This window comes from Paenibacillus sp. P4_A9 (assembly GCF_056402415.1).
Window position 1 is genome coordinate 57,672 of the sequence record NZ_JBFUHL010000002.1, and the last position, 57,671, is coordinate 115,342.

General features: G+C 47.1%; 49 protein-coding genes and 2 pseudogenes (1 of these 51 only partly in view). 31 read left to right on the top strand and 20 right to left on the bottom strand.

What is annotated here, in order from left to right; translation table 11 throughout:
• Window positions 1-131 precede the first annotated feature (131 nt).
• The 7 genes from AC1DVJ_RS02580 (at window position 132) to AC1DVJ_RS02610 (ending at window position 10,461) form a co-directional block, all read left to right on the top strand.
• Entirely contained in the window at window positions 132-3,296 is a 3,165-nt protein-coding gene (locus AC1DVJ_RS02580; RefSeq protein ID WP_477588130.1) for an ATP-binding cassette domain-containing protein, read from the top strand.
• Between the two features lie 160 nt (window positions 3,297-3,456).
• Window positions 3,457-6,879, top strand: a complete 3,423-nt coding sequence (locus tag AC1DVJ_RS02585) for a glycoside hydrolase family 2 TIM barrel-domain containing protein (protein WP_477588131.1) — start codon at window positions 3,457-3,459, stop codon at window positions 6,877-6,879.
• A gap of 375 nt (window positions 6,880-7,254) precedes the next feature.
• The gene (locus AC1DVJ_RS02590; protein WP_477588132.1) at window positions 7,255-8,451 is read left to right on the top strand and encodes an Alp7A family actin-like protein; all 1,197 of its coding nucleotides are present in this window, start codon (window positions 7,255-7,257) and stop codon (window positions 8,449-8,451) included.
• Window positions 8,448-8,813, top strand: coding sequence for a hypothetical protein (locus AC1DVJ_RS02595; protein WP_477588134.1), 366 nt, complete (start codon window positions 8,448-8,450; stop codon window positions 8,811-8,813). The genes AC1DVJ_RS02590 and AC1DVJ_RS02595 overlap by 4 nt, the downstream gene beginning before the upstream one ends.
• A gap of 163 nt (window positions 8,814-8,976) precedes the next feature.
• On the top strand, window positions 8,977-9,435 hold the full coding sequence (locus AC1DVJ_RS02600) for a hypothetical protein (RefSeq protein WP_477588135.1): 459 nt from the start codon (window positions 8,977-8,979) through the stop codon (window positions 9,433-9,435).
• Between the two features lie 240 nt (window positions 9,436-9,675).
• A complete protein-coding gene (locus AC1DVJ_RS02605) occupies window positions 9,676-9,852 on the top strand; it encodes a hypothetical protein (protein WP_477588136.1) in 177 nt (58 codons plus the stop codon).
• 432 nt (window positions 9,853-10,284) lie between these two features.
• The gene (locus AC1DVJ_RS02610; RefSeq protein ID WP_477588138.1) at window positions 10,285-10,461 is read left to right on the top strand and encodes a DUF2524 domain-containing protein; all 177 of its coding nucleotides are present in this window, start codon (window positions 10,285-10,287) and stop codon (window positions 10,459-10,461) included.
• A gap of 75 nt (window positions 10,462-10,536) precedes the next feature.
• Here AC1DVJ_RS02610 and AC1DVJ_RS02615 read toward each other — a convergent pair whose 3' ends face one another.
• Together AC1DVJ_RS02615 and AC1DVJ_RS02620 are read right to left on the bottom strand one after the other, a co-directional pair.
• The gene (locus AC1DVJ_RS02615) at window positions 10,537-10,740 is read right to left on the bottom strand and encodes a hypothetical protein (RefSeq protein WP_477588500.1); all 204 of its coding nucleotides are present in this window, start codon (window positions 10,738-10,740) and stop codon (window positions 10,537-10,539) included.
• Window positions 10,688-11,092: a VOC family protein gene (locus AC1DVJ_RS02620; protein ID WP_477588140.1), complete on the bottom strand. Its 405-nt coding sequence runs from the start codon at window positions 11,090-11,092 to the stop codon at window positions 10,688-10,690. The genes AC1DVJ_RS02615 and AC1DVJ_RS02620 overlap by 53 nt, the downstream gene beginning before the upstream one ends.
• 94 nt (window positions 11,093-11,186) lie before the next feature.
• On the opposite strand from AC1DVJ_RS02620, the gene AC1DVJ_RS02625 reads away from it, so the two are divergent.
• A complete protein-coding gene (locus AC1DVJ_RS02625; protein ID WP_477588141.1) occupies window positions 11,187-11,981 on the top strand; it encodes a GNAT family N-acetyltransferase in 795 nt (264 codons plus the stop codon).
• Window positions 11,982-12,028: 47 nt separating this feature from the next.
• On the opposite strand, the pseudogene AC1DVJ_RS02630 reads toward AC1DVJ_RS02625, so the two are convergent.
• Window positions 12,029-12,277: pseudogene (locus tag AC1DVJ_RS02630) on the bottom strand (sensor histidine kinase); the annotation flags it as partial.
• A gap of 326 nt (window positions 12,278-12,603) precedes the next feature.
• On the opposite strand from AC1DVJ_RS02630, the gene AC1DVJ_RS02635 reads away from it, so the two are divergent.
• From AC1DVJ_RS02635 to AC1DVJ_RS02660, 6 genes are read left to right on the top strand one after another with little or no spacing between them, the layout of a single operon-like run.
• Complete coding sequence (locus AC1DVJ_RS02635) at window positions 12,604-12,981, top strand: GntR family transcriptional regulator (protein WP_477588142.1); 378 nt, start codon at window positions 12,604-12,606, stop codon at window positions 12,979-12,981.
• A gap of 3 nt (window positions 12,982-12,984) precedes the next feature.
• Window positions 12,985-13,698 (top strand): ABC transporter ATP-binding protein, encoded by a 714-nt coding sequence (locus tag AC1DVJ_RS02640; protein ID WP_477588143.1) that lies wholly within the window; start codon window positions 12,985-12,987, stop codon window positions 13,696-13,698.
• Window positions 13,699-14,442: a hypothetical protein gene (locus AC1DVJ_RS02645; RefSeq protein ID WP_477588144.1), complete on the top strand. Its 744-nt coding sequence runs from the start codon at window positions 13,699-13,701 to the stop codon at window positions 14,440-14,442. It abuts the gene before it with no gap.
• A 2-nt stretch (window positions 14,443-14,444) separates the two neighbouring features.
• Window positions 14,445-15,530, top strand: coding sequence for a DUF4097 family beta strand repeat-containing protein (locus AC1DVJ_RS02650; RefSeq protein WP_477588145.1), 1,086 nt, complete (start codon window positions 14,445-14,447; stop codon window positions 15,528-15,530).
• 40 nt (window positions 15,531-15,570) lie between these two features.
• Window positions 15,571-16,503, top strand: a complete 933-nt coding sequence (locus tag AC1DVJ_RS02655) for an ABC transporter ATP-binding protein (protein WP_477588147.1) — start codon at window positions 15,571-15,573, stop codon at window positions 16,501-16,503.
• The gene (locus tag AC1DVJ_RS02660; protein WP_477588148.1) at window positions 16,496-17,440 is read left to right on the top strand and encodes an ABC transporter permease; all 945 of its coding nucleotides are present in this window, start codon (window positions 16,496-16,498) and stop codon (window positions 17,438-17,440) included. Before AC1DVJ_RS02655 ends, AC1DVJ_RS02660 begins: the two co-directional genes overlap by 8 nt.
• 59 nt (window positions 17,441-17,499) lie before the next feature.
• Here the strand turns inward: AC1DVJ_RS02660 and AC1DVJ_RS02665 are convergent, their stop codons facing one another.
• The 9 genes and pseudogenes from AC1DVJ_RS02665 to AC1DVJ_RS02705 all read right to left on the bottom strand — a co-directional run.
• Window positions 17,500-18,291: a hypothetical protein gene (locus tag AC1DVJ_RS02665; RefSeq protein WP_477588149.1), complete on the bottom strand. Its 792-nt coding sequence runs from the start codon at window positions 18,289-18,291 to the stop codon at window positions 17,500-17,502.
• A gap of 380 nt (window positions 18,292-18,671) precedes the next feature.
• Window positions 18,672-20,294, bottom strand: a complete 1,623-nt coding sequence (locus tag AC1DVJ_RS02670) for a thiamine pyrophosphate-binding protein (RefSeq protein WP_477588151.1) — start codon at window positions 20,292-20,294, stop codon at window positions 18,672-18,674.
• Window positions 20,295-20,320: 26 nt separating this feature from the next.
• Window positions 20,321-22,576 carry an EAL domain-containing protein gene (locus AC1DVJ_RS02675; RefSeq protein ID WP_477588153.1) on the bottom strand — a complete coding sequence of 752 codons (2,256 nt, stop codon included), beginning with the start codon at window positions 22,574-22,576 and terminating at the stop codon, window positions 20,321-20,323.
• Between the two features lie 263 nt (window positions 22,577-22,839).
• Window positions 22,840-23,520, bottom strand: a complete 681-nt coding sequence (locus AC1DVJ_RS02680) for an ABC transporter permease (RefSeq protein WP_477588154.1) — start codon at window positions 23,518-23,520, stop codon at window positions 22,840-22,842.
• Window positions 23,489-24,436: an ABC transporter ATP-binding protein gene (locus tag AC1DVJ_RS02685; RefSeq protein ID WP_477588156.1), complete on the bottom strand. Its 948-nt coding sequence runs from the start codon at window positions 24,434-24,436 to the stop codon at window positions 23,489-23,491. Before AC1DVJ_RS02685 ends, AC1DVJ_RS02680 begins: the two co-directional genes overlap by 32 nt.
• A gap of 15 nt (window positions 24,437-24,451) precedes the next feature.
• Complete coding sequence (locus AC1DVJ_RS02690; protein ID WP_477588157.1) at window positions 24,452-25,387, bottom strand: sensor histidine kinase; 936 nt, start codon at window positions 25,385-25,387, stop codon at window positions 24,452-24,454.
• Between the two features lies 1 nt (window position 25,388).
• Window positions 25,389-26,087 (bottom strand): response regulator transcription factor, encoded by a 699-nt coding sequence (locus AC1DVJ_RS02695; protein WP_477588159.1) that lies wholly within the window; start codon window positions 26,085-26,087, stop codon window positions 25,389-25,391.
• Window positions 26,088-26,275: 188 nt separating this feature from the next.
• Complete coding sequence (locus tag AC1DVJ_RS02700) at window positions 26,276-27,070, bottom strand: ABC transporter permease (protein ID WP_477588161.1); 795 nt, start codon at window positions 27,068-27,070, stop codon at window positions 26,276-26,278.
• A gap of 49 nt (window positions 27,071-27,119) precedes the next feature.
• Window positions 27,120-27,800, bottom strand: a pseudogene (locus AC1DVJ_RS02705) (ABC transporter ATP-binding protein); the annotation flags it as partial.
• Window positions 27,801-27,991: 191 nt separating this feature from the next.
• On the opposite strand from AC1DVJ_RS02705, the gene AC1DVJ_RS02710 reads away from it, so the two are divergent.
• Together AC1DVJ_RS02710 and AC1DVJ_RS02715 are read left to right on the top strand one after the other, a co-directional pair.
• A complete protein-coding gene (locus AC1DVJ_RS02710) occupies window positions 27,992-28,483 on the top strand; it encodes an SRPBCC family protein (protein WP_477588162.1) in 492 nt (163 codons plus the stop codon).
• Between the two features lie 33 nt (window positions 28,484-28,516).
• Window positions 28,517-29,533, top strand: coding sequence for an SDR family oxidoreductase (locus AC1DVJ_RS02715; RefSeq protein ID WP_477588163.1), 1,017 nt, complete (start codon window positions 28,517-28,519; stop codon window positions 29,531-29,533).
• A gap of 69 nt (window positions 29,534-29,602) precedes the next feature.
• On the opposite strand, the gene AC1DVJ_RS02720 is transcribed toward AC1DVJ_RS02715, so the two are convergent.
• The 3 genes from AC1DVJ_RS02720 to AC1DVJ_RS02730 all read right to left on the bottom strand — a co-directional run bounded on the left by AC1DVJ_RS02720 (window position 29,603) and on the right by AC1DVJ_RS02730 (window position 33,404).
• A complete protein-coding gene (locus AC1DVJ_RS02720; protein WP_477588165.1) occupies window positions 29,603-31,195 on the bottom strand; it encodes a catalase in 1,593 nt (530 codons plus the stop codon).
• Window positions 31,196-31,314: 119 nt separating this feature from the next.
• Entirely contained in the window at window positions 31,315-32,157 is an 843-nt protein-coding gene (locus AC1DVJ_RS02725) for an aldo/keto reductase (RefSeq protein ID WP_477588482.1), read from the bottom strand.
• Between the two features lie 20 nt (window positions 32,158-32,177).
• Window positions 32,178-33,404, bottom strand: coding sequence for an MFS transporter (locus tag AC1DVJ_RS02730; protein WP_477588167.1), 1,227 nt, complete (start codon window positions 33,402-33,404; stop codon window positions 32,178-32,180).
• 137 nt (window positions 33,405-33,541) lie between these two features.
• On the opposite strand from AC1DVJ_RS02730, the gene AC1DVJ_RS02735 reads away from it, so the two are divergent.
• Entirely contained in the window at window positions 33,542-33,958 is a 417-nt protein-coding gene (locus AC1DVJ_RS02735) for a winged helix-turn-helix transcriptional regulator (protein ID WP_477588169.1), read from the top strand.
• Window positions 33,955-34,323 (top strand): DUF4180 domain-containing protein, encoded by a 369-nt coding sequence (locus tag AC1DVJ_RS02740; RefSeq protein WP_477588170.1) that lies wholly within the window; start codon window positions 33,955-33,957, stop codon window positions 34,321-34,323. The genes AC1DVJ_RS02735 and AC1DVJ_RS02740 overlap by 4 nt, the downstream gene beginning before the upstream one ends.
• Before the next feature lie 94 nt (window positions 34,324-34,417).
• Here the strand turns inward: AC1DVJ_RS02740 and AC1DVJ_RS02745 are convergent, their stop codons facing one another.
• Window positions 34,418-35,083, bottom strand: a complete 666-nt coding sequence (locus AC1DVJ_RS02745) for an HAD family hydrolase (protein WP_477588171.1) — start codon at window positions 35,081-35,083, stop codon at window positions 34,418-34,420.
• 157 nt (window positions 35,084-35,240) lie between these two features.
• Here AC1DVJ_RS02745 and AC1DVJ_RS02750 point away from each other — a divergent pair, with 157 nt between their 5' ends.
• From AC1DVJ_RS02750 to AC1DVJ_RS02765, 4 genes are all read left to right on the top strand, one after another.
• A complete protein-coding gene (locus AC1DVJ_RS02750) occupies window positions 35,241-37,025 on the top strand; it encodes a methyl-accepting chemotaxis protein (protein WP_477588172.1) in 1,785 nt (594 codons plus the stop codon).
• A 164-nt stretch (window positions 37,026-37,189) separates the two neighbouring features.
• The gene (locus tag AC1DVJ_RS02755; protein ID WP_477588173.1) at window positions 37,190-38,035 is read left to right on the top strand and encodes an ABC transporter ATP-binding protein; all 846 of its coding nucleotides are present in this window, start codon (window positions 37,190-37,192) and stop codon (window positions 38,033-38,035) included.
• 183 nt (window positions 38,036-38,218) lie between these two features.
• A complete protein-coding gene (rlmN, locus tag AC1DVJ_RS02760; RefSeq protein WP_477588175.1) occupies window positions 38,219-39,301 on the top strand; it encodes a dual-specificity RNA methyltransferase RlmN in 1,083 nt (360 codons plus the stop codon).
• Between the two features lie 157 nt (window positions 39,302-39,458).
• The gene (locus tag AC1DVJ_RS02765; protein WP_477588177.1) at window positions 39,459-40,112 is read left to right on the top strand and encodes a stalk domain-containing protein; all 654 of its coding nucleotides are present in this window, start codon (window positions 39,459-39,461) and stop codon (window positions 40,110-40,112) included.
• A gap of 84 nt (window positions 40,113-40,196) precedes the next feature.
• Here the strand turns inward: AC1DVJ_RS02765 and AC1DVJ_RS02770 are convergent, their stop codons facing one another.
• The 3 genes from AC1DVJ_RS02770 to AC1DVJ_RS02780 all read right to left on the bottom strand — a co-directional run bounded on the left by AC1DVJ_RS02770 (window position 40,197) and on the right by AC1DVJ_RS02780 (window position 43,863).
• Complete coding sequence (locus AC1DVJ_RS02770) at window positions 40,197-40,703, bottom strand: hypothetical protein (protein ID WP_477588484.1); 507 nt, start codon at window positions 40,701-40,703, stop codon at window positions 40,197-40,199.
• Window positions 40,704-41,298: 595 nt separating this feature from the next.
• The gene (gene thrC, locus AC1DVJ_RS02775) at window positions 41,299-42,687 is read right to left on the bottom strand and encodes a threonine synthase (RefSeq protein ID WP_477588179.1); all 1,389 of its coding nucleotides are present in this window, start codon (window positions 42,685-42,687) and stop codon (window positions 41,299-41,301) included.
• Between the two features lie 147 nt (window positions 42,688-42,834).
• Window positions 42,835-43,863, bottom strand: a complete 1,029-nt coding sequence (locus tag AC1DVJ_RS02780) for a stalk domain-containing protein (protein ID WP_477588180.1) — start codon at window positions 43,861-43,863, stop codon at window positions 42,835-42,837.
• Between the two features lie 182 nt (window positions 43,864-44,045).
• Here AC1DVJ_RS02780 and AC1DVJ_RS02785 point away from each other — a divergent pair, with 182 nt between their 5' ends.
• Together AC1DVJ_RS02785 and AC1DVJ_RS02790 are read left to right on the top strand one after the other, a co-directional pair.
• Window positions 44,046-45,791, top strand: coding sequence for an ABC transporter ATP-binding protein (locus tag AC1DVJ_RS02785; protein ID WP_477588182.1), 1,746 nt, complete (start codon window positions 44,046-44,048; stop codon window positions 45,789-45,791).
• Between the two features lie 62 nt (window positions 45,792-45,853).
• Window positions 45,854-47,602 carry an ABC transporter ATP-binding protein gene (locus AC1DVJ_RS02790; protein ID WP_477588183.1) on the top strand — a complete coding sequence of 583 codons (1,749 nt, stop codon included), beginning with the start codon at window positions 45,854-45,856 and terminating at the stop codon, window positions 47,600-47,602.
• A 584-nt stretch (window positions 47,603-48,186) separates the two neighbouring features.
• Here the strand turns inward: AC1DVJ_RS02790 and AC1DVJ_RS02795 are convergent.
• A complete protein-coding gene (locus tag AC1DVJ_RS02795) occupies window positions 48,187-49,383 on the bottom strand; it encodes an MFS transporter (RefSeq protein WP_477588485.1) in 1,197 nt (398 codons plus the stop codon).
• Between the two features lie 326 nt (window positions 49,384-49,709).
• On the opposite strand from AC1DVJ_RS02795, the gene AC1DVJ_RS02800 reads away from it, so the two are divergent.
• The 7 genes from AC1DVJ_RS02800 to AC1DVJ_RS02830 form a co-directional block, all read left to right on the top strand.
• Entirely contained in the window at window positions 49,710-50,153 is a 444-nt protein-coding gene (locus AC1DVJ_RS02800; protein WP_477588184.1) for a MarR family winged helix-turn-helix transcriptional regulator, read from the top strand.
• Window positions 50,154-50,264: 111 nt separating this feature from the next.
• Window positions 50,265-51,221, top strand: coding sequence for a ring-cleaving dioxygenase (locus AC1DVJ_RS02805; protein ID WP_477588185.1), 957 nt, complete (start codon window positions 50,265-50,267; stop codon window positions 51,219-51,221).
• On the top strand, window positions 51,218-51,826 hold the full coding sequence (locus tag AC1DVJ_RS02810) for an alpha/beta hydrolase (RefSeq protein ID WP_477588187.1): 609 nt from the start codon (window positions 51,218-51,220) through the stop codon (window positions 51,824-51,826). Before AC1DVJ_RS02805 ends, AC1DVJ_RS02810 begins: the two co-directional genes overlap by 4 nt.
• Before the next feature lie 24 nt (window positions 51,827-51,850).
• Window positions 51,851-52,462: a flavin reductase family protein gene (locus tag AC1DVJ_RS02815; protein WP_477588189.1), complete on the top strand. Its 612-nt coding sequence runs from the start codon at window positions 51,851-51,853 to the stop codon at window positions 52,460-52,462.
• A gap of 231 nt (window positions 52,463-52,693) precedes the next feature.
• Window positions 52,694-53,731, top strand: a complete 1,038-nt coding sequence (gene desA / locus AC1DVJ_RS02820; RefSeq protein ID WP_477588190.1) for a Delta(5) desaturase DesA — start codon at window positions 52,694-52,696, stop codon at window positions 53,729-53,731.
• 241 nt (window positions 53,732-53,972) lie between these two features.
• Window positions 53,973-54,596 (top strand): TetR/AcrR family transcriptional regulator, encoded by a 624-nt coding sequence (locus AC1DVJ_RS02825; protein WP_477588191.1) that lies wholly within the window; start codon window positions 53,973-53,975, stop codon window positions 54,594-54,596.
• A 65-nt stretch (window positions 54,597-54,661) separates the two neighbouring features.
• On the top strand, window positions 54,662-57,671 hold the 5' portion of the coding sequence (locus AC1DVJ_RS02830) for an MMPL family transporter (RefSeq protein WP_477588192.1). 101 nt of this gene lie beyond the right edge of the window; 3,010 of the gene's 3,111 nt are visible here — the first part of the coding sequence; it begins with the start codon at window positions 54,662-54,664; the stop codon falls past the right edge of the window.

Consider the following 57,671-nt stretch of genomic DNA (forward strand, 5'->3'; position numbering starts at 1 on the left):
GATGGCCCTTTTCAATAACCGCCGGAATGGCTATTGAGAACCATAATATATTAACAATTGATTTTGTTTAACCATTTAACATTGTGCTAACATGGAAATAATAGATTTATAAATATAGGAAGGATGTACATATGAAAATAAATCAATTAATTTCGAACAATATTAATCGATTGGATGCAGCTCTGCCCGTGGATAAATCGTTAGGAATTGCTGGGTTATCAGGGTCTGGTAAAACAACTTTCTGCCAAACCATTGGTGAAGAATCCAAGAAACGTCTCGTTTCTTTATTGCCAAAGGCCGAGTATCAGTATTTATTTCCCGATATTATGGAAACGAATTTCAGTGCCATCAAGATGGCAGAAATGCCTTTAGTTCTTTTTCTCGGAAAATCATCGATTTCATCTAATCCGCGTTCTACCATCGGCACACATACGGGCGTGTTTAAAGAGATTCGCGTGTGCATGGCTGAGAAATTTAATCTATCTCCGGAAGTGTTTTCTTTTAATAATGCCTTAGGCTGGTGTCCCGATTGTAAAGGGCGCAGCACGACCTCAAATGTGGAATGTTCAAAATGTGAGGGTAAGCGCTACAATCCAGAAGTCGAGCAATATAAGATGGACTTATTCAATCAACCACATAGCATTTCCGATATCAATAACTTAAGCATGGAAACGATTCTCTCTCTTTCAGAGGAATTACAAATTAGTGAAGCGAAGCAGCATATTCTCCAAAATATCATCAATATGAATATTGGCTATTTAACCTTAAATCGGATTATGGGTACCTTATCAGGTGGAGAAATAACACGTATGTACTTGGCCGAATTCATGGCAACAAGTGAAAATACAGTGATTATCATTGATGAAATCTCCGTGGGACTCGATCACGAAACCCTATTGAAAATTTTAGAACAGATTAAACAGTTAGGGTATAAGAATCAAATTTGGCTCATAGATCATTCGGACGCGGTATTGGATACGACAGATGAGCAATTGTTCTTTGGACCTGGCAGTGGGAAATATGGTGGGAAAATTGTTGAGGAATCACCGCGTCCTAAACCGATTATTCGGGAACGAAACGAGGCAGTGCCGACACAATACTACCAATTTCAAGATCTGTACTGTCGTAATATTCAAATGGCTGAGATTCAGATCCCCAAAAATAGACTTGTAACCTTCACGGGTGAGTCGGGATGCGGTAAATCTACCCTTGTTAATGAGTGTATCGTTAAAGATTTTCAGAAGCGTTATCCCAAAGATAAACTGGTCGTGGTTGGGCAAGATCGCAATCAATCGATTTCCAGTCGGTCAACCATTGCGACATTTCTTGATATTAAAAAGAAACTCACCAAATATAGTGAGGAAATTGATGATATTTTTCAGCGCTCGATTGAAGATATTATTGATGAACTGCCAGGTGAAGACATCGCTCATAAACGCTTGAGCTTATTGATCAAGCTTGGACTTGGTTATTTGACATTGGAAAGAAAAACACAGTCCTTATCGACGGGTGAATTTCAATGTGTCCATTTAGTTTCTGAGCTGTTTGCCAACTCCAAAAACCCGCATATGCTTTTTATATTTGACGAACCYTCAAAAGGTTTATCACAGAATATTTTGAACCAATTCATCGATAGTGTTAGGGACATTCTGCAAGATGAATCTGTCTCCATGCTGATGATTGAACATAATGCCTATATGATGGAAAGCTCTGATTATATCGTTGATTTTGGTAAAAGGCAGCCTGAACCTGTTAGGCATCTTGATGTTGTAGGTCATGATGATTTTTATCGTCAGAAAAACGGTGAAGACAGCCATACCCCTTTGCCTATTTCCTCAAGACTCCAGCCGCAAAAAGGGATTCATTACTTACATGAGAACCAATTGGACTATTTTAAAAACGCAGAAAACGTCTATAAAGGTGGTATCTTAAAAAGCTTATCGCCAATCGCCCGCGTGATTTATGGGGAATATGAATCGGATACGATTGCACCTGTCATCGCTATTGACCTTGAACGACATCTATATAGTCAATATAGTTTTCTCTATGAAATAGGTGGACTGATCAACCATATTGTGGCCGCGCATCCGACCAATAAAGATACAAGCAGCTTCGATTTCTATTATCAAGACAATCATTGTCCAAGCTGTTCGGGTCGCCGAGTTATAGAACGATTTGATATGGGTGTTCTCATTCAAGATAAAACAGTGCCCTTCTGGGATGGCATGTTACTTCAAGAAGTGATGGATGTTTTGAAATATTATCAGCATGCCAAGCTGAAATTCATATTTGAAGAGATCAAGAACGAGCTTGGTCATGATATGAGTAAAAGCTATAATGAGATGTCAGAAGCAGAGAAGAATACGTTCTTATATGGGTATTGGGAAAAGTCGTTTTATGATAAAGCAGGGAAGGCGTCGAGAACATGGGAAGGCTTTAACCTCATCCTTGGGCGTTATATGGTTATTTCGAAGAATCTGGATATTAAAGAGGCTATGAAGGCCTCCAGAGAGATGATTAGCTGCCCAGTTTGCCATGGAACGGTATTAAAGCACCATAAAAAGCTCAAATTTGGCGGCACGGATATTCGCGAGATTATTCAGCAACCGATCGATCAGGTCATGAAAATTGTAGGCAAGCTACCCGAACTAGAAAAACTAAAAGCCATTGTTGGCGGCGATCTTGCACTTTCGGAAGATGTCTCTTTGCTTCCAAGGGAAACAAAAGTTGCTTTGAAAATGCTTGAACTAGAACTGGCAAGCTTTGTAGGCTATGAAGTCGTTCTTCAAAATGCCGTACCCTTTATGGACCAGATTACAAGTAACCTTGAGGCGATAAGCAGTAAAAACTTGATTACCATCTGTGATTTTGACCATATTACAGAAACAAGAGAGACCATTATTGATAAGTATTTCACCAATGGGAAATATAAAAAGCTCACTTATGTCTATGAAGCGTTTGGTTATAGTAAAGTTGTTACGCAAATTAATAAGATTAAAGCAAGTCATCCATGTCCATTCTGTCTTGGCAAGAGAGTCATTTCAGAGGATGGACTCCATGATGGCGTACAAAAATTATCGGTGCCCTGTGTGAGCTGTTATGTAAGTGGGGTCAATGAAGAAGGACGCAAGGAAATCGTCGATGGCGTAGATGTACAAACATGGCTAACTGGTAAAGTTAGTGATGTAGTTGTTGAAAGCTCACGAACGGAAGAAGTTGCAGAGATTCCTATTTACAATCGTATTCGTGAGTTGAATAAAAGAGATATGATGGCGGTTTATCATTGTTTGAAGTGACATATAGGTTGAATGCAAATAAAAGGTACCACAAAAAGACCCCGCATTGGGGTCTTTTTTGTTTAATTCAACTGGGTTTATCTATAGTTTCTGCAGTTATAATCGAGTATGCCATTGATATAATTAGTATCAAAAACGCAAGAAAGCGAGCACACCAACAATGAATAAGAAAACACTGTTTAATGACGGGTGGGAATTCGCCAAGAGCAGCCTAGTCGTTACTGAAAGCGCTGCCCTGACATTTGAACCCGTTGATCTACCTCATGATTGGCTTATTTATCAAACATTAGATCTTTATGAAAATAGCATTGGTTGGTATCGCAGGCGATTCATCAGCACGAAAGGAGCCAAGCAGATCCTCCTATGTTTTGACGGTGTGTATATGGACTCTTCCCTGTATGTGAATGGCCAGTTTATTGGCGAATGGAAGAATGGGTATTCCTCTTTTGAGCATGAGATTACAGAGGCGATTGTTGACGGGGAGAATGAGATTCTGGTAAAAGTGGTGCACCAAAGCCCCAATAGCAGATGGTACTCGGGAGCGGGTATCTATCGGAATGTTTGGCTTAAGACAAGGGATCGCAACCATATTGTAACGGATGGCATTTATATAACAACGCAACGGGATGAAGAGGGTTGGCAGGTAGATATCGAGACAGAGATGAACATCGATGACGATGTACAAATTTCACATACTCTTTTATATAAGGATCAAATCATCGTGTCGGCTTCTGAAAAAGTTATTGCGGGGGACACACCCAGCTCCTGTCATCGTCAGAGGTTAGTTGTGAAAGAGCCGCTAGTATGGAGCACGGATGAACCTCAGTTGTATCAAATGACGACCCAATTAAAGTCAGTTGAGGCAGATTCGAACATCCTTGAAACGATAACGCAACATATCGGGTTTCGAGAAATCACACTTGACCCCCAGCAGGGTCTGCAGTTAAATGGCACACCCATGAAGCTAAATGGCGTCTGCGAGCATCATGATTTAGGAGCTTTAGGAGCCGCGTTCAATAAGGAAGCCCTAAGAAGAAGGTTTGTGATTTTAAAAGAAATGGGCGTTAACGCCATTCGAACAGCTCACAATATGCCTGCGGTAGAATTGATGGATTTAGCAGACGAGATGGGGCTACTAGTGGTATCGGAAGCTTTTGATATGTGGGAAAGGTCCAAAACACCGTATGATTACGCACGATTTTTTAAGGAATGGGCAACTATCGATGTGAAAAGCTGGGTCATGCGGGATCGCAATCGTCCGAGTTTGCTGATGTGGAGCATTGGCAACGAGATTTATGATACCCATGCGGATGTGAGAGGGCAAGAAGTAACGCAAATGCTGCTGGATGAAGTGCTTAAGTATGATCCGAAGCAAAACGCTAGAGTGACCATTGGCTCGAACTATATGCCGTGGGAGAACGCTCAGAAATGCGCGGAGATCGTAAAGGTTGCAGGCTACAATTATGCAGAGAAATACTATCAGAAGCACCATGAGGAGCACCCGGATTGGATCATCTATGGCAGCGAGACAGCCTCTGTTGTACAAAGTAGAGGTATCTATCATTTCCCTTTTGAAAGATCCATTCTAGCCGATGATGACGAGCAATGTTCGGCGCTAGGAAACAGCTCAACGAGTTGGGGGGCCAAATCAGCGGAAGCTTGTATTCTAGCCGAAAGGCGTACACCCTTCTCTCTTGGGCAATTTATATGGACAGGCTTTGATTATATTGGTGAACCAACACCTTATCATACGAAGAATTCTTATTTTKGGCAGATTGATACAGCTACTTTTAAAAAGGACCCCTATTACATCTATCAAGCGGCATGGACCGATTATAAGAAGAAACCGATGGTTCATATTTTCCCCTACTGGGATTTCAATGAGGGTCAGCTGATTGATGTCCGCGTATGCTCGAATGCACCGAGAATTGAGCTGCTATGCTATGGTAATACCGTTGGTACGCATGTAATTGACCATGTGAATGGGACTCAACTTGTGGGCTGGTGGAAGATTCCTTATGTCAAAGGAGAATTAACCGCGATCGCCTACGATGAAACTGGTCAAGTTATTGCGACGGATGTAATCAAATCCTTTGGGGATGCGAAGAAGATTCGTATGCATACGGATAAAGATACGCTGAATCCGAACGGTGTTGATTTAATTTTTGTAGAAATCACGATGGAAGATGAAGCGGGCAATCCTGTAGCGAATGCGAATAATCGCGTGCGTGTTGATGTTACGGGAGCAGGTCGTTTAATAGGCTTAGATAATGGCGATAGTACCGACTATGATCCGTATAAAGGGATAAGCAGAAGATTGTTCAGCGGCAAGCTCATGGCCGTTATAGGGGCAACACTAGAACCCGGAAAAATTCGGATCGAGGTGTCTTCCAAAGGATTTGAAAGCCAGATCGCTGAATTTGAGTCTCTACCAGTAATGGATGGGACCGTAGCGGGGACTTCCGCTCATACGAGCAATCTAGATCTGCCATGTGTCATGGGAAATAAGGAGGAAATACCACTTCGCAAGATAGAGATCCTAAGCGACTCGGGGCAAATGTTCGACCCCTCCAGACAAGTGATGGTCGTCCGGGCCAACTTATATCCCGAGAATACGTCGTATCAAGACGTAGAATGGCGTGTCGTCAATGATGCCGGAATAGCCTCCAACATTGCTAGAGTAGAAGCATTTGGTCATGAAGCGAAAATCACCGCTTTAGGAGATGGGGAGTTCCGAATTCGTTGCATGAGCAAGAACGGTACGGACAAGACGAAGCTCATATCGCAGCTAGAATTTAAAGCTGTTGGTCTCGGCACAGCCTATAAGGATCCCTATGCATTTATATCTGCAGGTCTCTTTGATTATAGTAAAGGTGAAGTGAGTAACGGAAACGAGAGAGGCGTTGCTACTAGCCGTGATGGTGAAACGCAAGTCGGCTTTCGTGAAATCGACTTCGGTGCGTATGGCTCGGATACGATCACGACGTCCATTTTTGCTTTAACTAGTGAGAAGTACGCGATGCAGATTTGGGAAGGAATGCCGGATGAAGAAGGCAGTGCGTTGCTAGCAGATGTTACTTATCAAAAGGAATCCAAATGGAACGTGTATCAAGAGGAAACGTATCGATTATCCAAAAGGCTTCGCGGTATTACTTCGATTTGCTTCGTCCTACATCAGAAGGTGCATATCAAGGGATTCTCCTTTGACCATAAGAGTAGAGCCTTTGAGCGAAATCTCGCTACAGAGTGCGACCGCATCTATGGGGATACGTTCACCATAACTCCGAATAGCGTTGAAGGTATCGGAAATAATGTGTCCCTAGCGTTTGAAGAAATGGATTTTACAAGTGAAGGTGCTGCGAAGCTTGTCGTTTATGGCAGGTCACCAATTGATAAGAATACGATTCATATCCGATTCGCTACGGATGAAGGTGAAAGTGTTCAACTCGTTGATTTTACACAGTCGGATGGCTATGCAGAGCAAGTATTTGCTTTGGAGAAAATAACAGGAATACAAAAGGTTACTTTTATATTCCTGCCAGGAAGTCACTTTGATTTCGGTTGGTTCCGATTTGAGAGATGAGTGCTGCTTAAGGCGGGCCTATTCGATTATTCAATATGCAAATTTGCGAGTGAGAAGTACCGCGGAGCAGCGATTTACGATCGCTGCTCCATTTATTTTGGCAAAAACAAATTTTCGATTCATCGTGTAATTGAAAATGGAACTGCAAAGTCGTGACCCAATGACGGATAATAGCCTGGAACCTTTAATCAATCTTAAACTTCAAACTTTAAACTTTAAACCCTAGAATTTAAACGCTAAAGTTTAAACTTTAAACCTTAAACTTGATTCCCTCTCCCAAATCAAATTTGTTAAAAATTCCTAATAACCCTCTTAAATCTCCGCTACAATCCGAATCTAGTATAGTATCTCAATAGGTTGGGAGAGGAAGTAGACATGGCTAAACAGGATATTTTGACTACAACCATTCACTTGTCCATCGATAACGGCAGCAGTCATATTAAAGGCATATATGATGATTTGAACAACAGCTTTATTTTCCCTAATGTGGTCGCACAACCGTTTGGGGAGCGCTTCTTATTGATGGAACAAGGAGATCCCTTGGACTTCTTAGATGTGATGATCACATCACCAGCGATTGATACGGAGCAATACAGACATGTCTACGTTGGAAATTTGGCAATAGGCGACGAAGGTATCGTTCATGAGATTGTAGGAGATAAAGCTGTACAAAAGAAGGCGCAGCGGCCTGAAACAATGGTTACCCTCTTAACGGCTGCGGCATATGCCATTGCTATGAAGAATGGGGACGCCATTAAACGCGGAAAGAAGCGCATAAAGGCTGCGGTTCACTTAGGAACGGGACTTCCTATTAGAGAGATCACGAAATTTAGCGAAGAATTTGCAAATAAAATAACAGGAGGCGTCCATTCCATCACGTTTGTTACGACCCCCGTATTTAAAGGAGTAACGGTAGAGATGGAGTTTACGCTGCCATCGGATATTAGCATTGATGATGTGTCAGGGGTTTATGATATGGAGGCCACTTCCAAGTCACAGTTGTCACATAAAGGTTTTGGGATAGCCGATGTAGGCGGTGTCGATATGGATATCGCGTTTTTCAGACCGGGGCTTGATCTGGATCAACGGCATTCAACAGGGGCTAAAATTTACTTGAACGATGCCTTGGAAAGCATACGTAATGAGATCAATGCCCAAGGCGAGGAGTTAATCTCCAGCACGGCGGAACTGACACTTATGCTCGTTAACAAGGAGTATGAAATATACGCCGAAGGTAAAGTTGCTTTTGACATGACAAGCCTTGTCAACCGACACATGCGGATCTTAGCCGAGAAGGTGTTAAAATACGCGCGTAACTCATGGAAGCATGTTCGTTATGCCAATGAGTTTTGGTTTATCGGAGGCGGTGCGATCGTACTTCAACCGTGGATTGAGAAATTAAATGCCGAATTAGGCTTGCCGCTCCGTTTCGATCATTCCGAGTTCAGCCAATTCCGCAATGCTCGCGGTACCTTCTTTCTGCTGGAGCATGCCCTGAAACAAACGGATAATGAAGCAGCGGCAACCATGGAATCCGAGAGAGGATCTGAGGGTGGGAGCGGATCGGCTTGAAGAAACGGAGATCGACTGTTTTGGTTTCTCCAGGTAAGGATGTGACGCTATATATCCCGACTGAAACACCGCCAGAGGTCATTGCGTATATGAATCGTTTGAAAGCAGAAGGGATGTTTAGTCATGGTATTATGGACATTTTGACAAGACATATCCTTCGAGAGCAATCGCTTGTGAAGCTGGATCATGAAGACACTTCACATCATGTCATCGGATCATTCGTCGATGAGGCTATTTTCTTCGCAGCACCTATGGAAGACCAGGAATCTATGGATACCCCAGTTTCTAACAGCCAGAAGAACTTCAGTTTGGAAGACATATTTCGGCAAGCCAGCCGTAATGCCGGTAAGCTTACCACATAAGAAAGTATAAGTTTTCGGTTTCCGAAAACTGCTTGCTTATTGGCGATAAAACCTACTTCTAAACGCGGTCGCTCATCCTTGAATAGCGTCGATAGAGGTTTTCTCATGTAGGATATAACTGAGTGGGGTGAACTCCGATCATAATGAAAAGGGGGACATCGAAATGTCTAACGGGCAGGTAAACGAGGGAACACGTAATTTTACACTTTCGGTTGATATTTTTCGTCAACCAGGCTTAGATTTATGTTCTCAAATGGTCTATATTATTTTGAAAAGCTTTGGCTCCGAGTCAAACTTCCCTGAGCTATCTGAGATTTCCATACTCGGCCGAATGACGGACAAGCAGACGATGAAGGCGTTGCAAGACCTGGTGGAACTGAAAGTTCTTCCGCATAAATTGTTTCGCCGGATGGTTGGTGATTTCCAAGATGACCGCCTCTCATGGGCGGCCAAGGGTTTACTTATTTTTTGCAAAGAGAACCCGCATATTCATTTACATGACTTGCTGGAATTAACGAGCCAATCCTACGAGGACGAACATAGTATTCGAAATTCGCTCAAAGAGTTAAGCCAGTACGGCTATCTGGATGAATATCCTGAGTGGCGACAAATCGCAAACTGAGAAACATGAAGAAGGCATCCGCTCCGCGGGTGCCTTTTAACTTTGATGTTAAAGAAGGGGATAACATTCAGATGCTGCATGAAGGAATAGTAGGTTAAACGTCCTTCAGAGGGAGAAGATGGGGATGATTGTGTTGGTGTTTCTTGGGTACCAGCATGGTTTGGTGCCAATTGAGATACACTAATGCGTATGCCAAGGCAACGCGTATGGCAACATTCATTAACGCTAAGAGGTGATCATGTGAGCGGAAGAAACAATAAGCCAGATAATGACGGCCCAGCAGGGAAGCCAGGCAGGCTTGACCAGTATGGCGACAAGCTGGGTTCGAGTAATGAAGCAGAGTTCGAGGCGGCAGCTAATCAGGCTTGCGAGGTATCCTCGACAGAGGATTTGAGCGATCAGGGACAAACGCACTAATCAAGGGCTCGTTAGTGAAACAAGGGAGACCATCCTCTACGGGGTGGTCTTTTCTTTGCCTGTTTTTGTACGCATTTGGATAAGAAAATTAGTATAGATGGTGTCATGATCCTAACGCAAGCTTCTAAAAGTGCAGTTCAACATTTATTAACAAGCATATCAACCGGCGATCATTTCGACGGTTATTTGCTTTGAGCTGATTACCGCGTATGTGTTGTATATGTAGGGGATTTATTTTTCATCGTATCAAATTCGGCCAACTGCTTATAATAAACTCGCACTATCTAAAACCTACATTTCAAGGAGTGTGAACAACATGTCAGGTCACAAACAACAAGGGCAATCCAGAAAAAATACAACCACGCGAACACAGGACCAGAGCAGTAATAAGGGTGGAAAATAACAAGGATGGATACATGAGGAGGCTGGAATATGCTCGAAAATGTAGAAAGTAATTATGATTGCGCGAATGCCGGAGACGATTTGCACAATTTAATACAGGAACTTGAACAATTCCAAGGCCCAGAAGAGCAGCGCAATAGGCTTGAAAACCAGATCCAATTTATACAGAATAAATGTTCGATCACGCATGAGCATATCCCTAAGTAAAAGTAAGTCCACGCCTCATCTTTAGAGGCGTGGACTTTTTACTAGCTGTTCATGGCCGGGTAGACAGGCCAAAGATTAACCCTTCGTCATCCGATTAAGATCGGAAGTCAACTTGTCCAGCTGCAGGAAGCTTTCCAGGATGTCGCTAATTCGGCTGTCCTGTGTCGTCATGCTAGCGGACATTTCTTGGATGGACGCCATGTTCTCTTCGGTAATTAACGAGGGGCTATCCAACCCGTACACCAATTTCCCAATGGAAGCCAAAAGGATCTGCAACACGACCAATGCGCCAGCCATGGCCTTCATTCATCGGTGTGATCTCAGTTGCTCCTGCGGAGAGCGCCTGCTCGAATAGGGCATCCGGATTGTCGACGGTCACAATCATTCGAAATGAACCTTGCTTTACATATTCGGAGTTGAAGTCTGGATCATCTTGCAGCCAGAAATCTGCTCCTTGGATGGCTAGGTTGATAATCGCGATCTGTCCGTTATCCTCTTCAAGACGGTAGAGCTCGCTCGCGCCAAAGGCAGATTTGTAGAAATCGGCAGCTGCGGAGACGTTGTTAACGGAAAGCCATGGTGCAATTGAAGCCGTAGGTGGTACGGATGAATCTTGCGCAGAATGGCTCATTATAATAAGACCCCCATGCAGCCTGAAATTGGCTGTTATTGTGTTTAATGTTAGCTCCCGAGATGTGGAAAAACAACAATAGGAGAATTCAACCATGCCTAGAATAAAACCTTTCGATTACATGGAACAAGTTGAAAAGATTGAAACCGAGCTCACGCAATTGAATGCGAGCAGGTCCCTGACCGCTGTGGCAAGAAATCTCGAAGTCAAACAAGTGGGCAACTGCACGTTGCTTAGGGATACAACAGGTCAGCCCTCCGCGTACTATAACCGGATTAAAGGCTTCGGCCCAGAGGACTTGCAGAATCTCGATACATTGTTCAGCAATTACGAGTTTGCTGCCCCCTCATTTGATATCACGCCTAACCATATGACGGAAGAGGTGACCAGCGCGTTAATCGGGAAAGGATTGTTCCCCGTGGAACAGCTGGTTTTTATGGTGGCACATCCAGCAGACGCGCAAGTGGACAGCACGAACTCGTATCTCATTGAGCGGGTAACCGAGGCAAATGCCGAGCAATTTATTCAGTGGATCCAGATGTCGCATGGGAATATGGAAATCAATAAGGAGATGATCGCACGAGCGAAGCCGTACTTCTACAGTCCTAACTTCATCAATTACATGCTCACCATTGAGGAGGAGCCTGCGGCGATGGGTTCACTTTTTCGGAGTGGGGAAGCGGGATACATCGCGAATGATTATACCTTCCCAGCGTTCCGAGGCAGAGGCTGTCAAACAGCGCTTCTGAATCGGAGACTCGCCGATGCCATGAAATTCGGCATGAAAACTCTCTTCACAGATGTCGAATTTGGCTCAATAAGTCATGCAAATATGGAGAAGGTAGGCTTTAAGACCGCCTATATAAATACGCTGTGGGTCAAAAAGTAAAAGCTTGCCTCTGCTATGTCCAGAAGGCAAGCTTTTTTTTCAACTCGTTATGGTAGCTGCACATAAAACGACGTCGTCTCATGCTGCACGCTTTTCGCAGTTATTTTCCCCTTATGCTGCTCAACGATTGACTTCGCTATCGCTAATCCCAACCCATAAGCGCCATGCTTGCGTGAACGAGACGGATCCGCGCGGTAGAAGCGGTCGAAGATCCGCTCCAAGTGCTCGGCAGGAATGCCTTCCCCTGTATTTGTCACCGTGAGAAGCGTATCGTTATGATGCTTCTTGAAGGTGAGTCTGTGCTAGAGGCCTCGAATCTCTCGAGATAGTCGATTTTATCGACTAATTCTGTGCTACAGGCCTCGATTCACTCGAGATAGTCGATATTATCGAGTTAAACTCCAATTCTCGTTTAGTGTAAAAGCCCCTGCTTCCCTTTTTGCCATGATGGCGTTATGGTCCTGTTCCCTTTCCTCCAGAGAAGAGCATCTCATCTCTCGTGCGCGCTCTCCTTTTTGCCATGTCCAATAAATAGTCATTGACAATCCCCACAAATATAAATATGCTTACAGTGCACTAGTTCAATAGTGCACTGGTTTGCGGTGAAGAGGAGGGTAGGACCGTGCAACTTAATTTTAATAGCCCGAAACCGATTTATTTGCAGATGGTGGATGAGGTTAAGAAGGCTCTGGCCAGAGGCGAGCTCTCGCCAGGTGATAAAATCCCGTCCCACAAGGAGCGGGCACAAATTTCACAAGTGAATCCGAATACGGTAATGCGTGCATACCAAGAGATGGAGCGGGTGGGTTTGACGGAGACGTTACGAGGTCAGGGTACTTTTATCAAGAACGATCCGGCGATGCTTCTATTGATTCGCTCTGAAATGGCGCAGGCTGCGGTCCAACAATTTATCGAAGAAATGCGCGGATTGGGCATTGAGCCGGACGAAATGGCGCAACGGCTTCGCGATACATTACATAGAGAAAGTAAGGAGGGATAGACCGTGTCTAACGAAGACAATCCGTACATGATCGAGCTCAAAGCTATTCAAAAGAAGTATTTATTAAAGCAAGCGATACGCGGCATCGATCTTCAGATCAAGAAAGGCACGATTGTTGGCTTACTAGGGCCTAACGGCAGTGGGAAATCAACATTGCTCAAGATGATGGCCGGTCTGATTTATCCCACCTCAGGCAGCATCCACGTGAACGGCAGGAAGCCTGATGTACACAACAAGCAGCAGGTGGCCTACTTGCCTGAGATTGATCATCTCTACGGGTGGATGACAGTGAAGGAAACGCTGCGCTTTATATCAGGGTTCTACAAGGATTGGCAGGAAGAGAAAGCGGCCCAAATGCTGTTGAAAATGGAGCTGGATGAGAACCAGAAGGTTCGGAATCTGTCCAAAGGGATGCGGGCTCGACTGAAGCTGATCGTGGCGTTGTCCCGCAAGGTGCCACTTATTCTGCTGGACGAGCCATTCTCGGGCATTGATCCGTCTTCGAGGGCCAAAATTATCCGCTCGATTATTAGCGAGTTCCAATCCGATGAGCAGACGATTGTGCTCTCTACTCATTCCGTGAATGAATCCGAGCCTATGTTCGATGATGTTATTTTTCTACAGAATGGTCAGATTACAATATTCGACTCAACCGAAAATTTGCGCGAGACGTACGGTTGTTCGTTAGAGAACATATGGGAGAAGGTGTACGGGTAGATGGCACTCTGGAACCTATTCAAGAAAGAAATAAAGAGTATTTTCCCGCTATACGGTTTTTTCGCAGTGGCCATCGTTGCCGTGCACTTGATTCTATTATACAAAAACGCTGCCGTGGAATTCGATTCGGCTGCAGCGCTATCCATCTTTATTCCGTATTTATTCCTAGCTATCTTAGCGATAGGGACAGGTTATTATCAGCTTCATGTGGAGTGGAGAACGAACTCGATTTATCTCCTTCTGTCCTTGCCAATTCGAGGGTGGAAGGTGCTAACGGCTAAGCTGGCGGCAGTGCTATCCTTGCTCATTGCAACGTCCATATGGATTGGAGCAAGCTTTGCAATCCTGTTGCTACGTGTGATGTGGGATGAAGTGAGCACAAGCGAAGATTGGTCTGAGATAGGTCCGAGCCTTTTTAGTCTGGGGGTCAATCTCTTCTGGATCGGCATTCTCGTTATTTTATTTTTCTTAATTGTCGTGCAGTTCACATTCCTATGTGGGCAGCTCGTTGCCAAGTTCAAATGGTTGGTGATGCTCAGCGCATTTTTTGGTATCAGCTGGCTGGTCCTTCGAGTCAGCCCGCTGTTAGCCTACCTGCTGGCATGGACACCAGATATCGTCATTGGACATAAGGATTCAGATATGGCTTTCCTACATTCGGGCCCCTTTATTGTGCTTGGCTTACTCTGCATAGGGTTAATTGCGCTGAATGGTTTTATTTTCGAGAAAGAAGTGGAGGTATGAAGATGTCTTTTCGGCAAAAAAGAAGTATTCTTCTCACCTCTGTTGCGATTCTTTTCTTACTCTCGATTCTGGATGTGTCCTTCGGTAAGGAAGATGTTTTTCGAACTTATAGCGAGCAATTCGTGAATGAAGAGAAGATGGATGCCTTCATGGGGGCGAAGCGAGCCGCAACGGCAACAGCGCAGCATCAGTCGGAAATTAACAAGCCAGAGGTCAAGGAAGTGCTTTTAGCAAGTCTTGGGGGCAAAATATCAGTCCTACGTTCGGAGTCTCGGGGGATCCGGTTACAGTACACCGTGACAGCATCGGCCGCGAGTACAGAGGCAGCGAATCGTAAACGAGATGCGGTCACCGTAGAAGAGCAAGTCCAGAATGGACAGTTAACCTTTGTTACGATGGCGAATGGCAAGCCCATTGATCCCGATGATGTATCCATCGAGTATGTGCTTTATATCCCCGATGCCATGAAGGTGAACATTGCGAATGAGAATGGCGCCGTGCGTATCAGTGGGATTCGTGCGGATGTCGAAGCCTCCTCCTCGAACGGACTCATGGAAATTGCGCATGTCCAAGGGAATATTTCGGTGAAATCCACCTATGGAAGTCTTTACATGACGGATGTTACCGGAGAAATTAAGCTAACGAACAATGGTAGTAAAACAACGATGGACCACACCACAGGTAATGTGGTTCTCAATACGAAATCAGGTCAAACGCATGTATCCGAGGTCCTCGGGAAGGTTACAGGCAATACGAAGCACGGTTCTGTGTACATCCGTCAAATTGTTGGCGCCGTAGACGTTAATAACCAAGCCTCAGACCTTCAATTTGACCAGATTCAAGGCGACACCCGAGTTATATCGGAAGCAGGAGAGATCAGCTTTATTTTGCCAGAATCCGAGGGTTATGCGCTGGATGCATCCGTGAGTGGGGGCAGCATCCAAACACTCCTTCCGTTGCCTATTATTAAACAGGAAGCAGACAGCAATAACGACTATGAAAAACGACTGAAAGGTCAAGTGGGTTCTGGGAAATGGAAAGTGGAGGCTAAGGTACGATCAGCCGACATCCTCATTCAAATTAAGTAAAGAGTTCTCAAATAGGAAGAATCGACAAGGAGGCTATCTCATGAGCAGTGAACCAATCGTAAGCCTGCGTGGTGTTACGAAGCGAATTGGACGTACAACACTTATTGATAATTTAACTTTTGACGTGCCGCAGGGTGAAATATTTGGATTTCTGGGGCCAAATGGCGCAGGGAAGACGACAACAATCCGTATGATGGTTGGCTTAATGTCGATCACACAGGGAGAAATTGTGATTAAAGGAAAAAACATTAAGAATGACTTCGAACAAGCGATCCGCCATGTTGGTGCGATTGTTGAGAATCCCGAGATGTACAAGTTTTTGAGCGGCTATCATAACTTAGTTCATTATGCGCGCATGGTACCTGGGGTTACGAAGGAACGGATTGACGAAGTGGTCAAGCTCGTGAGGCTGGAGGCGCGGATTCACGACAAGGTGAAAAAGTACTCGCTAGGCATGCGCCAGCGTTTGGGTGTCGCTCAGGCGTTGCTGCATAGGCCGTCTCTGCTTATTCTTGACGAGCCGACGAACGGGCTTGACCCAGCGGGGATACGTGAATTGCGCGATTACCTGCGTTATCTGACCCGATCCGAAGGGATCACGGTTATCGTTTCCAGTCATTTGTTAACCGAGATGGAGCTGATGTGTGATCGTGTTGCAATCATACAGCAAGGCAAGCTTGTCGATGTGAAGACGATTCAAGATTTCATGGCAGATTCGCAGGATGGGACACAAACCTATTTAATCGAAGCTTCACCTGCGGAACTGGTTCACGCAGCTATCGTTGGTATGGCTGGCATCAAAGATGTGAAGATCGTTACGGAGGGTGTGGAGGTAGTTACGGAGCGAGACTGCATACCTGACATCCTGGCTGATCTCATGCGCAGAGATGTTCGCATTTATGGTGTCCAAGTGCTGCGACAATCACTAGAAGACCGGTTCTTAGAAATGACAGGGGGTGAGCAAGTTGGTTAATTTAATATTGAATGAAAATATGAAGCTTTATCGCCGTGTGCGTACGTGGATCATGGTCGCCATCATGATTGGTGCCGTCTTCCTGGGCAGCTTTATGGATTGGTACTATGATGATAAATCAGGAGAGACCGATGCGTGGCGGGATCATGTGATCGAGCAAAAACAGGAGCTCACAGATGCGATGAAGGAGCCGAAACGGAGTGCGGAGAGCAGGGCAAGTATCGAAAAGCAGATCGCAAGGTATGACTACCACCTCGACCATAATATACACCCGGAGGGGGGGACCATGTGGAGCGGAATTAACGATTCGGCGCATTTTATTATCTTGATCACCTTATTCACCGTTATTGTAGCGGGAGATAGCTTGGCTGGTGAATTCACCACCGGGACTATCAAGTTGCTATTGATTCGACCTGCGAATCGAACGAAAATTCTCGTGTCCAAGTATTTGTCGATGATTGCGTTTGGCTTGTTTTTGTTGGTTGTTCTGTTTGTTGTGTCGATTCTAGTGAACGGGATCCTGTATAAGTTTGGGTCGATAAACCTGCCGCTAGTGGTCGTGGATGCAGCAGGCCAAATTGTAGAGAAAAATATGGTTGCTAACTTGTGGAAAACGTATCTACTTAATGGTATCTCCACCATTATTTTTGTCACTATGGCTTTCATGATTTCTTCTGCCTTCCGCAGCAGTATCATGGCGATTGGGTTCTCCATCTTCCTACTCTTCGCGGGGGCGATCTTCATGGAACTCTTGCAGCCGTATGAATGGAGCAAGTATTTGCTGTTCTCTAATATTGATCTATCACAATATCTAAGTGGCCGTCCGTATCAGCCAGGGATGACCATGAATTTCTCCATCATGATGCTTAGCATCTATTTCATCGTATTCAATGTAACAGCGTGGCTTGTGTTCACGAAGCGAGATGTGGCTGCGTAAGAACAGAGCATACAAAAGGGCACCCAGCCGGCCGGGTGCCCTTTTCCTTGATATGGATGCTAAGCCATTTCTAGTTGTCCCAAATTGTAATAATGGTCTTGTACAAATGTTACTAATGTTTTAATTAGTTGCCCTTTGAAAGAGTCGGAAATAGATTGACCCGTTGGGTTCGAATAATTGTAACTTTTCATGTCTGTATGGTAAGAAAAGCCTATATCGATTAAGAAGTCATGAAGTTCATTGGGAAATTGATCGGATCCTATTTTTTCAATAAAATATTTTGTGGCGCTAATTTTTACATCCTTGTCCCCCTTTCCAGTATAGACACTAAATATGTCAGTTTTGTTTTGTAAAATCCATTGTCCTTTTGAAAAGATGGATAATCTAGCTTTATCTAAAGTAGCGAGCGCACTCAGATTTACACCGAAAATCTCATTGACTATTCTTCTAATTTCCAACCCCGTTATGCTATTTCCATATGCTAGCAGATATCTGTCCATGACTTCGACTTTCGTCATAGACATGATTTGAGAGTCGAGATCAGTTGAAGCAGGGTCTACTTTAAGGGATTCTCTAACACGTACCATGATATCGAAGGGAAAAGAAGCTAAAAGGCTGCCTTCACCGTTTGCAGAAATGGTATCTAAGCTAATTTGATAAACCATTTCAATAACTTCCCTAATCTCATTACCTTTCATATTTTTGTAATGGGAAGCCAGATATCTGTCCATAATCTCAATCTTCGACATCTCATTAATTTGACGATCCAATTCTGTAGAATGATATGCTCCACCCAATTCCATTCTGACTACATGCATTATGTTCTGAGGATATTTAGTTGTAAGAAGCATATTTTACCCCCTCTTCATAGTTGGCGGAATTTCTAATGGGTCAACCATAGCCTTAATAACAATTAGATTTGTTTTTATATCACCAACAATAGATAGTGTTTCTACTTGAAATGTTTTACCTATAAAAAAGTTTGATTTAAATTAAAATGAATGACTTTTTTCGGAAAAAGGGACGGGCTTAGAAGTTTTTACAAATGCGTTCGAGGCTTATGAGAGGTCGTCAAAACCGAAAGCAACTAAAGTTCGGCCAAAGTCAGGGGAAAAACTCGCCAATTTGTTTAATCATACTGCCCCATGGTCGCCAACCATGGTCTGTAGTGTGTCTATGCCAGATTCATAGCGTTCTTGAATCGTTTTATTCGTGGTCCTAATAACCCCTTCTACCCCCTCTTCATTGTAGGGGGTATTTCTTTTGAATCCATGATAATATCAATTACGCTCGTTTGATTACATCTAAGAGCGTCTTGAATGGCATGCCTCAGCTCCTCAGCCGTTGTACAGCGGTAACCCCTTGCACCAAGAGCTTCACCAAATTTCGCTCCATCTAGCGGCGCCTTGTAGGTAGTCCCCACCGCTCTGCCTAAATGTCGTTCCATTCCTTTATCTACCATGTCTATGCATTGATTGTTCGCGACCAAAAAGAGCACAGGGGCGTCGTGGTTGACCGAAGTGGAAACTTCCGTCCCATTCATAAACATGCAGCCGTCGCCCGTCAAACAAGCGACTGTTCGATTTGGAGCCCCGAATTTGGCACCAACCGCATATCCAATGGCACGGCCCATAGTGGCATATACTTCTTCAAAGTAAAAAGTACCCGGCACCTTAATGTCAAAATATTTGATAGCATAAAAGGAATGGCTGCCAGCATCCCCATAAACCAGCGTATCATCAGGTAATTCTTCACGGAGAATCTCCATAACTTGCTTACCACGAAGAAGGTCTCCTGATACATAGCTATCTTCCATTTCGAAAGCAACGGGGATATGCCTTGGTGCAACTGTAATATCGGCGAATGACAACAGCGCCTGTAGATTACTGCGGATGTTTCCGAGTACAGGGGTAGTAGCCACGGATAAAGCTTTACCTATAAAGCGGGGCTCGTGATCAAAGTGGATAATATGCTTTGGATAGATCGAGGGATCAAACCCGGGAATCTCCAGATCACTTAGTTGACTCCCTACCACGATCAACAGATCGACTCCCTCGCGGAGATAGGACTCTGAAAGCGCATTTCCACCAAGGCCAAACGGTCCCAGGTGTAGAGGGTGATCCGAAAGAAACACCCCTTTACCCCCTGGAGTTGTCGTTACTGGAAGGGACCACTTCTTAGCAAATGCTTCAATTTCTTTGTACGCACCTAAGGCGTGAAGAGCCCCCCCGATGAATAATAAGGGGCGTTTGGCTTCGGCAAGAAGGGTGGCAACATGATCTAAATTAGAAGCTATGGTTGTCGGATAAGCATCTGGGAGTGTTAAATCAAAGTCATCTATTTGTTCCGTTAAGACGTCCACGGGAATGTTTAGATGAACCGGGCCTTTGACGCCAGTGAATGCATGCTCCATAGCGTGCTCTAAGTAGCCTCTAAGAAGCTCTCCACGATCTATTCGTGCACTGAATTTTGTTACGGGCTCGAACATCTTCACAAGATCCGTGCCGAACATTGTACTGTCTTGACCAAGAACTTTTCCAATGTCGCGGATTGGCGGAGAACCCGTCAGGAACAACACGGGAACATTGGAATAAAGCGCTTGGCCTGCAGCAGTCAGCATGTTTATTCCGCCCGGTCCGGCTGTGCCAAGCGCAACACCTAGGGTATTACGTACTAGAGCATAGCCTGCTGCCGCAAGGCCTGCTCCTTCTTCATGCTTGCTTAGCACAAACGTAATGCCCACATTGTCCATCTCTAGTACAAGTGGCGTTACAGGCTTACCAGGTATTCCGAACACATGGGTAACTCCCCATTTTGACAAGTGCTTAACTAGAACACTGCTTACAGATGGCATAAGGTCTTGATCCCCCTAAATGTTTATCAGTACAACTTTTTCATTCTGGAAGTGAGATCCGGAAATGATTTTTCGAATTCTTCTCCCGGAATTGGAGGACTAAAGTAATAGCCTTGAACCTCATCGCATTTTTGAATCTGCAGGAAGCGAAGCTGCTCTTTCTCCTCTACACCTTCAGCAACTACTTCAAGGTTCATACTGTGGGCTATGGCAATAATAATACTCACAATATTAGTCCCATTCGAACCATTGCCAATGTCCCTGACAAAGCTTTTGTCTATTTTTAATCGATCGATTGAAAAGTTTTTCAGATAATTTAAAGAACTGTAGCCAGTCCCGAAATCGTCCATACTTATTTGAATGCCAAGGGAATGCAGTTTACGAAGCATAGGGATAGCATGATTTACGTTCATAGTCATCGTTTCAGTAATTTCAAGGTCCAAGTATCGAGGTTCTAAACCCGTTTCATCCAACACTGTTTTTACCACGTCGACAAGGGCATCATCCAGGAATTCCTGAGATGACAGATTAACAGAGACTCGAAATGGAGGGAGTCCCTGATCTTGCCATTTCTTATTCTGCAAGCAGGCGGTACGTAAGACCCACCGGTCTATCTGAGTGATAAAGCCTGTCTCTTCAGCGATTGGGATAAAATCGTTGGGCGGTATCAATCCCTTAGTGGGATGCTGCCAACGAACTAGTGCCTCGACTCCTTTAATCTCACCGCTTCTAATATCCACTTGAGGCTGATAGTACAGTCGAAATTCGTTATTCTCAATGGCCTTCCGCAGTGAACTTTCCAAAGCCATTTTCTCACGTGTCGATATGTTCATATCAGGCGAGTACAGAGCATACATGTTTAAGCCGCGATTCTTTGCGCTGTACATGGCCGTATCTGCCGTTATCATTAAAGTTTCAAGGCTATCTCCATCTTTCGGGTATATAGAGATGCCCGCACTGGCTGTTAAATGAAATTCGTATCCATTTAAATTGTATGGCATGTTGAAAATATGGAGGATGGCTTTAACCCGATCTAAAACCTGTTCTTCGCACTTTATATGAGAGAAGACGAACATAAATTCATCTCCTCCCATTCTGGCTACAAATTCACCCGGCTCCAGAATATCTCGAAGCCGTGAAGCAACCATAATGAGGATTAAGTCTCCGCTAGAGTGGCCTAACGTATCGTTAATAATCTTGAATCGATCTAAATCTAAACATACAATGGCAACCTGATGGTCTACGTCCTGCGTCTGTTGAATTAATAGAGAAACTCTATTCATATAATATCGACGATTGGGGAGCTTGGTTAAATCGTCGTGATTAGCCAAATAGTTGTATCTTTGCTCGGCTTTGACCCTTTCGGTAATACTCCTAAACTGTCCAAAGGCGCCTAGTAATTGCTTTTTCTCGTCATATAGGGGATAAGCATCGAATAGGCAAACTAGTCGATCTTCTGTTGAGCTTTGCTCAAAAGTCATCTGAACGTCTTCGAATGTTTTTCCATTTTGGATAACTTCGTATATATATTCTCCCATGGAGGCTAGATGTTGAACTTTTGTACCTAACATGTCTTCTTTAGACTTCCCAGTAAATAACTCGGCGTATTGGTTGAAGGTAATAATTTCTCCATCCCGATTCGTCAAAATAATACCATTACGTGTATTGTCCATAATGATTTGATTTAAAATATTGAGTTTTCGATTCTGCTTGCGCAGCAAGAGCTCTCTTTCAATAGAGTCTACAGTAGTTGCTAGCATCGTTATTAACATAGGATTCTGAAACTCTTTAGCGGTCATGATGACTAAGCTTCCAAGAAGGTCGTTGATGTCTGTGTAGTGGAATGCAACAGCATAGCAGGCGCTTTCGTGCAAGTATTCGTGATAATGATCATCACCAATAAGCTGAATGGGGGACTGGTTATATTTTAACGCCATATTCACGACGTTAGTTCCCATACTAGCTTCAGTAAACTGCACACCCGAGCTAATTCCCAGCTCGTTGATGGTTTTTTTTATCGTTTCATCACCCATCATATGAAGGATGAAACCTGTATCATCAGAAACAGATAATAGGAGTGGAGTCCCTTTAAGATAATGAAGAATTTTTTCTCCAAAGAAGCTTACAACTGATAAAATTTCTTCATACTCTTCCCTTTTATTCTTCAATTCAGCAGGTGATAGTACCTTCTGGGGAAATGGAATCTCTTTAGGATTCATGCCTATGTGTTTACAAAACAGCTTGGACTCTTGTATAAATTCAGGTTTATTTGCTGTAATCACCTTTAAGCCCCCTATTTACCGCTTACATCATTTAATAAATATTGTAATCGATCGCTTATGCTTTGTCGATAAAGGACTGGATTCTTGTCAAATTTTGTGGAAAAACCAACAAGATAGCGGGACTATCTTGGGTATTATAGATCATATTTCCCATGACTGCTGCAATCTATCTATGATAGACGAAGAGGCTGCCCCCAAAGTAGATTCTACTACTTTGAGGACAGCCGTTAAGCATCGAATAAAAAATTCGCTTAAGCACCAGCCTACAACTGGCTCCTCCGCACGCCTGCATAAGCCATCAGTGCCCCGATCGCGAAGCACATCAAGGCTGCCATCACATAGGTGCCGTAACTGTGATCAACAGATATGTTATTGAAAATGGCCATTGTAGCGTTAGATAGAATGAATGCACTTACGATCAGCGCAGGCATTGTCTTCCGAAGCATACCGAAATACAGCGGAATCATCGATACACTCGCGCATGTGAAGGCGAAGATCAGTACACGAATGGCTTCTGCCATAAGCCGATCGCGAGTCAGCGTTTCGGTGATGTAATGGTAATGCGAATTGGCGAGTAAGAGCGCGGATAGAATGAAGACGTCAGCGATCAACACTGTGGCAAAGGTCCAAGCTCCGATAATAATGAGTTTCGCTAGGAAAATCATTTTTCGAGCTACAGGGTAGGCGAAGAGGAGTGTAATCGTTTTGTTCCGATACTCGTCGATGACCATACGGGACATGAGCACCGAAGCGAAGATGATAAACGTAATCCCCGCATAATTCATAATGCTCAGAAAGGCACGGTCATAGTTATGGACTTCATTGCTCGGCACATCACTTCCCACGACCCATACGGTGAGCAAAAGATTCGTGATCAAGAGGCTCAGCAACAACCCGCGCCACTTGGTTTTCTTAATTTCCAGCTTGATGAGCTTCCATAGCATCACGGTTCCCTCCTTCGATTAATCCGAGGAAATAGTCTTCGAGCGAGCGCGTCTTTTTGTTCAGCGCCTCGACGCCAATATCATGCTGAACCAACATATGATTCAATAGGGCAGGTGCTAGATTCGGATCATAGATTCGAATGGCGCCGCGGTCCATGATTTTATAATTAGTGATAGCCAGCCTATCCTCCAACACAAGCACAGCTCTAGGCACATCGGAAACGACAATCTCGATATATTCGTTATGCCGTCCACGGACCTGTTCCATCGATACCTCTTCAAGCAGCTTTCCATGGTTGATGACACCGATCGTATCGGCCAATTGCTCAATTTCCTGTAAAATATGGCTCGAAATGAGCAACGTCATGCCAAATTCCTTGCTCAGCATGCGAAACAGATCGCGGATCTCGCGGATCCCCGACGGATCCATACCATTGATAGGCTCATCGAGAATGAGCAACTCTGGCTTCGTACAGATCGCCCTCGCGATCCCAAGCCGCTGCTTCATACCGAGTGAAAAATCCTTCACCGGCTTATTGCCGATACCAGCCAATCCGACCAGATCAAGCGTTTCGCTAATCGCTTTTTTATCATAATAGCCCATATATTCGCAATGCAGCTCCAAGTTAGCTCGGGCGGAGAGATGTTCATAGAAGATGGGATACTCAATAATATTGCCCATCCGTTTCATCGTTTCGTAAGAGTGGGGGGTAAGGGGAGCGCCGAACAATTCAATTTCCCCGCTTGTCGGGGTTATCAGATTGGTGATCATGCGCATGACCGTCGTTTTACCCGCGCCATTCGGCCCTAGAAAACCGTAAATCTCGCCACGGCGAACCCGCATGTTAACAGCGGTGACAACTTCGGTCTTTTTATACCTTTTAGACAACTGTTTCGTTTGAAGAATGATGCTCATGGGATAAGGTTCCTTTCAAAAGCGGAGTAGGGGAAAACGGACCGTAAATACGGTCTTTTCATGGGGAATACTGTGTAGGGAAATGCTTCCCTCCATGAGTTCAACCAACCGCTTCGTAATCGTTAGACCTAGTCCGCTGCCTTGGTAAGTCTGATTTCTGGAATCCTCCAGTGTGTAAAGCCGCTCAAATACATGCACACGGTCGCGTTCACCGATGCCCTTGCCTTGATCCCAGACATCGATATAAATGTAATCCTCATCTTGTCGCAGAGAGATGCCAATAACACCGCCTTCGTGGCCGTATCGGATGGCGTTGGAGAGCAGATTTTGCAGCACACGTCCGAGTGCTTCCGTATTGCCGTAGGCATAGATCGGCTCCTCAGGAATGGCGACGTCTACTTCCAGACCTTGTGCCTCGATCATCTCATAATAGAAAAGAATGCCGTTCCGACAGGCTTCACTAAGATTGATTTTGGACAAAGGGACGGGACGATCTCCTGATTCAAGCCGCGCCAGATCGAAAAATTGGTTCGTCAGATTAAGAATGTCGAGCGTTCTTTGGTGAACCTTGAGGGCGAGTCGTTTCCGTTCCTCATCATTGGCAGAGAGATCATGTACGAGCGTTTCCGTCAGACCCAGCACAACCGTAAGCGGTGTTTTCAGATCATGGGACATGTTGGCGACCATTTTTTTGATTGCGTTCTCCATGCGGGTGTAATCCGCTTCGACTTTGCGATTCGCATCCAAGAGCCGATTAATGACGATTAACAAGCTTTGGAGCTGTGAAGAATTGGTATGCAGGAGTACTTTCTCATGCGATTCGTTATCGAGAATGTCGGTTAGCTTCGCTTGTAAAGAGCGGAGTTCACGAGACTGTTTTATTCTGTGACTTAATTGAACGATGGTAAGTACCCCGAGAAGGAGACAAAGACTGGGCCAAATCAACGTCATATCAAAAGTCCCCCATTTTGTAACCAATCCCCCATACGGTCTTGATGTACCGCGGGTTCGCAGGATCGTCCTCAATCTTCTCCCGTAAACGTGAAATATGCACCTGAATCGCATTCACATCATCGTAATAAGCGTCATTCCATACGGAGCGATAAATTTGCTCTTTGGAGAAAGCACGTTTGGGATGGGACATTAGCAATCTTAAAATAAGGAGTTCTTTCGCCGTGAGGTTGAGGGGGCTGCCATTTTTGGTAACGAGATGCTCTTCCGGATGAAGCGTCAGCTCATGGATGCGCAAGAGAGCCTGCTCAGCACTCGCAGGAGGAATGGCATATTGGGATGCCCGCCGCAGCATCGCTTTTACCCGTGCCGACAGTTCAATAAGGGAAAATGGCTTGGCCAAATAGTCGTCAGCCCCGAAGCCGAGACCCAGCGCTTTCTCTACATCACTGTCCTTCGCAGACAAAATGAGTACGGGCACCGTGCTTCCGCTCCGCACCCTTCGCAGCACCTCCATGCCATCCACCCCAGGCAGCATCAGATCTAGCAGAATTATATCAAAAGCTTCCTCGGCAAAGAGCCGCAGCGCCGCCTCCCCATCTGGGGCATGTCGAACGGTGAGACTCTCTTTAGTTAAATGGTTTTGGACCATTTCAGCGATCGCCAGGTCGTCTTCTACAAGCAAAATGTGATTAGGCATGTCGTTTCCACCTTTTAACCACAATAGGAAGTATACGTTTTCGGTTTCCGAAAACAGACTTTCTATTTGGCGAATAAACTTACCTTTTAACGCGGTCGCTCATCTTCGAAATCCTCCGATAGGAGTTTATCTCACTTCATGTGCTTTCAGTATACTTCTTTCCTCATGCATATTGAAACCACACCACATTAGATAGAAACATCACGCTTCGCGAACACATACCAGGCAAGACCGAGGAAGAGAAGCTGATAGAACGCCAACATCATCAATGAAAAAGATAGTGACATACTTGCCATAAGCGGCCTGCCATCTACATAACTAAGCAAATTGGTATTGGCGAAAATCAGGAATTTGGACCATTCAAACTTTTTGAGGATGTAGGCAAGCTGCCCTCCCGTCAGTAAGAAAAATAGAGAAATGCCGATGGCCATGGAGCTGGCTCGAAACACGGATGAGAACATGAACGCGAGCGTGACCATCACTACCATTTCGATGCCGCTGTAGCCTACAGCTTTCCATAAGTAAGAAACATTTGAGAAAGCGGCCCCAGCATGAAGCTCGGACGCTCCACCAAATCCGAATAGAATGCCACCCGTAAGGTACGCGGACACTAAGAGCAATATCGTAAGACCTAAGCCGAACAAGAGGACAGTTCCGAACTTGGCAAGCAGGATCGTGGAACGGCTAAACGGACGGATAAGCAGTAATTTGATCGTACCGCCAGAGAATTCGGAGGCCACGATGCCCGCGGCAACGATGATCGTAAATAAGGTGACGATATCCATGAGATTCGGAATGGCGGAGAGGATCAAGTCCATGAACTCCCATACATTGTTCACTTTAAGCTCGTCTTGGTCCGCGTATCGGCAGAGTAAGCCTACTGCGATAACAAGTATCGGAACGAAGGCAACCATTACCCAGCTGCCGATTTTGGTAAATATCTTGATGCATTCATTTTGCACTAGTTTTGTGAAATTAAGCATAGCTGGCAACCTCCGTTAGCCCGATATATTTCTCTTCGAGTGTCTGTGTTTCAGTCTGGGTCTGTAAGTCCGCAAGTGAGAAGGTTGATCGCAACCGGCCTTCAATCACGACACCAAAACGATCGCACATTTGCTCCATTTCGGCGAGTAGATGAGAGGACACCATCACGGCTATGCCTTCTTCAGTGGCGAGTTGGCGGACGAGCTGGCGCATTTCACGAATGCCGGCCGGGTCGAGGCCATTAGTCGGCTCATCCAGAATGAGTACAGCAGGCTTATGCAGCAGAGCCTGGGCAATACCAAGCCGCTGGCGCATGCCGAGCGAGTAGGTCTTCACTTTATCGTGAATGCGGGCGGAAAGCCCAACTAGCTGCACGATCTGGTCGATGCGGCTTTGCGGGATAGGAGCTGCCATGCGAGCGAATTGCTTGAGATTTTGCATCCCAGTGAGATGCTTGTACAGCTCGGGATTCTCGATGATCGCGCCGACGTGCCGAATTGCTTCTTGGAAGCTGCGGCGGATGCTGTGCCCGTTAATGGCGACATCGCCGTCGCTCATCCCGATTAAGCCGACCATCATGCGGATGGTCGTCGTTTTGCCGGCCCCATTTGGCCCGAGGAACCCGAATACCTCCCCAGGGAATAGATCAAAACTGATCTGATCCACAATGTTTTTATTTCGAATCCGTTTCGTCAGATTGCGTACTTCGACTACGGGTTGAATGTTCATATGCGTACCTCCAATAAGTTTCATACGCTTATCTTACTGGATACTCCATGCATGACTCTTTCCTAAATCTTACGAAAGTCTTTCGAATGCAACCCCCGTCGTATTTCTTGATTGAATCAGCATCTACAGGTAAGATGAAAGAAGGGAAAAGTTGTCATCATTTCATAGGCACAGATCTAAGGAGGAGTCCCATGTTAGCTGACTTTCAACCCGCCCAAGGCGGATACTTAGCTCGTTACGAGCGTCATTGGCGTCATGCTGTAGAAGACGTATGGTCATGGTTGACGGAGAATGATAAGCTAGTGCAATGGTTCCCAGAGCTAGAGGTGGAGGAGCTTCGAGAAGGCGGTATCATCAAGTTTAATATGCCGGACGGCACGTTCATACCCATCAATATTCTTGAGCTTAAAACACCAAGTGTATTGGCCTACTCCTGGGATGAAGATCGCGTTCGTTTCGAACTTCAAGCTGAGCCAGACGGGGGATGCCGCTTAATCTTCAGTGAGCATTTACATAAAATAACGGCCCATACGCCAAGGGATTTGGCTGGGTGGCATGTGTGCCTGGATGTGATCGAGGCGCTGATGGAGGGTAGAACCATCTCATCTCGTAAAGAAGTATGGAGCGTATGGTATGAGAAATACAAGCAACTAACAGAGGCATATCTGACCGATCAGGCGTAGGGTGCCCAAAATAAATGAGACGGAGGCGATCAAATGAAAGCGCTATTTATTGGCGGAACAGGAACCATTAGCTCCGCGATTACTAGACAGCTGTTAGCCACTGGCTGCGAGCTGTATCTGTTGAATCGCGGCACACGCAATACGGACTTGCCAGAGGGCGCGCGAATCCTCCAGGCGGATATCAACGATGAAGCCTATGTTGCGGAGTTAATCAAAGACTTATCGTTCGATGTGGTTGCGGATTTCATCGCGTTCGAGCCTTCACAGCTGGAGCGGGATTATCGTCTTTTTCAGGGTAAAACGAAGCAATTCATCTTCATCAGCTCGGCATCGGCTTATCAGACGCCGCTATCCGATTATCGCATCACCGAAGGGACGCCATTATCCAATCCATTATGGGCCTATTCCAGGAACAAAATCGCTTGCGAAGAGTATTTGATCAAGCAGTACAGGGAGCAAGGCTTCCCGATCACGATTATTCGGCCAAGCCATACCTATGATGAGCGCTCCATTCCCCTTGGTGTGCACGGCACCAAAGGCAGCTGGCAGGTGGCGAAGCGCATGCTCGAGAACAAACCGGTGATCATACACGGTGACGGTACTTCCTTGTGGACGATGACGCACAACAGCGATTTTGCCAAAGGGTTCATCGGGCTCATGGGCAATCTCCATGCGATCGGAGAGTCCGTTCACATCACGTCAGACGAGACGCTGACTTGGAATCAAATCTACGAAGCGATTGCCGATGCGCTTGGCGTGAAGCTTCATGCGGTGCATGTGGCATCTGAGTTCTTGGATGCTTGCAGTACGCAGGACTACCGAGGCGGATTGCTCGGGGATAAGGCGAATTCCGTTGTGTTCGACAACGCGAAGTTAAAGCGGCTTGTGCCAGAATTCGTGGCTACAACGCGATTTGATCAAGGGATGAAGCGCACCATTGCCAATATTTTGGCTAATCCTGAGCTTCAACGGGAAGATCCGGAATTTGATGTGTGGTGTGATAAAGTGGTTGGAGCGCTTGAAGCTGCGCGTAAAGCAATCATATCGTAATGGTAAAGAAGGCACCTTTGAACGCCCCAACCCAAAAAGGCACCCATCAAGGGTGCCTTTCCTTCCAATTCAGTAGCCGTCCGTCCGTTGTCCGGCATTCTCCGCGAGCTCAGCTCCCGCCTTCGCTGCTTCAGACCCGAGGTGCTCCATCGAGGCCTTCGCTTGAGCGAGCCCTTCCGACACCCGCCGTCCGTAATCAGCATCTGCCTGCGTAAAATAGCCAATCATGTTCGCCTGTATCACAGGCTTACAGATCTTCAAAGCATCCACCAAATTCGCGATCAACTCATCTCGCTCCGAATCCTCAAACTTGCGGTAGGTATCGCCTGCTTGCCCAAAATCATTCGTTCGGCTAATTTTCTCGCGAACAAGTCGATCATTATACATCGGCTGATGCTCTTTGCCCGAAGGCGCCGCTTCCTGCAACCCGCCGAGTGAGGAGGGCTCGTAATTCACATGTGGATTTTGGCCGGGAGCCTTGTCCACCATCAACGTCATCTGCCCATCCCGCTGATTCGTCGCAACCGACGATTTCGGCGCATTGATCGGCAGCTGCAAATAATTCGTCCCCACGCGATACCTCTGCGTATCCGAGTAGGAGAAGGTCCGTCCCTGCAGCAGCTTATCGTCCGAGAAGTCGAGGCCATCGACGAGAACGCCCGTCCCGAAAGCGGCCTGCTCCACCTCCGCAAAATAATTCTCCGGATTGCGATCCAACACCATTTTGCCTACCTTACGAAAAGGAATCTTCTCATGATCCCACAGCTTCGTCGGATCCAACGGATCGAAATCGAGCTCAGGGTGCTCGTCGTCGCTCAGAATCTGCACACACAACTCCCACTCCGGATAATCCCCGCGTGCGATCGCCTCGTATAAATCCTGCGTGGCATGGCTAATATTTTTGCCCTGAATCGCCTCCGCTTCGGACTGCGTAAGGTTCTTCATCCCTTGCTTTAGCGGCTCCCAGTGGTATTTGACCAGCACCGCATCCCCATTCTGATTGACCCACTTGTACGTGTTGACGCCCGACCCCTGCATTTGCCGATAGTTGGCTGGAATGCCCCAAGGCGAGAAGAGGAAGGTGATCATATGCGTCGCTTCCGGCGTGTTCGAGACGAAATCGAACATTTTCTCCGGGTTTTGCAGGTTCGTGACAGGGTCAGGCTTGAACGCGTGTACCATATCTGGGAATTTCAACGGATCGCGGATAAAAAAGATTTTCAAATTATTGCCGACTAAGTCCCAGTTGCCATCCTCGGTATAAAATTTTGTCGCAAAGCCGCGCGGATCCCGCAGCGTTTCTGGCGAGTACGTGCCGTGCACCACGGTCGAAAAACGAACAAAAACAGGGGTGCGCTTCCCCTTCTCCTGAAAAAGCTTAGCCCGCGTATACGTGGAGACCGGTTCATCGCCTACCATGCCATACGCCTCAAAATACCCGTGAGCCCCCGCGCCGCGCGCATGCACTACCCGCTCTGGAATACGCTCCCGATCAAAATGGGAAATTTTCTCGATATAATGGTAATTTTCGAGCGTCGACGGGCCGCGATTGCCAATCGTGCGGATGTTTTGATTATCCGAAATCGGATGGCCTTGCCGGTTGGTTAGGGTCATATTGCTCGTGTCTGTCGTGGTTTTTTGATCGTTTTTATCGGTACTCATGTTTCTGAAGCAGCCTCCCATCATTAGTTGAAAGTAACTTTTACCAATTGAAGGGAAATTATTCCTCGCATAAAAAGCCCTCAACCCCTTTACGCAGAAAGGAGGCGAGGACTTGTCGCTTAAAAGTCAAAATTGTCCGGATCTGGCCCGACGCGCAAATTCTGATTCATCCCATGGATCGCAGCCATGTCTTCGTTCGTCAACTCAAAATCGAAAATCGAGCCATTTTCGAGAATTCGATGCTCCTTGGTCGATTTCGGAATCGTCACGATACCGCGTTGAAAATCCCAACGCAAGATGATTTGCGCAATGGATTTGCCATGACGTTCAGCCAACGTATTCAATGTCGGATTATCCAAAAGCTGACCCTGCATGAGCGGTGACCAAGCTTCTAATTGAATTCCATGCTGCTTGCAGAAATCGTGCAAGTCCGTTTGAGCGAGGCGAGGGTGAAGCTCCACTTGGTTGACCATTGGTTTAATCGACGCGGTACCCATCACATCCTCTAGATGATGAATCTGAAAATTGCTTACGCCGATCGCTTTGACGCGCCCCTCTTGGTAGAGTGCCTCTAGCGCTCGCCATGCCTCTACGTATTTGCCTTGGACAGGCCAATGAATAAGATAAAGATCCAGATAGTCCAAACCAAGCTTCGCTAAACTTGCTTCATAAGCAGCTAGAGTAGCTTCATAGCCAAGATCGGCATTCCAAACTTTCGACGTTACAAAAAGCTCCTCACGCGAGATGCCGTAGGCCGCCATCCCCTCGCGAATTCCTTGGCCTACGCTAGCCTCATTTCCATAAATCGCCGCGGTATCGATGCTACGGTAGCCAAGCTTCATCGCGGATTTTACAGCCTGCACGACCTCCGGGTCGTCCTCTACCTTAAATACACCAAGCCCCAGCCATGGCATCGCAAAGCCATTATGAAGTGTAGTTACAGCTTGTAGGTTGTTGTTCATCGTATTTTGTAGATTGTTGGTCATTGTGGTATTCCTCCTAAAATGATGGGTTGTGATTGTTTTGTTTGTTGATCTGCTTTTTCGAGATTTCGGCTCCAAACCGTGAGAATGACAGCCCCGAATACCATCATTCCACCCACCCATGTGGTATGAATCAGTCCGATGGAGTCCGTAATGACACCACCTAAGAACGCTCCGCCAGCAATACCAGCGTTGAAAGCGGCAATATTGAAGGCAGATGCCACATCTTTGGCCTCAGGGGCGAATCGCTCAGCGAGCTGAACGACATAGATTTGCAGCCCAGGCACGTTCATAAAAGCGAGTAGTCCCATTGCAAATATCGTGAGTAAGCCTACGGCTTTGAAAGGCGCTGTGAACATAAAGAGAAACAGCACGAGGGATTGTAAAAGAAACATGACGAGCAATGCTTTGCTAACATTGCGGTTGGCTAAGCGGCCTCCGATGATATTGCCGATGGCAATGGCAACCCCATACAGCAGCAGAATCAAAGCTACCGTATGCTCTTTAAACCCTGTAATCTCATGCAGCAACGGAGATAAATACGTAAACACCACGAACGTGCCGCCGTAGCCTAAGGCTGTAATTGAAAAGGCGAGCAGCAGTCGCCCATTCGTGACCAGCTTCAGCTGAGTACCAAGCCGCGTGCGGGTGCCTTTACGCAAATTCGCGGATACCAAGACGAGGTTCGCGATGAGCGCCACCACGCCAATCGCGACAATGGCGAAGAACGCGGCCCGCCAGCCTAGCTGCTGGCCGAGGTACGTGCCGATCGGCACACCGGTTACGGTTGCGACGGTAAGTCCCGAGAACATCAGCGCAATCGCGCTGGCTCTGCGGTTCTCGGGCACGAGATCAGCGGCGATGGTCGAGCCAATCGACATGAAGACGCCATGCGCTAGCGAAGATACGACGCGAGCGATCAATAGAACGACGATGCCACTTGCAGTGGCAGCCAATAGATTACCTGCGATAAACACAAGCATGATCCAGAGCAGCAGCGTTTTGCGTGAAATGGTTGAGGTTAGGGAAGTTAAGATTGGTGCTCCAAATGTAACCCCTAGTGCATACAACGTGACGGTTAAACCCGCACCCGTGATGGATATATGAAGGTCTTCAGCAATGAGCGGAAGCAGTCCGACACTAATAAACTCGGTTGTGCCAATGGCAAAGGCGCTAACCGCGAGGGCAAGCAGCGCCAACGTGTTTCGATTGGTTTCTTGTTTCATAGCATTCACTCCAAACTTGTATGTCCCGGCCGGTAAGTGCTATTATCAAGCATAATAGCTCGAATGAACAGTACGTACTTTTAAGTACGGTAGGTACTTTTTAGTGCCCATAGATAGAATGGGAGGGGAACAATCACATGGCTAAAAAATTGTACAATATTTCTGTAGAAGCCACCCTAGAAGTCATTGGCGGGAAGTGGAAATGTGTCATTCTCTGCCATTTGACCCACGGTAAACGGAGAACGAGTGATCTCAAGCGGCTCATGCCGAGAATCACACAAAAAATGCTGACGCAACAGCTCAGAGAGCTCGAGGATGATGGGATCGTGAAGCGGATTGTGTACAATCAAGTGCCACCGAAGGTGGAGTATGAGCTCAGTGAATATGGCGCTAGCTTGAAGCCGATCTTGGATTCGCTCTGTATGTGGGGGGAAACGCATATCATCAAAGAATATGGAGATAAATTCGCTGTACTTGAGGAAAATGTGTTGAACAAACGGGATGAAGAGGTACTAGCACCTGTAGATATGGAGAGAGAGGTAGAAATGACATGAATACAACGATCAATCAGAAGGGCGATTCCCAGGTAGCTATCGTGGAGAGCACGGATATTCTCATTAGCAACGGCCAAGATGCGCTAGATCTAATGGCATCCGTCCGATATTTGTCAGGGTGCGACAAGTTTATCATTCATCAGTGGAATGTGACCGAGGATTTCTTCGAGCTTAAAACAAAACTCGCTGGCGATGTTCTCCAGAAATACACGAACTATCAGATGAAAATGGCCATCGTCGGCGATTTCGATCAATACGATAGCAAAAGCCTTCGCGACTTCATCTACGAATGTAACCACGGGAAGCAGTTCTTCTTCGTCAAGGACGAGCAAGCCGCGTTAGATGCTTTACATGGTGCGAAGTAGAGGCAGTCGCCTTCAGGCTCCTCTAACCAACAAAAAAGCAGCGCAGGAAGAACTCCTACGCTGCCTTTTTTATTTCCCGAACTGGCACTAATGCTTATTTACCTACAAGGTCGAGCAAAGCGGTCAGAGACAGCTCCTCCAGCGATTGCACGGTACGCGGTTCCCCGTCAAAAGCGAGAAACTTTGTCACCGGGTTGGGCACTGCAAGGTAGTGCATGCCTGCTGCGGCCGCTGCGCGAGCGCCGTTAGGCGAATCCTCGATCGCAATAGCCTCATGCGGTTGTACGCCAAGATCCTTCAGCGCGAGCTCATAAAGCTCGGGATGAGGCTTTACCAAAGCAACATCCTCTGCGGTACGAATCGTTTCAAAATACGAACCGATCCCCAACTGCGCCAGATACTTATCGACCCAAGCTCGCTTGGAGCTGGAGGCTAAGCCAATGCGCAAGCCTAATTCTTGGGCCTCCACTAAATAATCAAGAACACCCGGACGAATGACTTCTTGCGCCATCATCTCGGTATGTCTAGCATGCACACGCTGCCGAAATACTTCCCGATCTAAGGGAATCTTCATTTCTGTAATTAAATATTCATAGGGATCAAACACATGCAAGGACGTTCCTATGCACTTCCCGTACATATCCAAAGTCAGCTCCACCTCATGCTCGAGATAGGCCTCCTTAAACGCCTCGTACCAAGCCGTCTCCGTATCCAGAATCGTGCCGTCAAAATCAAAAATAAGTGCTCGAATCGCTGGCATCGTCCTACAACTCCTTTTCTCAATCATTCTCGAATAAATTCTAAATAAAATAGGGGAAGGGTTTCTAAAAACTTTGTCGAAATCTAGAAGACTAGCCTGTAATACCTATATTTTCCTAACTGCCGTGCTGTACAATTCTGGAGGTGTTTTTGTAATCATGTCACACGCTCAACCACAAGGCAAGCAAGCATCGGTAAGCTTTTTTCGTTCGCTGTCTTTTAAAATTTCCGCCTGGACGGCAACCTGTTATATTCTCCTTTGCGTGCTGCTAACCTTTGTTTCGTATCAACAGCATGGGCGACAAATGTCAGATAACTTGGGCGCGCTTGAAGGTATTTTTCATGCGCCGCTTATGCAGAAAATAGATTACATTGAGAAGGCAAAGATCGAATTGAAGAAAAAACAGGACGCTTACAAATATGAGCCTGCTGTGATGAATGTCCAGGAGGATATGGACCGCGTTTCACAAAGTGAATTGGTTGAGAATGCCTACTTATTTTACCCGGAATGGACAACCTCTGAGGGGGAACCAGCCCTCTTGAACTTGTTATCCAATGCAGAGCTCTATGTTGACGAGAAGCCAGCTGAGCCCTATGTACCGGTACCTGAGCTGAGAGCTGCGCTGGAGGAAGCGGAGAAAACAGGTGTTGGCATTACAGGTACTTACTCAGATTCACTGGGGACATGGGTGAGTGCAGTAAGTGCGATTAGAGATAAGGATGGCAAACTCGTCGCTTTCGCCGGACTTGATTTTGATTATAGTGTTATTCAGGCTCAAATGAACGCATATACCATGCAATCGATATGGATCGGGTTAATCGCCATTGTGATCGGAACTCTCTTCATCATCTTCATCGTACGATTGTATCTGCGTCAGATTAACCCATTGGTTAAGCTTGCACAGGCCGCAGCAACGGGAGATTTATCGGATTCAGCGCTTACGAAAAGCAAAAGCAACGATGAATTGGGATTGTTGGGAAATCATCTAAAAGATATGGTTGGAAACCTTCGTGGACTCATTGTCCAGATCGCACAGGCTGCTCAGCAAGTCTCTGCTGCATCGGAATCACTACAAACCGGTGCTCAGCATACAAGTGAGTCCACAGCCTCTGTCTCGGATATGATGGGGCAGCTCGCTTCGCACTCGGAGCAGCAGCGTCAGGGCACGGAGGAAAGCAGCCATGCCATGAATGAAATGGCCGTGGGGATTCAGCGCGTAGCCGAATCAGCAGGAAATGCCACGGATATTTCTGGCCATGCACGCGCCCATACGAGCGAAGGCAATGCGCGGATGGGGCAAAGCATGCTGCAAATTAGTGAAGCGCTGCGTTCCGTACAGGAGGCTGTACAAGCCATTCAGAGCTTGAAGTCGATGTCCGAGGAGATCGGAGAGATTACGGTCCTCATCACGAATGTAACAAGACAAACGAATTTGCTTGCACTGAATGCCTCGATTGAGGCAGCGAGAGCAGGTGAGCACGGCAAAGGCTTCGTTGTCGTTTCCACGGAAATCCGTAAGCTGGCGGATCAATCCCGACTGGCGACAGAGCGAATTGCTGAACTCGTTGAGCGCGTTCAACAGGAGACAGGATCGGCTGTTATCGCGATGGATCGCGGTCTTGGGGAAGTGGAGGCCATGCAGGCTGTCGTGGAGCAAACAGACGACACCTTCAAGGATCTCTCTAGCACGGTTCAGGAGGTTGTCGATCAGATGACCGATGTATCCGCTGTATCGGAGCAAATGTCAGCAAGCTCGGAAGAGGTTCTAGCTGGCATTGAGGAGATGGCGGAGCTAACTCGGATGACAACGGAGCTTACACAAGCCGTTGCAGTTGCTACGGAGCGCCAGTTGACGACGATATCGGAGGTTGCCAGAACAGCTAACGAATTAAGCGGCATGTCGAATGAGCTTCAATTGGCTGTGGCTCGGTTTAAAGTATAAGTGCAACACGCATGGAAAAAGTAGGGGTGCCCTCGGCTCGGGCATCCTTTTTTGTATGAAAATCMTTGACATTTTAATTGATAATGATTATCATTTTTATTTAATGGATAGAAATTATATAATCATTCAACCCTATATACATATTGGAAAAGGGGATGTTCTTCATGGCAATCGCGACGAGAATATATACCGAACAACTGCATGTTTCTTACGATAAATTGAAAATCATCAACGATTTGAGCATAGAAATTCCAACGGGCAAAATTACCGCTTTAGTCGGTGCCAATGGTTCGGGGAAATCAACGATTTTGAAGGCGATGTCGCGACTATTGAAGCCGACGGAAGGTACCGTGTTCCTTGATGGTCATTCCATTCATCATCAATCGACGAAGGAAATTGCGAAGAAATTAGCGATTTTGCCGCAATCACCATCCGCTCCGGAAGGCATTACAGCCGAAGAATTGGTAGGGTATGGACGTTTTCCACATCAGCGCGGTTTCCAGAAGATGTCTAACGCCGATCGCGAGATCATTAACTGGGCGTTCGAAGTGACCGGGATGACAGCGTTCAAGGATCGTCCGATCGATCATTTGTCAGGCGGGCAGCGTCAACGTGTGTGGATTGCGATGGCTTTAGCACAGCAAACCGACATGCTGTTCTTGGATGAACCGACGACCTATTTAGATATGGCGCATCAGCTAGAAGTCTTGTGTCTGCTCAAAGAAATTAACGAACGTCACAATACGACGATCGTCATGGTTGTGCATGATTTGAATCATGCGACGCGTTATGCGGATCATTTGATCGCGATTAAATCAGGAAATGTCGTCTACGAAGGGTCACCGATGGATATTGTAACGCCGAAGATGCTGCTTGACGTGTTCGCTATTCATGCGGATGTTATTGTGGATCCTAGGGCAGGCGTGCCGCTCTGTATCCCCTATGGCTTGGTATCCGATGACGAAGTCGTGGCCCAAGAGGCATGGGAAGTGGAAGCGGCCATTGTTTAATTTGGCTAGATGAGCCTGTGAAAGAGGTGCCCCCGGATCTGGAGGTGCCTTTTCTTTGTGGAAATGAGGCCCTTCCCTTGTGTTCAGGGAGGATTTTTGGCACAATACTAACTAGAGATGGTATGCTTCGGCTGCTTAGAAGAATTGGACTGCACGTGATAGTCTCGAAAAGAGGATAACGGAATGAATACATCATCCATTTATGGATTAACTTTTGATCAATTAGTCGCTTGGCTCGCCGAAAAAGGCTACAAAAAGTCACGCGCGCTGCAAGTGTGGGATTGGCTGTATCGTAAGCGGGTCGCCTCTTTCGCTGAAATGTCGGATATGAAAGCAGATTGCTTGGCGACGTTAGACGAGCATTTTGCTATACACACCTTGACGGAGCATACGAGACAGGAATCGGCCGATGGCACGATGAAGTTTCTGTTCAAGCTGTCGGACGGCAATTTGATCGAAACGGTACTGATGCGGCATAAATTCGGCTTATCCGTCTGTGTAACGACGCAGGTGGGCTGTAACATTGGATGCAGCTTCTGTGCGAGCGGTTTGTTGGCCAAAAGCCGTGATTTATCCGCTGCGGAAATCGTGGAACAAATTATGAAGGTCCAATTCCATTTGGACACGTTGGGGAAAGATGAACGCGTAAGCCATATTGTTGTGATGGGGATCGGCGAGCCGTTCGATAACTTCGTGAATATGGTCGATTTCATCCGCGTGGTGAAGGATCAGAAGGGGTTGGACATTGCAGCGAGACACATTACGGTATCCACAAGTGGACTCGCTGGGAAGATCAAAGAATTCGCTGACTCCGATTTGAAAGTGAATCTGGCGATTTCTCTGCATGCGCCAACGAACGAGCTTCGTACACGCATCATGAAGATCAACAAAGCAATCCCAATCGAGACATTGATGGAAGCGATCGAGTACTATTTGGAGAAGACGAATCGCCGGATTACGCTTGAATATATTTTGCTCAAAGACGTGAACGATGGTAGGGAGCATGCCCTTCAACTGGCTGAGTTGATTCAGCACATCCGCCAACTGGCGAATGTGAACTTGATTCCGTACAATCCGGTGGATGAGCACAGCCAGTATCAACGGAGCGAGCGGGAATCCGTGCGCGCCTTTTACGATACGCTGAAGAAGCAGGGTATCTCCTGCAGCGTGCGTTTGGAGCACGGGACGGACATTGATGCAGCTTGTGGACAACTGCGAAGTAAACAAATTAAACAATCCACAGGGGATAATGTTGTGGCGGGGTAATAGTAAGGTCTGTGGATGAATGTCATTCGCAGGCTTTTTTGTATACATGGCATGCCTGAACTGGACAACCTCTGCATATAATGAATTAGCGTTGCAACTTTCGTCATCATGATGCGCATCTTGCTTTTCAAGTTCAGGAGAAGGGTAGTGGTCACTTTTGAAGACATGGATCCTTGGTTTGATCTGCGGTGCTGCTTTAACTGGTGTGACAGTTGTCTCTGCTTCAGATATGGTTCATAAAGACAGACAAGTAGCGGTGAATGGGAAATTGCTCAATGCCCAAGTGGAAGTAACTGAGGATGGGACGACAATGACTTCTGCACGAGCTATTGCGGAGGCGCTTGGTGCCAAGGTGGGTTGGAACGAACCCATGAGCACGGTTGAAATTCGTAGTAAAGATGACAACGGCATGGCATTTGCCAATTATGTGTCCTTACTCCTACACGGTAGATACAGCTTAAAGTATGAAGTTATGGGTAAGAACCTAGGGGCCCATTCGGATACGACGGTCGTGTTTTCGGACGGATATGTCGATGTGCCGGATAACACGGATTTTCAGAAGCTGTTTCTCTTATTGCTCGCAGATCAAATGGCTGATCCGCCTAATAAGCGTATCGAGTTCTGGTCCAATAAAGAGCTTGCTCAGGCGTATGTTTCTGGGGAATATCATGAGGATGGGATAGAAGGCTGGTCGGGGCTGAACGCTCGGTTTGGCTTGTTAACGAATGAGGGCGGAAGCTTATCGCTATCGCATATATTGAGTGTGCATGAGCGTGACAGCATCTCAATTGGCAAATACAAGCGTCAATGAAAATAAACGGCCCCGCCGTCTCGGAAATTGAAAAAGCCGTCCCAGCAGTTACACTGCGGGACGGCTTTTGGCATTACCTTGTAATTAGTTTCGACTACGCATTATCATCATCAGGCCGCCAGCTACAATGAGCCCGATGGCGATCATCGAATTGTTATGGAAAAGCGTCCCGAAGATGGAGCCGATGGAGAAGATCGCGAAGAACAGCAGCGACATCACCGACAGAATGTTAATCGGAATGAGCAAATACTTGTTGCGTCCGCCGAACCAATACAGTTCGAACAAGCCGACGGCAACCGCCAGCATAAAACCTGGCCACATGAGATGCCAAATATCGAACAGGGTGGAGATTTGGCACACGATGCCTGCCGTTAGCAGAATACCTCCGGGAACGAGCACACCTGCACCCCGACGTTGCAGAATGAAGAAGTAAAGCCAATGGAAAAACACCCCGACAGGAATGACGAACAGCGTCGGCCAGAAATATTCAAAAATGGTGCCCGAACTGAACGATACATCCCCTTTTAGAAACATAAAAACACCAAGCAAAATCAGGATCGGCCCGAGAAAAGCGCTACGATTCATATTCATATTCAATTTGTTCACTCCTACTGTTTGGATTCATTACTCTTAGAATACCATGACAGGGTACAAGTGTCCTCCGACTATAGGGAAGGACGAAGATCGGTCTTAGGACTGATTTGTTAAACCCCTCTGCTGGGGGTAGTGGGTTGATAGGAAGCTAACTCAAACTCGAAAATTAACTACCTAATATCCATCTAGTTGATCAAATTTGCTCATTGGCGCTAGATTAGATGTAGTTTTTCCAGTAAATCCAATTTCAATTTACTTAAGTTCCTGAAGTGTGCTGATTGTATGCTCGGACGGGGGAGTAGGTAGGTTGGGGATGGTTGGAGGAGTTTAGCCAGGTAATGCAGGTGTATTAGCTGGAGAAGAAGGAGTTGGAGAGACGGTAATGCAAGTGGAGTAGATGAACTAGCAGAAGTAGCAGAACTAGGGAAGAGGAAGAGGAAGTGTAAGAGGAGTAATAGGAGGAGTAGAAGTTGGAGCTGCAGTAGCATAGGTTTGAGAGGGGGACGTAGGATCCCCGCACGCCAAAAAGCCTTCCCTCCACAATGTGGAAGGAAGGCTCCTACAAAGGGGCAGAAGCCCCCATAACTGCTTACTAGAAAAACTTCACGAGCTCATCCTTGATCGCGTCGTTCGAACCGCCAACCACCTTCTGGAACTGTGGTTTGTCGAACAGCGCTTGGATTTGCTCCGGATACGTCTGAGCAATACCGCGCAAGCGAATCGACTCATCGAACTTCGCCGGATGCGCGGTGGACAAGGACACTGTCACCTCGCCAGGAACGGCGAGCTTATCCGCAGCGGCGACACCGCATGCAGTGTGCGGATCGAGCAGGTACTCGTACTTCGCGTGATAGGCGCTGATCGTGTCGAGACACTCCTCGTTCTTCACGCCATACGCGGCGAAGTCAGCTTGCACGGCTTGCAGCTTGTCGGCAGGAATAACCACGCGTCCTTCGGCCTTGAACTGCTCCATGATCGCGTTCACAGCCCCAGCATCTTCGCCGTATAGATAGAACAAGTAACGCTCGAAGTTGCTTGCGACTTGAATGTCCATAGACGGGCTGTAGGTGCCGCGGAATTCGCCTGGTTGATATACACCCTCTTGCACGAAGTGCTCAAGAATATTGTTTTCATTTGTAGCAAGAATGAGCTTATTGATCGGAAGCCCCATTTTCTGAGCCAGGTAGCCAGCAAAAATATCACCAAAGTTACCCGTCGGCACGCTGAAATTCACCTTCGCAGCTTGTTGCTCTTGTGGTAATTGGAAGTAAGCGTAGAAATAATACACGGTTTGCGCCAAAATACGGGCAATGTTGATCGAGTTAATCGCGCGCAAATGGTAACGGTGCTTGAACTCTACATCAGCAAAAAGCTCTTTAATAATGCGTTGGCAATCATCGAAGGTTCCTTCAACGGAAAGATTCAACACATTCGCATCATTGACGGTTGTCATTTGCAATTCTTGTACCTTGCTCACCTTCTGGTGCGGATGCAGGATACAGATGCGGATGCCTTCTTTGCCGCGAACGCCTTCAATCGCAGAAGCGCCAGTGTCACCGGAGGTAGCTCCGAGGATGTGGATGATGGAATTCGTTTTGCGTGAAACGTACGAATACAGATTACCAAGGAATTGCAGGGCAATATCCTTGAAAGCAAATGTAGGGCCGTGGAACAATTCGAGCACGTAGGTGCCATCGTTCAGGCGCTTAACCGGCGTTACAGCCTCATCACGGAATGTGGCGTAGCTTTCATCAACGAGCTGCTTCAGCTCATCGCGTGGAATTTCGTTGTTCACATAAAGCGAGAAGATTTCAAGGGCTAGCTCTGAATAGGAGAGCTTCGACCAGCTTTGAAGCGTGTCAGCGGATAGCTGCGGGATGTTTTTCGGTACGAGCAGACCGCCGTCATTGGCCAATCCCATCAGGATCGCATCGATAAAGCCGATGGGTTCTACTTTGCCGCGAGTGCTAATGTATTCCATATGAGTCCCCTTATACGATTGAATTTTCAGTTATTGTATCAAAAAACAGAACATTTGGACAGTGCACATCCATCAGGGCTGCTCGCTCCTTAGAAACAAAAAGAACCCTCCCTAAGGGAAGGTTCTGAAAGTTCGGTTAACGTAAGCCTACTCTTCCGGTTCAGCTACAACGATTTTCCAAGCGCTGCTGATTGGCGGCAAGCTTTTGGTCATCGCAGGGCCGTAAAACCCGATGATATTCGTGCCTTTAACCAGCGCGGATTTGTCTACAGGCTCACCTTTGCCGTCTACGATAGCTGTGTCAGCGCTAACTGTAAGAACAACCTCACCCGGAGAATCTTCGGTAAGCCCTTGACCTTTGACCAGAAGTCCGCCATCTTCGCGAACAGCTTCAATCACACCCGCTGTACCTATCGAACCCTTGTGAACCGCTGTGTCAAGCACAGTGATGTTGGAAGCGGACGTTTGCGGCGGCAAGCTAAGTGTCATCGCCATAGAATGCTCTGCCGTGATCGTTAATCCAACGTGAAGATCTGCAAGCGTCAGCTTCGTGCCATCAAGCATTTGGTAGGTCGTGTCCGGGCTCACGTTGAGAACGATACCGCCCGTGCCCGTGTCTTGAATGTGAATCTGAGTGTTAACGCCTGTCGTGTTAATGGAAGTTATGACGCCAGTCGATTGCACCTTCTTGGCCTCCTCTTTCATCGAGATCGTAACGGAACTGCCTTCTGTTACGACAGAGCCGTGAAGGACTTTAGTAACGAAAGAAGCGGGCACATACAGCTTGCTGTTCACCAATTCAGGTGCCGTGCCGAGCTGTGTCAACATTTTATTAATCGTATAGCGATCTTCGCCGGTTTTCACGGTTGTAAAAAGGTTGCCCTTCGTCAAATCGACAGTATATGTTTCTGGGATCCACGTTAATGTAAATCCAAGGCTTTCACTCACAGCACGTAAGGGAATCATCGGCTCAGCGGCGCCGGATTTCACATAGCCCATCTCGGTTGCTTCTCCATTCACTTGAACGGTAACATCAAGCTGGGTCTTCACAGGCTGGATCTGAATCGTGTTCATAATGGGAACGACTGCTTCAGGGGCAGCTGCATAAGCTGCTCCCGTTGTCAGCATGCTGGATAGGGAGAGGAGAGCGAGCGTTTTTTTCATCATCGGTTTCATGGTTGTGTACGTCCTTCCTGTATGTAAATTATGGTGGGTGTTCTGATTCTCTAACGAAAGGGTTCGTGAGAAGGTTGCAGACAAGCCGAAAGTTTCATTTTAAACAACATCGGGTGTGGACTTCACTTGGTTGAAACTATAGAATCAATGTGTTGACTGGAAATTTGGAAAAAGAGGTGGAAATGTTGTCTTTTGTTATGAAGCTGCGATGGTTTTTTAAAGAGAGATGGAAGTATTATGTACTCGCGGTCTCTCTGCTGATCGGTGTCCAATTATTGGCGACTATCCCCCCTAAAATGATAGGAAATACCATTGACCATATTCGTACTGGGAATTTAACAGCTTCGGAGCTTCATCAAACGGTCTTATTGCTCGTTGGACTTTCGCTGCTTCTGTATGGGATGACCTTTGTGTGGATCACGAGCCTATTTGGTAACTCGGCCTTAGTGGAGAAGCTGCTGCGAGGGAGGTTGCTGGCGCATTTGTCGAAAATGTCACCGGCGTTCTTCCAACGCAATTCAACGGGTCAGCTCATGGCATTGGCGACGAATGATATTCTAGCCATCGGTCAAACCTCGGGATACGGGGTTATGACACTCGTCTCTACCTTTGTTGGCGCGTCGGTCGTGATCATAACGATGGTGTCGCTCATCTCCTTCAAATTAATGCTTGCGGCGCTAATTCCGTTGCCTTTTCTGGCCGTTGTCATTAATCTGCTAGGCAAAAAGGTGAGAGTACGCTTCCTTGCGGCTCAGGCCTCCTTCGGTGTGATGAATGATCATGTGCTAGAATCGATCTCAGGCATTCGTGTTATTCGCTCCTATGTGCAAGAAGCGCAGGATTTGAAAGCATTCGATGACGTCACCTCCGATGTGATGAACAAAAATCGCCGCGTCTCGATGCTCAATGCGCTATTTCAGCCGCTAACCTCGTTGATCGTTGGCTTAAGCTACTCGATTGGCATCGGATATGGCTCTTATCTCATGTTTCATGATGAAATCACGCTCGGTCAGCTGATTTCGTTCAATATTTACCTCGGTATGCTGATCTGGCCGATGATTTCCTTCGGTGAGTTTATTAACGTCCTGCAGCGCGGAAGCGCGTCGGCGGATCGTTTGGATAAGGCGTTGTCACAGAAGGCCGATATAGTTGATACGGAAACGCCAATTCCTGTAGCTGTTCCTGAACGCATCGAGATGAAGGAGTTAACCTTCACCTACCCGACAGCCAATCATGCAAGCCTCGTCAATGTCTCTTTCCAGCTGGAGAGGGGACAAACGCTAGGCATTGTTGGCCGAACCGGAAGCGGCAAAAGCACGCTGCTTAAGCAACTGCTCCGCCAATACCCGATCGAGCCGAGCAAGTTGTACATTTCGGACGTTCCTATCGAGCAAATCGCCATCGATCAAATCAAGCGTTGGGTCGCTTATGTGCCGCAGGAGCATCTGCTGCTGTCCAAGTCGATTCGCGACAATGTCGCGCTAGGCAAGCATACGGCTTCGCCAGAAGAGATCGCACATGCCGTGGAGATGGCTTCTTTTACCCAAGATATCGCTCAAATGCCAGAAGGCTTAGCAACCATTGTCGGTGAGAACGGCGTCATGCTGTCCGGCGGACAGAAGCAGCGTTTGGCGATTGCACGGGCCTTGCTGATTGATTCCGAAGTTTTGCTGCTGGATGACTCCCTCTCGGCGGTAGATGCGCGGACAGAAAGTCGCATTCTTCAGCATATCCGCCAAGAACGTGCGGGCCGCACGACGCTGATTTCCACACATCGTTTATCTGCTGTTAGCCATGCCAACTGGATACTCGTCCTCGATGAAGGCAGAGTGATTGAGGAAGGCAACCATGAAGAGCTTATGTTGTTCGGCGGCTGGTATCGCCAGCAGTGGGATCGCCAACAGATGGAAGCCAGTCTCGAAGATTGAGAACTTAGCCCATGCTTACGAAGATAGTTTTACCAAAGTAAAACTTTTAGGAGGACGACGGATTGTCTAAACCGACTACGGCCAGGCGGCTGATTTCCTACGCACTCGTCTACAAGTTCAGAATTCTCGGTGCGCTGCTCATTCTTTGCTGTTCAGTAGCTGCAGATCTGGGCGGGCCTTTTATAACCAAAACCATTATTGATCAGCATCTCTCGGGTGGTGCGCGCGAAATTGCGCCCGTTCTTAAGCTGCTTGGCCTCTACATGGGTTTACTGTTAACAGCTGGTCTATGTAATTATTCGCAAGCTTACATTTTACAATCCACTGCACTGCAAATTATCAAAAATATGCGGATGGATCTCATGCAGCATATCCAGCGCATCTCGCTGCGGTATTTCGATAACACGCCGATTGGGCAAGTTGTTTCGCGTATTGCGAATGATACGGAGGCCGTACGTGATCTCTTCATGAGCTTCATGGCGACTTTCATTGTCAGCATCATGCAGCTCATTGGGATTTACGTCGCGCTTTTCTTATTGGATTGGCATCTTGCGGTGTTTTGCTTGGCGCTGCCGCCGATCTTCGTTGTGATTATGTACATTCATTTGAAATATTCGAAAATCTTCATCACCATCATGCGCGCTAGACTCAGTGATATGAATGCAATGATTAACGAATCCATCGTCGTGATGCCGATTATCCAAGCTTTTCGCCGTGAAAAGGTCACGTTGGAGGAATTTGAAGTCCTGAACAAGGATCGCTATGTGAATCAGGTGAAGCAGTTCCGTATTTATGCGCTTTCCACGCGGAATATCGTAGGTACGATTGGCAGCCTAGTGACAGCGATGGTGATTTGGTATTTTGGCGGAAAATCCTTGGAAACCGCAATCTCCTTCGGGGTGTTCTACGCGTTTATCGATTATTTGGGACGGGTATTTCATCCGATCATTGGGATTTTCGATCAGTTGACGAATGCGCAGCGGGCTTTTGTATCTGCTGAGAAGGTATTTGCGATCCTTGACATGGAAGGTCAAGAGGTCGAGAAGGTTGGCCACGTGCAACGCCCAGAGGGCATTGTGAAGTTCGATAATGTCACCTTTGCTTATAAAGAAGGGGAAAATGTATTGAAGGGGATTTCGTTTGAGGCGCGAAAAGGGGAAACGATCGCCCTAGTCGGGCATACCGGCTCAGGCAAAAGCTCCATATTGAACCTGTTGCTCGGCTTCTACGAGCCGAATGAGGGCTTGATTACGATTGATGGCCGTGACATCCGAGGGATGTCGAAGCAGGCGTTGCGTAAGCATATGGGGATCGTGCTGCAGGATCCATTTCTGTTCGTGGGGGACATCAAGTTCAACGTCAGCTTGTACAACAAGGATATCTCGTTGGACCGAGTGAAGGCTGCGCTGCGTGATGTCGGGGCAGCTGGCTTTATCGAGCAGCTGCCGAACGGCTACGACGAGCAGGTCGTGGAGCGGGGAAGCACGCTGTCCTCCGGTCAGCGGCAGTTGATCTCGTTCGCGCGAGCGCTGGCGTTCGATCCGTCGATCCTGATCCTCGATGAGGCGACAGCCTCCATCGACAGTGAGACGGAAGGTCTCATCCAGCAAGCGCTGAAGGTTGTCAGCGAGGGGCGGACGACGCTTATCATCGCGCATCGGTTGTCTACGATCCGCGATGCGGATCAAATTCTTGTGCTGCATCGCGGCGAGATCGCCGAGCGGGGCAATCATGAGACGCTCATGGCGCTAGGCGGGCGCTACGCGAAAATGTACCAACTGCAGAAGGGTGCTTCGGCAGTTGTAGGGTAAGGAAAGGCGCTTCCTCGGGTGATGAGGGAGCGCCTTATTGTTATTTTGGGGCGATGGCTACCGGAACCCAGACCCCATCGCCGGTTATGCTCGGATCGAGCGGGAACAAACCCGACCTCCACACTCCCCCCCGCTGTCCAGTTTAACTGGAAAACCTCCATCTATTTTCGCCGAAAAGGACCGAAATAGCTGATTAGCTGGAAAAAGTACAGTTAAAATAACCAAAATCGGCCATATCAGCGATATCTGGCGAAATTAACTTCAGGAAATCCAGTTATTTTATCAGGAGCGGGTAAAGTTGCAGAATTAACTGTACATTTTACAGTTAAACTTGCGGATTGCGGGTCGTGAGACGACGGATAGGAAGGAGCAAGGGGGCAGGCAGAGTAGGAGTAGAGAGTAAGAGCAAATTTAAGCGTAAGAGTGAGAGTGTGTGCATCAATCCCACGCCGTAGCTACTAAACTATTAATTTGTTTAAAACCAGTATCCCCTCAACAGTCCACAACTCCACCACTAGCCCTCTCTAGCTCAACAGTGCACAACGCACACCATCAAGCTATCCCTGCCTTAGTGTTTTCATAAGCTAGTACTTCAACTTCTGCTCCCGCAGGTAACTCCATAGCATCAAAACACACCCCGCCGCGGTCAATCCCGCGCCGATCCACGGCAAAGACGATAGGCCGGTGTGGGTAATCGCCCAGCCACCGAGAAAGGCACCGCCAGCATTGCCGAGATTCAACGCAGAATGAGTCCCGGTTGCCGCCAGCTCTGGCGCCTCTTTGGCTAGATTCATGATGCGAATCTGCAGCCCAGGCAAAATCCCAAAAGAAGCAATCCCCCATATAAATATGGTGATAATCGCTGCAATCGGGAACTGATCCGTGTACGCGAATACGGCTAGAATGAGTGCTAAAGCGGCAAAGTTGCCGATCAGGGACGGCATGAGCTTCCAGTCAGCGAGTTTTCCGCCTACGATGTTGCCAAGCGTCACGCCAAAGCCGAACAAGATGAGAATCCACGTCACGCTGCTTTCTTTGAAGCCTGTGATGTTGATAAGAATTGGCGCGATGTAGGTAAATACAGCAAACAAGCTGCTGCACCCTAACGCACCGAGCAGAAATACGAGCAATAATCGCGGCTGCAATAGAGAGCGAACCTGCCGCACGAGGCTGCTATTCGTTTTCTGTGTAATCTGTGGAATGAAGATGAGAATACCAATGAATGATATGATCCCCATGATGACAACCGAGCCGAACGACGCCCGCCAACCGAAATGTTGACCGATGTACGTACCAAGCGGCACGCCAAGGATATTGGCAATGGTCAACCCAGCCATCATGACCGAAATGGCGCTCGCTCTTTTATCGGGTCGAACCAAGTTCGCCGCGATGACGGAGCCGACACCGAAGAAGGTCCCGTGCGCCAAGGCTGTAATTAACCGTGCCACGAGCACAATCCCATAGCTTGGAGCTACCGCCGCTAAGCCATTGCCTAGGATGAAGATCAGCATCAGCATGAGAAGGAGGCGCTTTTGCGGCAGCTTGTGGGTCAACATAGCTAGAATTGGAGCACCGAAGGCGACGCCTAGCGCGTAACCCGTGATCAATTGCCCCGCTTGCGAAATGCTAACATTCAAGTCATCGGCCACATTGGGCAGAATCCCCATAATAACGAACTCAGTCATACCGATGGCGAAGGCGCCAACCGTTAGAGAGAAAAGGGAAATAGGGAACCGTTCTTTCTCGGCCACTGTCCCTTGTAGAACTTGTGAAGTGTTCATAGCAGCATAAACCAACCTTTCTTCCCACATAGGAAAATATAAGTTTTCGGTATCCGAAAACAGTTTCCTATTGGCGATAAAATCTACCTCTAAACGCGGTCGCTCATCTTTGAATGGCCTCGATAGAGATTTTCTTACCATTCTTAAAGGCTTAATCATACCATGCGTACTAGCGAACAAGGTGTGACAGTCCGTGTATCTTTTTGCCATAAGTAAGGAAACCAGAGCTAGGGTACAATATTCGATATACCCATTGACATTTATCTTTAAATAAAGTATCTTTAAATTAAGATAAATAAAACGAACAAGAAGCGAGGGGAAGCAACATGAGCGAAACGAGAAATGATTCTCTAGATCTGTACATCGCCCTTTCCAGAGCGAGTGAGTGGGTGAATGCCCACGCGGATCGAGATATTCGCAAGCATGGACTGAACCGAACGGAGTTTGGTGTACTGGAGCTGCTTTACCACAAGGGAGCGCAGGCCATTCAACAAATTGGCAGCAAGGTATTGATGAGTAGTGGAAACATCACCTATGTGGTTGATAAACTGGTCAAGAAGGAATACGTAACGCGCAACACGTCAACGGAAGATCGCAGATTGATTTTTGCTGAAATTACCGACAAAGGGAAACAATTTATAGAGGATGTATTTCCGAAGCACGCTGTCGTGATCGAAAGCGCCGTTGCGGGGTTGACCGATGAAGAGAAGAAGCTTGCAAGTCAGCTTTTGAAGAAGCTTGGCAAATATGCGCAAGAGGGATTCAAGTAGAGAGTCATCCGAATTCTTCTTTATGCGATTCTTCATTCTCGACATAACTCATAACATCACACGTAAACTATCTTAAAATAAAGATTCTTAATTATGAAGGAGTTGGCTATTATGACAGCACAACAACAAACCGCAGGTATTCACCATATCACCGCTTTCGTTCAACATGCACAGGCAACTGTCGATTTCTATGCTGGTATCTTGGGGCTTCGCATGATCAAAAAAACGATCAACTTCGATGCGCCGGAAGTCTATCATCTCTACTTTGGTAATGAAGCGGGTAGCCCTGGCACGATTATTACATTCTTCCCTTATGCAGGTTCACGCAAAGGTCGGATTGGCGGGGGTCAAGTCGGCATCACGACTTACGCAGTACCAATGAACAGCCTTGCTTTCTGGGAAGCGCGTCTAGCACAATTCGAAATCGCCTTTGAGAAAAATACTCGATTCGGTGAAACCTATTTGCAATTCAAAGACCCAGACGGTCTGAGACTCGAAATCGTCGAGCGCGAACAAGGCGCGCCTAGTCAGTGGGCTTTTGGCGGCGTTCCAACGGATAAAGCGATCAAAGGATTCGGTGGAGCTGTACTATACAGCACCGCGCCAGACAAAACCTCAGAGCTCCTCGTGAACGTCATGGGGCTGCAAAAATTAGGGCAAGAAGGCGCCTACGCACGCTTCACTTCCTTCGGCGACCTAGGCAACATCGTCGATATTAACGTAACGCCAATGGATTACGGTGCTGGCGGAGCGGGAACGGTGCATCATATCGCATGGCGTGCCAAAGATGATGCGGAGCATGCGCTCTGGAGAAGTCATGTGGCGAGTCACGGCTATCACCCTACACCGATCGTAGATCGTCAATACTTCAATGCGATCTACTTCCGTGAAGAAGGGGGCATCCTATTTGAAATTGCGACAGATCCTCCAGGCTTTGCGAGAGATGAGCAGCCCGAGGCGCTCGGTGAGAAATTGATGCTGCCAGAATGGTTCGAAGCAAGCCGTGATCAAATCGTGAAAAATCTACCGCCGATTGAAGTGCGGGTATTGGAGGGTGACGGGCAATGAGACATATTTATCAGCAAGGTTCTGATCTAACTGCACCCGTGCTCGTTCTGTTCCACGGAACGGGCGGGACAGAGCAAGACCTGCTGCCTTTGGCGCAGGCGATTTCACCAACCTCCTCCGTACTGAGTGTACGAGGGAATGTCCTAGAGAATGGCATGCCGCGGTTTTTTCGCAGGCTAGCTGAAGGGATCTTCGACGAAGAGGATCTCATCTTCCGCACGAAGGAAGTGTATGATTTCCTCGATGCAGCTGCGGTAGAGCATGGCTTCGATCGCAATAATGTCGTCGCAATAGGCTACTCCAACGGCGCGAATATCGCGGTGAGCCTCCTATTCCATTATCCGAAGGCACTCCGCGCAGCCATCCTGCATCATCCCATGGTGCCGCGTCGTGGCCTGCAATTGCCAGACCTCTCAGATACACCTGTATTCATCGGCGCAGGCAAGAACGATCCGATCTGTTCTCCTGAGGAGTCAGAGGAGCTAGAGCGACTGCTGAGCGATGCTGGATCAGATGTTCATGTGCACTGGGAGAACGCAGGTCATCAATTGACGCGCTCGGAGGTTTTTGCCGCAGCAGAATGGTTAAAGGGAATTTTTATCTAACAGTATGAATAAGGAGTGGTCATCTTGTTAAGTATAAATCCGTCAACGCAAAGCGAGCGAGATAATTATAAGCTGCTCATCGGTAGCATTATTCCGCGCCCAATAGCATTCGTCACGACCCTATCCACAGGAGGCGTGCTGAACGCTGCGCCGTTCAGCTACTTCACCATCGTCACGGCAGATCCGCCGATGGTGGCCATCTCCGTACAGCGGAAGCAGGGTGTCCGTAAGGACACCTCCCGCAACGCAATCGATACAGGGGCCTTCGTCGTTCATATCGCAGGCGAATCCTATATCGATCAGATCAACCAGAGCGCTGCTGCGCTGCCACCTGAGGAAAGCGAAGTGACGCTTACGGGACTTACACCCGTTGCTAGCCACTTAATCGCCGTTCCTGGCATCGCAGAGGCCAGTATCCGCATGGAATGCGTCCTCGAGCAGGCGATTCCGCTCGGCGGTACAGCGGATTCACCTGCGGCAGATTTACTCATCGGACGTGTCGTATATTTTCACATCGATGAGAACTTAGTTGACAACGGTCATATTGATCCGAATAAGCTGAACCCTGTAAGTCGGTTAGCCGGCAGCTCGTACGCGAAGCTCGGTGAGATTTTTGCAATAGATCGCCCAGTTTAACGGGGAGACGAATGGCTTCGTTCTTACGCAGAACGAGCGGCCATTCGTCTCTTTTTGAGGCGACTGACTTTAATTGCATTTTACAAAAAGGGTTTACCCACGTATGATGAGTTAGCAATGTAATATTTCTTATCCTATAACGGGAACTTATTTCGGTTCGTAACGTACTAACTTCAAGTGATATTAACTTACGAGATCCGACACGACGCGGAGAGAGGGAGTTCTAACAGGATGAAGCATGAAGATAAAGGTGGGTGGCGTTCAGATATCGCACCTTTCGAAAGACCACATATGAAGCATAGTGTGTGGCAAATCATTAATACAGTGGGACCCTTTTTCGTGCTATGGTATTTTGCTTTTCTAAGTCTTTCCGTTTCCATTTGGCTAACTTTCGTGATCGATCTAATAGCCGCAGGATTTTTAATCCGCATTTTCATTATTTTCCATGACTGCTGTCACAAATCTTTTTTCAAAAACAAACTCGCCAACGAAATTGTCGGCACACTAACAGGAATATTAACCTTCGTTCCGTACCATCAGTGGCGCCATACACATTCGGTTCACCATGCATCTAGTGGTAACTTGGATAAAAGAGGCGTTGGTGACATCTGGACGCTAACTGTGGATGAATATATGCAAGCTACATGGCTCAAAAGAATGACATATCGCCTATATCGCAGTCCGTTCGTGATGTTTATTGTTGGGCCGATTTTCATCTTCCTCATTGATTACCGTTTTAACCGTAGGAAGGTAGGCATGAAAGAAAGAATCAATACGTACATCACCAATGTCGGTATTGTTGGCAGTATTGCGCTACTTTGTTGGGGCATGGGCTGGCAGTCCTTCCTGTTGATTCAAGGACCGATGTTCTTCTTCTCAGGTATGGCGGGAATTTGGCTTTTCTACGTACAGCATAACTATGAAGAAACGTACTATGAGCATAATGAAGAATGGGATTACGTCAAAGCCGCGATGCACGGCAGCTCGTTCTACAATTTGCCGCGCATTCTACATTGGATTACAGGTAATATTGGCTATCACCACATTCATCATTTAAGCCCGCGCGTTCCTAACTATAATCTGCAAAAGGTTCACGATAAGAATGCAGCACTTCGCAATGTGCAGACGATTACACTGAAAACAAGTCTGGAATCTCTAAAGTTCCGTATCTGGAATGAGGAATCCAAGAAGTTTATTCAGTTCAAGGATTTGAAGCAATTCCGCGTGAAAGTGAAGCCTCGTATTATTAAAACTGTAGACGCTGAATGAGAAAACTTCTATCGAGGTCATTCAATGATGAGCGACCTCGTTTAAATGTAAGTTTTATCGCCAATATGAAAGCAGTTTTCGGATGCCGAAAACTTATGCTTTCCTATGTGGTAAGAAACTTGTGTCCGACCTGTGATCATCTGCGGGTTGGGCCTTTTTTTTTATCAAAATAGCGTTGAAATGCCAAGGTGGGCGCTGTATAATCCAACTATGACGTCAAAAAGTGAACGGGTGTTTATTAATGCAAATTTTAAAAGATGAAGTCAAAAAGAGTATCCGCCAAGCGGCTTTGGCCGAGTTCAAGAAGCATGGATATTTGAAAGCCTCCATTCGGCAAATTGCAGATGCCGCAGGCATAACACCTGGCAACATCTATCGCTACTTCAAGAGCAAGGATGATTTGTTCGATGAGCTGATCCAGCCCATTCAGGAGCAATTAGCCGAGGTTCTGCGATTGAGTAAGCAAGAGGTGGATAACACCCTTTGTACTGCCTTGTCTGATCATTTGCTGATCCTGCGCAGAATTGATGCCTCCCTGATGCTGCTTTTCAAGGAGTCCAGCACGGAGCTTACGATTCTTCTTAATCTGAGTGAAGGCTCTCGATTCGCCTCGGCGAAACAAGATATGATTACGCTGGTACATCAGATTATCTCGGAAGTATTTACAGCAGAATTGGCGCCATCAGGCACATTGTCACAGAAGGACCAGCTAGCTGCTCGCATGATTGCGACGACAATGATTGAAAGTATATGTCTCATTTTGCGCGACCATGAGGATGGCGATACGATCAAGATGCTCGTTGATGAACTGTTGTACCTGTATTGCACAGGTATTTCAGAAAAAATAAAGCTTGGCCAGTCCTAAAATTTTTTAACCCAATAATGAACGATTGTTCATTATCAGTAGGGTGAGTGGAGGAGAAGAGAGAGATGAAATCAATTATTAAATGGCGCTGGGCGATTCTTGCCGTATGGTTGGCAGTGACTGTGCTGTTGACGGCTTTCCAGCCTGATGTGAACGCAATTCTTGGACTTAGAGGGCAGGATCCGCTGCGCAGTGACAGCCCATCGAAGGTAGCGACGACGATTTTGAACAAAATTAACGGGGTCGAGGGCACGAGCGATATCGTGGTTTTCCATAACCCGAATAAGTTGTCGGATGCAGATTTGAAGGCGATCGAGGCGGGCATTACGAATTTGAAAAGCCATCAAGCCGAGCTAGGCTTCGATCAGTTGATTGATCCGTTTACCATGCCTGAGGCGAAGTCATCGCTTATTTCGGAGGATGGCACCACTTTAATGGCGAGTTTCTCTCTGGACAAAAGAGGGCGTCACGTCGAGGACATCAAGTTGGAATTTGAAGATGTTTTGAAGGACGTAAAGGTGGAGTACTACCTCTCTGGGGAGGATTTTATCCAGGATGATTATATTAAGGTTTCTGAGTCTGGCGTTGAAAAAAGCGCCGCGCTAACGGTCATTTTCATCCTAGCGGTCCTAGTGATTATGTTCCGTTCTGTCATTATTCCAGTGGTTTCTTTGCTAGCGGTCGGTATTTCATACCTCGTGTCCATGGGGATCGCCGCACAGCTCATTGAAAAGTTCAATTTCCCGGTGACGAGTGTCACGCAGATGCTGTTGATTTTGATTCTTTTCGGGATTGGAACCGATTATAACATTCTCTTATTTAATCGATTCAAAGAGGAGTTATCCCATGGCTTATCCGTGGATGAAGCAATCATTGTCACCTATCGCACGGCGGGTAAAACGATTTTCTATAGTATTTTGACTGTGTTTATCGCGTTTGCCGCATTAACATTCTCCGATTTCGGTACGTATCAATCAGGTAATGTGGTTGCGATTGGTGCGGCGATACTCCTGCTCCAAATCGTAACAGTGACACCATTTTTCATGAAAATGCTCGGGAATAAGCTCTTTTGGCCTTCCAAAGGAAATACAGGGCATAAGGAGAGTAAATTCTGGGCTGGCTTGACGAAAATTGCGGTGAAAAGACCGGTCGTTACGACGGTAATTATCTTGATAGTGACGATTCCGCTTGCACTTGCGAATCATCAGAAGCTGTCATTTGACCAGTTGAAAGAGCTGGGGAATGATCACCCATCCACCAAAGGCTTCAGCCTTGTGGCGGAGCATTTCAGCCGCGGTCAGGCGCTTCCGACAATGGTCGTGGTCCAGAATGACAAACCTCTTAACACGAACGAAGGTTTAGCTGCGATTGATAAGGTGACGGAGAAGCTGAAAAGTATTCCAGGTATCGATATGGTATCTAGTGTGACACAGCCGCAATCGAAGCCGATTGATGAATTCTATATCTCTAGCCAAACAAAGACTGTTGCAGATGGGATTACCGCTTCGCAAAAGGGTGTAAACCAAATTCGCGACGGACTTACGCAGATGCAAAGTAAATTAACGACACCGGATACATCAAGCGTGGGTCAACTTGTAGATGGCACGAGTCAAGTGCAGGATGGCTATAGCAAGCTTACTGCTGCGCTGGATCAAGTGGCTAGCGGTATTGCGCAAGGTGCTGGCGGCGCGGGCGAATTGAGTGCGGGTATTGCTGCGCTGAAGGATGGTATGACACAAGTTACGAGTAATGCGGTTAAGATCAATGATGGTTTGACGCAGCTTGGTCAAGGCTATAGTGCAATGACAGATGGCTACAGTCAGGTTGAGAATCAGGTAACAGGCATCCAGCAAGGGCTGGTTGGCATGAATGGGCTGATTGGCGGACTTGGCAGCAAGTACAGCCAACTTACAACCGATGCTGATTACATCAAGTTGAAGCAAACGGGCGAAGGTCTTGCTTCCGGGCTGACGCAGCTGAGCGGCGGACTTGGGGAGCTTGGCAAGAACGCAGCCAAACTGAACAACGCTTTCGCCGAGGCGACGCAAGGCTTGGCGCAAGTGAACGGCGCGCAGGCGCGGCTTGCCGCGGGGCTCTCTTCGCTGGAGAGCGGCGCAGCTGAGCTCGCCAAAGGGCTGAAGCAAGGCAGTGCGGGCAGCCGCGAGATCGCTGCGAACATGGTGAAGCTGAACGCTGCGCTAGGCAGTGTCAAGGACGGTCAGCAGAAGCTGAGCGAAGGCTTGTCGGGTCTCAGCGGCGGCATGGGCCAGCTGAAGGACGGCCTTGGCCAGAGCGGCAACGGACTCGGTGACGTGTCCGAGGGGCTTGGCTTGACGAGCCAGTTCTTGACGCAGCTGAACGGCTCGAAGACGTTTTTCATCCCGAAAGAAGCGCTGTCGAGCGCGGATTTCGGGAAGTCCTTGGACAGCTTCATGTCCAAGGATCGGACGATGACGAAGATGATCGTCATCTTGAAGGATGATCCGTATTCATCGGCTGCGATGGATACGATTGAAGCAATTAACGCGGAGCTCGCTGCCAGCGTGAAGGGCACGGTGCTCGAGCATGCGAAGGTGGGCGCTGCGGGACCGAGCTCTACGACGTATGACACGAACAAGGCACAGTTGAAATCGTTCAATAGCACCGCGATTATCGTAATCATCGGTGTGTTCATTGTCCTACTGTTCGTTATTCGTGCCTTCTGGCCAGCGGTCTACATCATTCTGAGCTTAGTCATTTCCTACTACGTGGCGATGACGGCGACGAATGTCGTAACGGATAAAATCATCGGAGCTGACGGTGTTTCCTCCTTCGTACCGTTCTTCTCTTTCATCATTATTATTGCTGTCGGCGTCGACTACAGCATCTTCCTGATGATGCGCTACAAGGAGCTTGGCGATCTATCCCCGGCTAAAGCGATCGTGCAAGCCGCCAAGCACATCGGCGGCGTGGTCATCTCGGCGATGGTCATCCTCGGCGGAACCTTCGCCACGCTCGTGCCTTCCGGCCTCGTTCTGCTGATCGAGCTGGCGGTGGCCGTGATCGTCGGCCTGATCGTGCTCTGCTTCGTCTTGC

Excerpts from the sequence above, each read along its gene's own strand:
- rlmN (WP_477588175.1), top strand. The coding sequence starts at position 38,219 with ATGAATACATCATCCATTTATGGATTAACTTTTGATCAATTAGTCGCT.
- AC1DVJ_RS02740 (WP_477588170.1), top strand. The coding sequence starts at position 33,955 with ATGAATACAACGATCAATCAGAAGGGCGATTCCCAGGTAGCTATCGTG.
- AC1DVJ_RS02650 (WP_477588145.1), top strand. The coding sequence starts at position 14,445 with ATGTCTTTTCGGCAAAAAAGAAGTATTCTTCTCACCTCTGTTGCGATT.
- AC1DVJ_RS02590 (WP_477588132.1), top strand. The coding sequence starts at position 7,255 with ATGGCTAAACAGGATATTTTGACTACAACCATTCACTTGTCCATCGAT.
- AC1DVJ_RS02810 (WP_477588187.1), top strand. The coding sequence starts at position 51,218 with ATGAGACATATTTATCAGCAAGGTTCTGATCTAACTGCACCCGTGCTC.
- AC1DVJ_RS02680 (WP_477588154.1), bottom strand. The coding sequence starts at position 23,520 with ATGCTATGGAAGCTCATCAAGCTGGAAATTAAGAAAACCAAGTGGCGC.
- AC1DVJ_RS02655 (WP_477588147.1), top strand. The coding sequence starts at position 15,571 with ATGAGCAGTGAACCAATCGTAAGCCTGCGTGGTGTTACGAAGCGAATT.
- AC1DVJ_RS02745 (WP_477588171.1), bottom strand. The coding sequence starts at position 35,083 with ATGCCAGCGATTCGAGCACTTATTTTTGATTTTGACGGCACGATTCTG.
- AC1DVJ_RS02800 (WP_477588184.1), top strand. The coding sequence starts at position 49,710 with ATGAGCGAAACGAGAAATGATTCTCTAGATCTGTACATCGCCCTTTCC.
- AC1DVJ_RS02725 (WP_477588482.1), bottom strand. The coding sequence starts at position 32,157 with ATGAACAACAACCTACAAGCTGTAACTACACTTCATAATGGCTTTGCG.
- AC1DVJ_RS02825 (WP_477588191.1), top strand. The coding sequence starts at position 53,973 with ATGCAAATTTTAAAAGATGAAGTCAAAAAGAGTATCCGCCAAGCGGCT.
- AC1DVJ_RS02610 (WP_477588138.1), top strand. The coding sequence starts at position 10,285 with ATGCTCGAAAATGTAGAAAGTAATTATGATTGCGCGAATGCCGGAGAC.
- AC1DVJ_RS02665 (WP_477588149.1), bottom strand. The coding sequence starts at position 18,291 with ATGCTTCTTACAACTAAATATCCTCAGAACATAATGCATGTAGTCAGA.
- desA (WP_477588190.1), top strand. The coding sequence starts at position 52,694 with ATGAAGCATGAAGATAAAGGTGGGTGGCGTTCAGATATCGCACCTTTC.
- AC1DVJ_RS02720 (WP_477588165.1), bottom strand. The coding sequence starts at position 31,195 with ATGAGTACCGATAAAAACGATCAAAAAACCACGACAGACACGAGCAAT.
- AC1DVJ_RS02785 (WP_477588182.1), top strand. The coding sequence starts at position 44,046 with ATGTTGTCTTTTGTTATGAAGCTGCGATGGTTTTTTAAAGAGAGATGG.
- AC1DVJ_RS02730 (WP_477588167.1), bottom strand. The coding sequence starts at position 33,404 with ATGAAACAAGAAACCAATCGAAACACGTTGGCGCTGCTTGCCCTCGCG.
- AC1DVJ_RS02670 (WP_477588151.1), bottom strand. The coding sequence starts at position 20,294 with ATGCCATCTGTAAGCAGTGTTCTAGTTAAGCACTTGTCAAAATGGGGA.
- AC1DVJ_RS02700 (WP_477588161.1), bottom strand. The coding sequence starts at position 27,070 with ATGCTTAATTTCACAAAACTAGTGCAAAATGAATGCATCAAGATATTT.
- thrC (WP_477588179.1), bottom strand. The coding sequence starts at position 42,687 with ATGGAATACATTAGCACTCGCGGCAAAGTAGAACCCATCGGCTTTATC.
- AC1DVJ_RS02695 (WP_477588159.1), bottom strand. The coding sequence starts at position 26,087 with ATGCCTAATCACATTTTGCTTGTAGAAGACGACCTGGCGATCGCTGAA.
- AC1DVJ_RS02735 (WP_477588169.1), top strand. The coding sequence starts at position 33,542 with ATGGCTAAAAAATTGTACAATATTTCTGTAGAAGCCACCCTAGAAGTC.
- AC1DVJ_RS02715 (WP_477588163.1), top strand. The coding sequence starts at position 28,517 with ATGAAAGCGCTATTTATTGGCGGAACAGGAACCATTAGCTCCGCGATT.
- AC1DVJ_RS02805 (WP_477588185.1), top strand. The coding sequence starts at position 50,265 with ATGACAGCACAACAACAAACCGCAGGTATTCACCATATCACCGCTTTC.
- AC1DVJ_RS02795 (WP_477588485.1), bottom strand. The coding sequence starts at position 49,383 with ATGAACACTTCACAAGTTCTACAAGGGACAGTGGCCGAGAAAGAACGG.
- AC1DVJ_RS02600 (WP_477588135.1), top strand. The coding sequence starts at position 8,977 with ATGTCTAACGGGCAGGTAAACGAGGGAACACGTAATTTTACACTTTCG.
- AC1DVJ_RS02645 (WP_477588144.1), top strand. The coding sequence starts at position 13,699 with ATGGCACTCTGGAACCTATTCAAGAAAGAAATAAAGAGTATTTTCCCG.
- AC1DVJ_RS02625 (WP_477588141.1), top strand. The coding sequence starts at position 11,187 with ATGCCTAGAATAAAACCTTTCGATTACATGGAACAAGTTGAAAAGATT.
- AC1DVJ_RS02620 (WP_477588140.1), bottom strand. The coding sequence starts at position 11,092 with ATGAGCCATTCTGCGCAAGATTCATCCGTACCACCTACGGCTTCAATT.
- AC1DVJ_RS02755 (WP_477588173.1), top strand. The coding sequence starts at position 37,190 with ATGGCAATCGCGACGAGAATATATACCGAACAACTGCATGTTTCTTAC.
- AC1DVJ_RS02685 (WP_477588156.1), bottom strand. The coding sequence starts at position 24,436 with ATGAGCATCATTCTTCAAACGAAACAGTTGTCTAAAAGGTATAAAAAG.
- AC1DVJ_RS02770 (WP_477588484.1), bottom strand. The coding sequence starts at position 40,703 with ATGAATATGAATCGTAGCGCTTTTCTCGGGCCGATCCTGATTTTGCTT.
- AC1DVJ_RS02780 (WP_477588180.1), bottom strand. The coding sequence starts at position 43,863 with ATGAAACCGATGATGAAAAAAACGCTCGCTCTCCTCTCCCTATCCAGC.
- AC1DVJ_RS02750 (WP_477588172.1), top strand. The coding sequence starts at position 35,241 with ATGTCACACGCTCAACCACAAGGCAAGCAAGCATCGGTAAGCTTTTTT.
- AC1DVJ_RS02690 (WP_477588157.1), bottom strand. The coding sequence starts at position 25,387 with ATGACGTTGATTTGGCCCAGTCTTTGTCTCCTTCTCGGGGTACTTACC.
- AC1DVJ_RS02710 (WP_477588162.1), top strand. The coding sequence starts at position 27,992 with ATGTTAGCTGACTTTCAACCCGCCCAAGGCGGATACTTAGCTCGTTAC.